Origin of the sequence: Bradyrhizobium paxllaeri (assembly GCF_001693515.2) — a bacterium.
Classification (GTDB): Bacteria; Pseudomonadota; Alphaproteobacteria; order Rhizobiales; family Xanthobacteraceae; genus Bradyrhizobium; species Bradyrhizobium paxllaeri.
The window spans coordinates 564880-620949 of the sequence record NZ_CP042968.1 but is presented as its reverse complement, the minus strand read 5'-3'; the positions used below and the strand labels follow the sequence as shown (position 1 = coordinate 620949).

Sequence of the window (56070 nt, the reverse complement as noted above, 5' to 3'; positions counted from 1 at the left end):
TATGCCAGATGACATTCTACCATCCCCGCGGGCGGCCGGACCATGGGCGTTGGTGCCTCATGGCGGCAGCGCTCGACCGCGATGCGGCAACGCGGGTTGAACCGGCAGCCCGGCGGAATATTGGACGGATCGGGCATGGCGTCGCCGAGGCCGATATCCGGTACGCCCTTGCCCGGCTCCGGCGTCAGCACGCTTTCCAGCAGCGCCTGGGTGTAGGGGTGCCGGGGCGTGCGAAACAGGGCGTCGGTCTCGTTGCGCTCGACGAAGCGACCGAGATACATCACCGCGACTTCGCTCGCGACATGCTCGACGACCGCGAGATTGTGGCTGATGAAGAGATAGGTCAGCCCGAGATCGCGGCGCAGATCGGCCAGCAGATTGAGGATCTGCGCCTGCACTGAGACGTCGAGCGCGCTGGTCGGCTCGTCGCAGATCACGATCCGCGGCTCCAGCACCAGCGCACGTGCAATCGCCGCGCGCTGGCGTTGCCCGCCGGAGAGTTGCGCAGGCATGCGCTCGCCCATCGCAGCCGAGAGGCCGACACGCTCCAGAATGCCGCCGACGCGGCGCTCGATCTCGCCGCGCGAGAAGGTGCCCTGGGCCGCCAGCGGCAGGGCCACGATGTCCTTGATGCGCCGGCGCGGGTTGAGCGACGCGAACGGGTCCTGAAACACCGGCTGGATCAGCCGCGCCCGCGCCTTGCGATCGAGATCGAACAGGCTCCTGCCGTCGACCAGCACCGTGCCCGCTGTCGGCTTGAGCAGGCCAAGGATCAGGCGCGCCAGCGTGGATTTGCCGCATCCGGACTCGCCGACGACGCCGAGCACGCTGCCGGCCGGCACGCTGAACGTGACATTGTCGACCGCGATCACGCGCTTTTCCTGCGACATCAGGCCGGTGCGCACGCGAAACTCGCATCGCAGATTCTGAACCTCGATCGCGGCGGTCATGCGGGTTGCGGCTCCGCCCAGTCCGGCTCGAGCCGGCAAAGATAATCATGCGCATCGCCCGCCTGCCGCCGCGGTATCGCGCGCGTGCATGTCTCGTCGGCGTGCGCGCAGCGCGAGCGGAACGCGCAACCGGCAAAGCCTGCGCCGATCGCCGGCACTACACCCGGGATCGAGCCGAGCGGCCGGTCGCGCTGCACGCGGCCCGGCACCGGCACGCAGGACAGCAGGCCGCGTGTGTAGGGGTGCTGCGGCGCGCGGAACAATTCCGCGGTTGGCGCGCGCTCGACCACCTCGCCGGCATACATGACGGACACATGATCGGCGACGCGGGCGACAATGCCGAGGTCATGGGTGATCAGCAGGATCGAGAGGCCAAGCTCGCGCTTGAGGCCCGCAAGCAGCCGCAGGATCTGCGCCTGCACGGTGACGTCGAGCGCAGTGGTCGGCTCGTCGGCGATCAAGAGTTCCGGATCGCACATCAGCGCCATCGCGATCATCACACGCTGGCGCAGGCCGCCCGAAAGCTGATGCGGAAACTGGCCGAGCCGCATGCCGGGCGCGGTGATGCCGACGCGGGCCATCAGTTCGGCGGCACGGTCGAGCGCGGCCGCACGCGTGCCGCCCTTGTGGCGCGTCATCACCTCCGCCATCTGCGAGCCGATGGTGAAGGCCGGGTTGAGGCTGGTCATCGGCTCCTGAAAGATCATCGCCATGCGATTGCCGCGGATGCGCGCCATCTCGCGGTCCGACAGCGAGGTGAGATCGGTGCCGGCAAAGCTCATCTTCTTCGCCGAACGCTGGCCACCGCGGGCGAGCAGGCTCATCACCGCAAGTGCGCTCACCGATTTGCCGCAGCCGGATTCGCCGACCAGGCAATGGGTCTCGCCCCGCTCGACCCGGAACGAGGCGCCGCGCACCGCGGCGGTGCGGCCGAACGTTACCTCGAGCCCTTCGATTTCCAGAAGCGTACTCATCTGAGCCGCTCCGCGCCGAGCAAATTGCGCAGGCCGTCGCCGACCAGATTGATGCCGAGCACCAGAATGAACAGCGCGACGCCGGGAATCATGATCACCCACGGCGAAAAGAACATGTAGTCCTTGCCCTCGGCGATCATCAGGCCCCAGGACGGCAGCGGCGGCGGCACGCCGAGCCCGAGGAACGACAGCGCGGCTTCGAGCAGGATCGCCAGCGCCATCTCCAGCGTCGCCACCACGGCGAGGTGGCTGGCGATGTTCGGCAAAATCTCCTTGATCAGGATATGCGGCATCGAGGCGCCGGCGCACCAGGCGGCGCTGACATAGTCGTTGTTGCGGACCTGCATGGTGGTGGCGCGCGCGACCACGGCGAAGCGGTCCCATAACAGCAGGCCAAGGGTGGCGACGACGAGCCCGAGGCCCGATCCCATCAGTCCGACCACCGCAAGCGCGACCAGCACGACGGGGATAGACAATCGCGTGGTGATGGCGAACAGCACGAAATCATCGACGCGGCCGCCGAAGAAGCCGCCGAGCACGCCGAGCGTGATGCCGATCAGGCCCGAGGTGATGACCGTCATGATGCCGATCAGCAGCGAAATGCGCGCGCCATAAACCAGTCGCGCCAGATAGTCCCGCCCGAGCTGATCGGTGCCGAGCCAATGGCCCGCCTGGGTGCCTTCCATCCAGAACGGTGGCTTGAGGCGGTTGCCGAGGTCCTGGGTGAACGGATCGGCCGGCACCAGCGCGTTGCCGAACAGCGCGGCGAACAGGACGACCCCGACGATGGCGATACCGATCGCGAAGCCCGCGGTGCCGATGCGCGACGCACCGACGCTCGAAGGCTGCGGCGCCTGAATGGCAACGGGTTCGCTCATCCGGTCCTGAGCCTCGGATCGAGCAGCGCATTGAGGATGTCGGCCAGCAGCGTGAGGCCGATATAGAATACGGCCAGCACCAGCACCACCGCCTGCACCACGGGGAAATCATTCTTGGCGATGCTCTCCCAGCCGAGATAGCCGACGCCATGCAGCGCGAACACGGTTTCGATCACGATCGAGCCGCCAAGCATGAAGCCGAGCTGCACGGCGGCAATCGACACCACGGGAATGGCGGCGTTGCGCAACGCGTGCTTGAAGATGATGCGCGCCCGCGACAGGCCTTTGGCGCGCGCGGTGCGGATATAGTCCGAGGCCATCGCCTCGATCATGCCGGAGCGGGTCAGCCGCGTCAGCGCCGGGATCGCGGTGAAGGCGAGCACGATGCCCGGCATCACAAAATGCTGCCAGGTGCCGGTGCCCGAGATCGGCAGTACGCCGAGCTGCAGGCCGAGCACGATCATCAAAATCAGCGCCAGCCAGAAGCTCGGTACCGCCTGCCCGACCATCGTGAACATGGTGACGCTGCGGTCGACCCAGGTGTTTTCGCGCAGCGCCGCCAAAATGCCGAGCGGCAGCGAGATGACCAAGGCAAGGCTCAGGCCGACCAGGCCAAGCGTCAGCGTGATCGGCAGGCGCTTCTGAATCAGGTTGGCGACGCTGTCCTTGAAGAAATAGCTTTGGCCGAAATCGCCGACCATGGCGCGGCCGACCCAGGCGAAGAACTGGACATAGAGCGGGCGGTCGAGGCCATAGGCCTTGCGCACGATCTCGACGTCGGCCTGCGTCGCCGAAGGGCCGGCGATCGAAACCGCAAGATCGCCCGACAGCCGCGTCAGCAGGAACGCAAGCGTCATCACGGTCAGTGCGACCAGCACACCGAGAGCAAGACGCCGGGCGATCAGACGCAACATCAACAAACTCCAGCGCCGACAAGGCGCGCACCCACGTTCCCAGGGCGGCGAAGCAAGCGCAAGTGTCACCAAACTGTCGCGCCATGCAAGAGACGATTGCAACGATATTCCGCCGCGACGACAGACTGTTGCGATGATTGCAATGTGTGTGCCAACGCGGAATGCAATCTCTCGTCCCTCCTTGATCGAGAAACTTGGCCATTCCCGGACCAATTCGGCATTGGGATCCCGCCGGCTCAAGATGTCGCACGGCTTCGGCGCCCTCCCCTGCGTGACCTTTGGAAAGGCTGACGCTCATTTTTCGAGCGATCCGAGCCGAGATGACCCCACACGGCCGCCGGCTGCGCAGCGTCGGGGCTCATTGGCAGCGAACGATTCCGAGCTGGCTGGTGCCTTGCTTGTGGCGCTCGGCCTCATGTGGCCGGGCGGGGTGAGGCGATCATTTTCGCGAACTCCCCAAGGCTAAAAAGCGCAACCTATCCGTCTTGTTCTACGACGTCCCAAATATGTCTCAGTCCGCACCGCAGGATTGACGCAATCCCGACCAAGCGTCGCGCCGCGCATTTGCAGCCTATGCTGCCGCCCGGTGGCGGCGGCATATTGATGCTTTCGCCGAGGACGCCAGCGTTCCAGATGACGACGCAGCCGGGCGTTCTGGTGCGTGGCGGTCTTCCGGGGGCCGTCAGAGAGCACTACCGCAAGAACAACCTCGCGGTCGCGTCGCCGCCGATCGTCCTCGACCTCAGCCCCGGCGCGGACGTGAAGCCGTTCTTCATCACGCCGGGGTGAGCGGAGTGCTCGGCTTCCTCATGCTGGTCGCCGCCGGGGCAGCGACGCTGCGCCAGCGGCGTCTTGCGGCGTCATGAAATGTAACGGCCCGGCGCGAACGCGACGACATCGTAAGACGCGGGCGCACCGCTGATCATGGCCGCAATGGCGGCGCCGGTCGCGGGACCGGTCGTGAAGCCGATGTGCTGGTTGCCGAACGCAAGCCACATGCCGGCATGCCGCGGGGCTGGGCCGATCATCGGCAGGCTGTCGGGCAGCGTCGGCCGCGAGCCGCGCCATGCTTCGCCAACGGCGTCGCCGAACTCAGCCACGCCGCGCGCCAGCGGCACCACCTGATCGATCTGGGCGAAAGAGGACGGCGCATCGCGGTCGGTCAGTTCGACCCCCGAGGTGACGCGGATGCCCTGCTCCATCGGCGTCATGATGAAACCGCCGTCGATGTCATAGATCGGACGCCGCAACGAACGCGCCGGGTTTGGTTTGAATTCGCGATGATAGCCGCGCTCATAGGCCAGCGGCACGCGATAACCGAGCGGCCGCAAGATGTCCGCGGACCACGGTCCCAGCGCGACCACCACATGCCGCGCCGAAATTTCGCCCCCGGCCAGCACCACGCGCCAGCGATCGCCGTCGGGAGTAATCGCCTTGATCTCCGCCTGTCTGACCTCGCCGCCGGCGCCTGCGAACATCCGCGCATAGGCCTTGACCACCGCGCCCGGCGAATCGACCGAGGCGGTCTCCGTGTGCAGCAGGCCCACCTTGTAGACCGGCACGATATCAGGCTCGAGCGCGGAGATGGCCTGGCGGTCGAGCAGTTCGCTGGCGATGCCGTAGTCGGCCAGCATCGCCTGCTCCTGCTTCGCCGACGCGGCCGCATCGCTGCGCCACGCGCGGAGCCAGCCGGTCTCGCGAAGCCGATGACCCGCCCCCGCCTTCACGATCCATTCGCGGTGCAGCTTGGCCGATGCCCCAATCAATCCATGCAGCGCGGTCGCGCGCGGCTCAAACCGTGAGGCCGCCGAATTCGCCAGAAAACGCGCGACCCATCCCGCGTTTCGAACTGCCCAGAGCGAATTCCAGCGCAATGCTGCGTGGCGGTTACCCAGATATTTCGGCAGCGACTTCCACAGCGACGGATTATTGAGCGGCGATACCGAGCCGCTGCTGATGATGCCGGCATTGCCATTGGAGGTCTCGCTCCCCGGCTCGCGCCGGTCGATCAGCACGACCGACATCCCGCGCTGCCGCGCGGCATAGGCTGTTGACACGCCGACGATGCCCGCGCCGAGCACCACGACGTCAGTATTTTGTTCCGGCATCGACTTTCCAGTTACGGTCACGGGAACATTTCATATCATCGCCCTCGCGCCAATGCCCGGCTTCGATGCAATGACGATGCCACAACGGATGGCATCCAGCACGCGGATGAAATTTACCTCTACCGCGGAACCTCAGCCCCGGGATTCCGCCGCACGCTGTGCCTCGGCGACCCAGTACTCTTCATGGGCACCACTCACGGCCTGATCGACCAAATAATGGAAGTCGTTGAGCGCCCACGTCAGCGACTCTCGCGCCTTCATATATTTGTGGGCGACGACGGCTTCGACATCGAGGATGATGGTCGGAAATGGCCCGCCCTTCGGAATCTGCACGACCGGCCGCTTGTAACTGTCCATCGCATCGTCGAACGAGGCGGGATCGGGCCCCGCCGGGCCGTTTTCGGGATCGAGATCCAGCGACCAGACGAATAGCGGCCTGCGGGTGACGATCAACTCGCCGAGCAGGATGGCGACATCCATCACCAGCGAGTACGCGATCTCGGGTCCTTCGCGGCTGGATGAAAGCCAGGTCTTGAACGAGGCGATCTTGCGGTCGTGAATGCCGGGCCACTCTGATTTCGCCCAGCTGTGGAGCGCGTCGAGCAGCGGCTTGTAATCATCGGCAGCGAAACCCACGCGCAGGTCGATATTCTCCTCCGCCAGCAATTCGCCAAGCACGGCCAGCCGCTCTGCACGGTGCGCCAGCAGGTAGTCGAGATTGGCCTGCGCCTGTTCGACGCTCAGCTTGAAATTATCGCCTGGGAATGGCGCCCGGTACGGCGGATAGCTGTCCAGACGCCGCGCCAGTTTGGTCCGTCCCAGTGATGTGAGCCAACGCATCGGTGATATCTCCGCAATCGAATTGAACGAATGCATGAGCTGACATGCGTCAACAGCAAAAGTCGCGCGACAATGCGCGGGGATTGCGTCAAACTTGGGCGTGCTATGCGCCGTTACGAAACCCGGGGGCGGCGCGCTTAGAACCCGCATGCGAGGCATTCCCAGACACCGGGCTCGACCTCGGCTCGGTATTCGGCCTTCCAGTAGTGCGGGTCTTTCGGATTTTCGAACCCCACACCGGGCGCAAGCGCATATCGCCGCCTGAACGGGCGATCCAGCAACACCAACAAATGACAGGTGGGCGGCCACGGACCGGCCGAGCGAATCCGGTTTCCCCGTGCCAGTTCGGCCTGAAGGATCGACTGGAGCGCGCTGCGGAAATGATTGTCCGTCGTAGCCATGCTCCTACCGCGCACGCCCATTCTTGAAGAATGTTCGCTCGGTTTCTCGGGGGGCGCTCCCATCCGCACGCCGCCCGTCGGCCGCGAAATACTCACGCAGCGTGAACCAGTCGAGGGTGGGAAGAAGGTTGCCTTGTGTCATGACTGGATTCTTATCATGTCGCTTGAGATAAGAAAGGACAAGGCCGGCTCAGGAGATTGGCTGAATTGGACATTGAACGCAGCGACTTCGAAATCGAGGAGATCTTCACCGAGAATGGTGATCTCCTCGTGCTCTCGCTCGGCTTCGCATCGGCGCGCGATCCGCTCGACGTCCTGCATTTTGCGTGCGGCCGACAGCGCAGCGGCCGCCGGCCGCCGCCAGTCGAAGACCTGCTCCATATCGAGCGCACCGACCAAGATCAGGCTTGCGACGGCCGTGAGGTGATCAGGCTGGCTGGACACCTCGACCATGTCGAGCTTGTGCTGAGCGATGAAGGCGCGCGGTTGCTACAGCTTCCGCACACCGTCCGGTTCCGCTTCAACGCGCATCCCGAGTTGCTCCCGACCACGCTAGCTCAGTTGAAGGCCATGACAGTTGCGGGACAGGACTGCATCGCGGTGAGCGAGCAGCCGTAGCGGGCCCAACGTGGCGATCAGCCTGGGTATTGATCTCGAACCCGGTTCAGCGCGATCTCTTCCGCTGCGGTGTCGGCGTCAACCTCCGTCACCAGCAGCCGAATGCCCGACATGTCGGCAAACGCCCCGTCGCGTTCCATTCGCACCAATAGATGGCGCAGCGTGTCGAGGAAGCGCTCCGGATAACCAGCATGTTGGGCGCGCTCGACCTCGTAGCGCTCGCGCACGGGCTCGTATCGCTCCCGCCATCCGGGAACGGCCGCAGCAAGTTCGGCCTCGGCGCATTCATGCTCCCAATCGGGCGGCTCCATCGCTGCGCGCGCCGGGTCGATAGCCAGGCTGATGTGAAGATCACCCCAAGCGGAGCTGCAATTGAACGCGAAGCCCGCCAGCCGATCGCACTCCGGCCAGGCGCGCCTCGCCTCAGCCAGGGTGCGCAAGGTCAGCTCGCGCACAAGGGGTTCGAAGCCGGTTGTGATCAGGAACTCCTGCCAGGCCATCGGATTCGTGAGCGATAGCAACTCCAGGGACTTCTCCCGCCAGGGATCGAGGTTCTTGTAATATGCCTCATCGTGAATGGCGGTCAGCTCCACGCCTCGATAGCGATAACGCAGCGGCTCGTTCTCGCCCCACAGCCGAGCATCGACGACGAATTCTCCATGCGGGCAGATCGGGGGCCGATTGGGGTGGTCGGCGAATCGCCCACGCCGATCCATCCCATTCGGGCGCGGTGAGTGCCAATCGATTCGTCTTCAGCGAGAAATCAATGGCCTGCGCACGTGACGACAAGCTGGTGAGCTTTAGAGCCAGCCGAAGGCCGATTTCAAAAGGCCAGCCTTGGCACAAGACTCCAATTAAGAAGAATACTGGCGCGCCCGAAGAGATTCGAACTCCTGACCCCCAGATTCGTAGTCTGGTGCTCTATCCAGCTGAGCTACGGGCGCGTTTTTCGCTTGCACATTTGGGCTTTGGGCCCGGATGCATCCGATATCGTTCGGAGGATCGCGAAAGAGCGCCTTAGCTACCCGCTCCGGCCTCGCTTTGCAAGGTCCGGAAACGGGCTTTGCGTGGCCAATGATGGTTAGCGATTTCAGGTGCCATGGCGCCGGGATCAGCATCCCACATCATCTCGGGATTCCGGGCTCGATGATGCGCATCGCCCCGGAATGGCATGAAAAACCAATCGCTTACGCCCGCGCCCGTTCGTTGCGGACGCTTTGCAGTTCCACCGGGCGATCGGGGATCGAGACGCGGAAGGTGGCGCCGATGGTGCCTTCGACCAGGTGGATGTCGCCGCCATGGGCACGGACCAGCTCGGCGGCGATCGCTAGCCCAAGCCCGCTGCCGCCGGGACGGCCAGAGGTCTGGAACGCCTCGAACAGGTGCTCGCGCGCCTTGGCCGGCACGCCGGGGCCGGTGTCGGACACTTCGATGATGGCGACCGAGCCTTCGCGGCGGCCGGTGATGCGGATCTGCAAGGGCGAGCCTTCGCCCTTCGGGCGGCTATCCAGTGCCTGCACCGCATTGCGCACCAGATTGAGCAGCACGCGGAACAGCTGATCGGGATCGGCATCGATCGAGAGGCCGCGCTCGATCGCGCTGATCCAGGTGATCGAGGCGTCGGCGGCAAGGCCGGCGGATTCGCGGACCTCGGATACCGCGGGCTCGACCTGGATCATGCGGCGGTCGGGCTCGGCTTCCTGGGCGCGGCCGTAGGAAAGGGTCGACTGGCAGAAGTCGATGGCGCGCTCCAGCGAGCGCATCAGTTTTGGCGCAAAGCGCTGCACCCGCGGGTCCGGCACGCTGGCCAATTGATCTGAGAGCAATTGCGAGGACGCCAGCAGATTGCGCAGATCGTGGTTGATCTTCGACACGGCGAGGCCCAGCGCCGCGAGCCGGCTCTTCTGCGACAACATCGAGACGAGGTCGCGCTGCATGTCGGACAGTTCGCGCTCGGCAATGCCGATCTCGTCGCCGCGCTGGCTCGGCACGATGATGCGCGCCGCGCTTTCCGGGTTTTCGTGGAAGCCGACGAGATTGGCCGTCAGCCGCCGCATCGGCCGCACGAACAAATAATGCAGCGCGAGGTAGACCAGCCCCGCGGCGAGTATCGCGATCCCCAGCGCGACCACCAGCAGATTGCGGGAAAACCGGTACATCGCCTGCCGCAACGGCTTTTCATCGACCACGACCTCGATGAATTGCGCAGCCCCGGGCGCAGGCCCCACCACGCGAATCGTCTGGTTGCCTCGATCCAGCATGGTTTCAAAGGACTCGACGATGGCCGACCACACCGTCAGCGTCCGCATGTCGATGTCGCGGTCGATCGCCGCCGGCAGGTCGGCGCTGGCGAGCAGCCGGCGCTGCTGCCCCATCTTGATGGCGACCGCCCGCGCGCCGACACTGGACAGAATTTGCCGCGCCAGCGAATCCGGAACCATCCCCAAGGGCGCCGCATCCAGCACCAGGGCGGCAGTGTTGGCCGCCGCGAGGCGGTCGTTCAGCCGGTTGGTCCAGAAATTCGCGATCGACGGCACATAGATCATCAACAGCGCGATCATCACGAGGGGGATCGTCAGCAGCAGAAGCTTGCCGGACAAGCCGAGCCGACGCGGGACCTGGGGCCGCGGCGCTTGAAGAGTCGGCTGGTCGTCGGTCGCTGACACGAATATCCGCCTTGATATCTCTGTTTTGAGCCCGCCGGACAGGCCAACCTGGCCCATATAGGTCGGTTACCGCATGATTCCGAGGATGCGTGCGGGCCAACGGTCGGTCAAATTACCGATCGCTAATGTCCCGCGGTTCCGGTGGTCCGGGCAGGCCGCCGTCTCGCCCCTAAAACCCCGCGAAAACAGATATATTCGCCCCAATTGCGACGTTTCAAAGAACGGGCGCTGGGGCAACCCCTGACATTGACGAAAACAGGTCGCTCCCTTATAAGCCGCGCCAACTGTCCGCGATGGCCCGGCATCCCCGGGGGCGGCTCATTTGGGGCCGTAAATGGCCCGTTTGGGCCGGCCCGCATCATCGGACTCGATCTCAATCCAACAGGCAAATTGCCCGGTCAGCGGAGAACTACCCGTGAAGCGGACTTATCAACCCAGCAAACTGGTGCGCAAGCGCCGTCACGGCTTCCGCGCCCGTCTCGCCACCGCCGGCGGCCGCAAGGTCCTCGCCGCTCGCCGTGCGCGCGGCCGCAAGCGTCTGAGCGCCTGAGCCGGATCCTTTCCGGAGATTTCATTCATGGATCGGCTGAGGCAGCGGGCGGACTTTCTCGCCGTTGCCAATGGCACGCGGGCAAATAGCGCTGCCTTCGTGGTGCAGGGCCGCGCCCGCGCCGATGACGGCCCGATCCGGATCGGTTTCACCGTTACCAAGAAGAACGGTACTGCCACCGAGCGCAATCGCATCCGACGCAGGCTTCGCGAACTGGTGAAGCGGCTGGACGTCATTTCCATGCGACCTCACCATGATTATGTGCTGGTCGGCCGCCGGGCCGCGCTCACCCGCGACTTTGCAACCATGCTCGACGATCTCCGTTCGGCGCTGAACCGGCTCGACCGGCAGGCGCCGAAACATCCGAATTGAATGGCGAGACCCCAAACCGATGACCGATAATCGCAACACCATCCTCGCCGTCATTCTGTCCGGCCTCGTGCTGATCGCGTGGCAGTATTTCTACAACGCGCCGCAGATGGAGCGGCAGCGTGCGCAAAGCCAGACCCAGGCCGAGCTCGCAAAATCCGCGCCGCAGACGGCCCCCGGCACGACCCCGCAGCCGGGCGCGACGCCGTCAGTCAGCACGCCCGCCAGTCAGCCTGTCGTCAGCCGCGCCGCCGCGATTGCCGCATCGGCCCGCATCAAGATCGAAACGCCGCGGCTGTCAGGCAGCATCGCACTGAAGGGCGGACGCATCGACGACCTCTCGCTGGAGAAGTTCCGCGACACCGTCGATCCGAAATCGCCAGCGATCGTGCTGTTCTCGCCTTCGGGCACGGCGCATCCCTATTATGCCGAGTTCGGCTGGGTCGCGGCCTCGGGCTCGACCGCGCGGCTTCCGGGCCGCGATACGGAATGGCAGCAGGAGGGCTCCGGCAGCCTGACGGCGGACAAGCCCGTGACGCTGAAATGGGACAATGGCGAAGGCCTCACCTTCCGCCGCACCATTACGATCGACGACCGCTATCTCTTCACCATCAAGGACGACGTCACCAACGTCGGCAATGCGCCGGTCACGCTCTACCCGTACGCGCTGATCTCCCGCCACGGCACGCCCGAGGTCTCGGGCTACTACATCCTGCATGAAGGCCTGATCGGCTATCTCGGCGAAAAGGGCCTGCAGGAACACGGCTACAAGGCGGTCGCCGAGGCGCCCGTTCTGGGCAATGGCGGGCGCGGCTTCGAGTTCAACGTGACGAACGGCTGGCTCGGCATCACCGACAAATATTGGGCGGCCGCGCTGTTGCCCGACACCTCGGCGCGCCTCAAGGCACGCTTCCTCGCCGAAGAACCGGGCCCCAAGGTTCGCTATCAGACCGATTACCTGCAGGACCCGCAGACGATTGCGATCGGCGGCACCGGCAGCGCCAATGCGCGGCTGTTTGCGGGGGCCAAGGAAGCCGGCGTGGTCGGCATCAACTTCCCGCTGGCCGGCCATGGCGGCTACAACAAGCAGCTCGGGCTGAACCATTTCGATCTGCTGATCGACTGGGGCTGGTTCTACTTCATCACCAAGCCGATGTTCCTGGTGCTCGACTATTTCTTCCACCTGTTCGGCAATTTCGGCGTCTCCATTCTGCTGGTCACGCTGCTGATCAAGATCCTGTTCTTCCCGCTCGCCAACAAATCCTATGCCTCGATGGCGAAGATGAAGTCGGTGCAGCCGCAACTGCAGGCACTGAAGGAACGCTATCCCGACGACCGGCAGAAGCAGCAGCAGGAGATGATGGAAATCTACCGCAAGGAGAAGATCAACCCGATCGCGGGCTGCCTTCCCATTGCGCTGCAGATCCCGGTGTTCTTCTCGCTCTACAAGGTGCTGTTCGTCACCATCGAAATGCGCCACGCGCCGTTCTATGGCTGGATCAAGGACCTCTCGGCGCCCGACCCGACCACGATCTTCAATCTGTTCGGATTAATCCCGTTCGATCCGCTCGCGGTGTTCGGTCCGCATGTCGGCGCCTATCTGATGCTCGGCGTCTGGCCGATCATCATGGGCATCACGATGTGGATCCAGATGAAGCTCAATCCGACGCCCCCGGATCCAACCCAGAAGATGATCTTCGACTGGATGCCGCTGATCTTCACCTTCATGCTGGCGGGCTTCCCGGCGGGTCTCGTGATCTACTGGGCCTGGAACAACCTGCTCTCGGTGATTCAGCAGAGCTACATCATGCGGAAGAACGGCGTGAAGGTGGAGCTGTTCGACAACATGAAGGCGACCTTCGCCAAGAAGGCCGTCGAGAAGACGTGACATCGTCATTCCGGGGCGATGCGAAGCATCGAACTATGGTGCGCAATTGCGCACCTGAGAATCTCGAGATTCCGGGTCTGGTGCTACGCACCATCCCGGAATGACGGAGAAAGAATTGCCGCTTCCCTCGCAATGACGGCGTGAATCGAGAACCTTCGCATGACCGCCGAGCCTGATGCGGAGCTGATTGAAGAAGGGCGAAAGCTCTTCGCCGGCGACTGGAAGTTCGTCTGGGCCTCGCCCTCGATCGAGACGCTGCCGCCGATGGCGGGCATGGAAGTGGCGTTCGCCGGCCGCTCCAATGTCGGCAAATCCAGCCTGATCAACGCGCTGACCGGTCGCAACGCGCTGGCGCGCACCTCGCATACGCCGGGCCGCACCCAGGAGCTGATCTTCTTCGACGGCCCGGACAAGGCTGGCCTGCGGCTGGTCGACATGCCCGGCTACGGCTACGCCTCGGCGCCGAAGACCCAGGTCGCCTCCTGGACCAGGCTGATCCACCAATTCCTGCTGGGGCGCGCCACGCTGGCGCGAGTCTATGTGCTGATCGACGCGCGCCACGGCATCAAGGATGTCGACCAGGACGTGCTGAAGACGCTGGATAAGTCCGCCGTCAGCTATCAGGTGGTACTGACCAAGGCGGATCAGGTGAAGCGGGCCGAGCTGGAAAAATCCATCAGCGAGACCACGGCCGCGCTCGCCAAGCATCCTGCCGCGTTTCCGGAAATTCTGGTGACATCCTCGCGCTCGGGCGCTGGCATGCCGGAATTGCGCGCCGCGATGGTGCGCCTGTTGCGCGAGCGCGCCTGATGACCCGCGCATACCGCATCCTGATCGTTCTCGCCGGGATCATGGGCGCCGACGGCGTCATGCTGGCGGCCGCGGCCGCGCATGGGGCCGACGCCTCGCGGCTGACGGTGGCCTCATCGGTGCTGCTGTTTCATGCGTGCGCCGTATTAGGTGCCGTCGCGCTGGCCGAGCGCGGGATCGTGCACGCGAAAATCGGTATCACCGCGGCTTGCGGCTTCGTGCTCGCGGCCGGCCTGTTCGCCGGCGACCTGACGCTGCGGCACTATGCCGGGCACGGGCTGTTTCCAATGGCCGCGCCGACCGGCGGGACGCTGCTGATCGCGAGCTGGCTGGCGCTGGCGGTCGCGGCGGCCTGGCCGAAGCGGGGTTGAGTCCTCTTCCTTCTCCCCTTGTGGGAGAAGGTGGCATAGGCGGCCCATGGCCGCCGTCTCTTAGAACGCCGATGCTTCGCATCGGCTACGGCGCCGGATGAGGGGTTGTCTCCACGGGGATCTGTGTATGCGGAGAGAACCCCTCACCCGTCTCGAATGAGCTTCGCCCATTCGATCCACCCTCTCCCACAAGAGGAGAGGGGAAGAGAGAGCACTTTGCGCCCTGCCCGCCAATCAGATAGAACCCGGCCCGACATCGGCAATGGCGAGACCCGCTTCATGACGCAGAATATCAGCCCGCTCGATCAGGCCCGCATCCTGTCGGAAGCGCTGCCGCATATGCAGCAGTACGACGAGGAAACCATCGTCATCAAATATGGCGGCCATGCCATGGGCGCGGAAGAAACCGCCAAGGCGTTTGCGCGCGACATCGTGCTGCTGGAGCAGACCGCGATCAATCCGGTGGTGGTCCATGGCGGCGGGCCGCAGATCGCGACCATGCTGAAACGGCTCGGCATCCAGTCGGAATTCGCCGCCGGGCTTCGCATCACCGATGCGGCGACGATCGAGATCGTCGAGATGGTGCTGGCCGGCTCGGTCAACAAGCAGCTCGTCGGCTACATCAACGAGGCCGGCGGCAAGGCCGTCGGCCTCTCCGGCAAGGACGGCAACATGGTGAAGGCGTCAAAGACGTCGCGAACCATGGTCGATCCGGATTCGAACATCGAAAAGGCGATCGATCTCGGCTTCGTCGGCGACCCCGACAAGGTCGATCTCACGCTGTTGAACCAGTTGATCGGCTATGAGTTGATCCCGGTGCTGGCGCCGCTGGCGACCTCGCATGACGGCCACACGCTCAACGTCAACGCCGACACCTTTGCCGGCGCGGTGGCCGGCGCGCTCAAGGCCAAGCGGCTGCTGCTGCTGACCGACGTTCCCGGCGTGCTCGACAAGTCGAAGAAGCTTATTCCGGAACTCTCGGTGAAGGACGCGCGAAAGCTGATCGCCGACGGCACGATTTCCGGCGGCATGATTCCGAAGGTCGAAACCTGCATTTATGCGCTCGAACAGGGCGTGCAGGGCGTCGTCATCATCGACGGCAAGATGCAGCACGCGGTGCTGCTGGAGTTGTTCACCAATCAGGGCACCGGCACGCTGATCCACAAGTAATGAGCACAGCGGCGACGCGAACCAGGGCCGTCATGGCCGGGCATGACGAGGGGAAAATCGGGCTGCGACCTCGCTCAACATTGACGCGTTTCCTGATGTCGCTGCCCGCGGCGGCGATCTCGCTGTTCGTTTCCTCGCTGCCCGCCTTTGCCGATTTGAAGCTCTGCAACCGCATGAGCTATGTCGTCGAGGCCGCGATCGGCATCGACGAGAAATCGGCGACCGCGACACGCGGCTGGTTCCGGATCGATCCGGCCGCCTGCCGCGTGGTGCTGCAGGGTGCGCTGACCGCCGACCGCATCCTGCTGAATGCGCGCGCGCTCGGCGTCTACGGCGCCTCGCCGATCCCGCAGAACGGCAGCGACACGCTGTGCATCGCGCCGGACAATTTCGTCATCGCCGCCGCCCGGCAGTGCCGCAGCAACCAGACACCCGCGCCATTCACCCAGATCACGCCGACGCGGACCGACGACGGCAACCTCGTCGCCTATCTCGCCGAGGATTCTGAGTACGACGATGAGCAGGCGCGGCTGGCCGGCATCCAGCGGCTACTGGTCATCGCCGGCTATGACGCCGCCCCGATCGACGGCGTCGACGGGCCGAAGACGCAAGCCGCGCTCGCGGCGTTCCTGAAGAGCCGCGGGCTTGCCGCCGAGACCGTGCAGTCGCAAAATTTCTTCACCACCATGATCGACGCGGTGCAAAAGCCCTCCGCCACCGGGCTGACCTGGTGCAACGACACGCCGCACAAGATCATGGCCGCGGTCGCCACCGATGACGGCAAGGCCGTGACCAGCCGCGGCTGGTACCGCATCGATCCCGGCAAATGCCTGCATCCCGATGTGACCGGCCAACCGAAACAGGTCTATAGTTTTGCCGAAGCCGTCGACGGCGAGAACCGCGCCATCAAGTACCGCGACAGGCCGCTGAATTGGGGCGGCTCGAAGGAGCTCTGCACGCGCGACAGCAAGTTCGAGATTTCAGAACAGGGCGATTGCGGCACGCGCGGGCTGGCGCCGATCGGCTTTACGCCGGTCGATATGTCCAGCGGCGGCAAGACGCTGCGATTTGCGATGCCGTGAGTGGCCCTCGCTCCATTGTCGTCCCTGCGAACGCAGGGACCCATAACCACAGGATTGAATTATTGTCCCCAGACCAGCCACGCGCAAAGATAACGCACACCGCGCTCATCAATTGCAGCCGCGGCGTATGGGTCCCCGCGTTCGCGGGGACGACGGGTTGAGAGAGCAATGGCAACGATCGGAATGACTCCCCGCCCCTTCACGCATATCGACACCTGGGTGTTCGATCTCGACAACACGCTGTACCCGCATCACGTCAATCTGTGGCAGCAGGTTGACGCCCGCATCGGCGAGTTCATCAGCGCGTTCCTGAAAATCTCGGCGGAAGAAGCCCGGGTGATCCAGAAGGACTATTACCGCCGCTACGGCACCAGCATGCGCGGCATGATGACCGAGCACGGCGTGCACGCCGACGATTACCTCGCCTATGTGCACAAGATCGATCACTCGCCGCTGGAGCCGAACCCGGCGATGGGGGCTGCGATCGCAAAACTTCCCGGCCGCAAGCTGATCCTGACCAACGGCTCGACCGACCATGCCGGCGCGGTGCTGGAGCGGCTCGGCATAACCCAACATTTCGAGGCGGTGTTCGACATCATCGCCGCCGAACTGGAACCGAAGCCGGCGCCACAGACCTATGACCGTTTCCTGCGCGTCCACGGCGTCGATCCCTCGAAATCGGCGATGTTCGAGGACCTCGCCCGCAACCTCGTGGTGCCGCACCAGCTCGGCATGACCACGGTTCTGGTGGTGCCCGACGGCGCCAAGGAAGTGGTGCGCGAGGATTGGGAGCTGGAAGGCCGGGATGCGGCCTATGTCGATCATGTCACGGATGATCTGACGGGGTTTTTGGAGAAGTTGAGCACCTAATCGGTGTCGTCCCGGCGAACGCCGGGACCCATACCGCGTGATCTATCGATTTAAGAACGCTGTTCGACGACCCGTCGTAACCACGAACGTTCGTGGCTATGGGTCCCCGCGTTCGCGGGGACGACGAGTTGAGAGGACGGCAGGGACGACATCCCGCCTTGACTCTCCCCCGCCAAATCCCGAAAAAGCCTCCCGCTTCGCCCGAAATCCCTGAGGAAATCCCGATGTCCCTGTCCGCGCTCGAATCCACCGTCAACTCTGCCTTCGATGCCCGCGACGGCATTTCGACGTCGACCAAGGGCGAGGTTCGCGAGGCCGTGGATCACGCGCTCGAACTGCTCGACAAGGGCGAGGCCCGGGTCGCCGAGCGCGAGGCCTCGGGCAAGTGGAAGGTCAATCAGTGGCTGAAGAAGGCGGTGCTGCTGTCGTTCCGCCTCAACGACATGGGCCAGATCCCCGGCGGTCCCGGCAAGGCGTCGTGGTGGGATAAGGTGCCCTCGAAGTTCGAGGGCTGGGGCGAGAACCGTTTTCGCGATGCGGGATTCCGCGCGGTGCCCGGCGCGATCGTGCGCCGCTCGGCTTTCATCGCCCGCAACGTCGTTCTGATGCCGTCTTTCGTCAATCTCGGCGCTTATGTCGATGAAGCGACCATGATCGACACCTGGTCGACGGTTGGTTCCTGCGCGCAGATCGGCAAGCGCGTGCATATTTCCGGCGGCGTCGGCATCGGCGGCGTGCTGGAGCCGCTGCAGGCCGAGCCCGTGATCGTCGAAGACGATTGCTTCATCGGCGCGCGCTCGGAAGTCGCCGAGGGCGTGATCGTGCGCAAGGGCGCGGTGCTGTCGATGGGCGTGTTCCTCGGCGCCTCCACCAAGATCGTCGACCGCGAGACCGGCGAAATCTTCATCGGCGAGGTGCCGGAATATGCGGTCGTGGTTCCCGGCGCCCTGCCCGGCAAGCCCATGAAGAACGGCCAGCCCGGCCCCTCGACCGCCTGCGCCGTGATCGTCAAGCGCGTCGACGAGCGCACCCGCGCCAAGACCAGCATTAACGAGCTGCTGCGGGACTAGGATTCGGCCATTTCGGGCATGATCTGGCCCGAAGCCGGGCCGGATCACCCCGTTCGAACCCCGGGGCCCATGGTGCGACCAATGTACCGGATGGCGTAAATGCCGCCGTTCGGAGGTCGGGCGATGGACTACGTCTGGTATCTGTTCAGTTTTCAGGGCCGCATCAACCGCGCCCGGTACTGGCTGGCGACGCTGATCATCCTGTGCTGGATGATCTTCCTGGGCGCGCTGACGATCGGCCTTGTCGTCCTGTTCGGTGGCACCGCGCCGAAAAATCTCGGCTACGGCTTCGAAGATCTCTTCAAGGTCTTCGATCCTGCTTCCTATCGATCGCTTTCTCTGGCCGACCTGCCCGGAATTTTTCTCAATACGGCCTTCTCCACGCTGTTCATGTGGGTCTGGCTGGCCACCTCGATCAAACGCCTCCATGACCGCGACAGGAGCGGCTGGTGGGTGATTCTGTTTTTCACCGTTCCACTCTACAACAAGCTCGTCGATCTGCTTCCTGACGATTCCTATTTCTTGGATGCCGCCCTTCCGCTTGGCCTCATCGCCCTCGCTGGCTGCATCTGGATCTTCGTCGAATTGTACTTCATCAAGGGCTCCCGCAAGACCAACCGGTTCGGCCCCGATCCGCTGGCATCGCCGCCGCGGCCCGATACACGCCCGCCCTGGGACCAGCAGAGGGAAATCGAAATGGTGCCGCACACCGCTAGCCCGCCGCCGGTTTGGCGTGTTAAGCCGGGCTATGAATGACGCCGTTTCCATCACCCGCGACCTCGTCCGCTGCCCTTCTGTCACGCCTGCCGATGCCGGTGCGCTCGGCGTCCTCGAAGGCCTGTTGAAAGACGCCGGCTTCGAGGTGCATCGCGTCACCTTCGGCGAGCCCGGCACATCAGACATCGACAACCTCTACGCCCGCATCGGCACCGAGGCGCCGCACATCACCTTTGCCGGCCATACCGACGTGGTGCCGGCCGGCGACGAGACGGCGTGGACGCAGGGTGCGTTCTCCGGCGATATCAAGGACGGCTTCCTCTATGGCCGCGGCGCGGTCGACATGAAGGGCGGCATCGCCTGCAGCGTCGCCGCCGTGCTCGACTATCTCAAGGACAATGGCGGCAAGCCGCAAAAAAATGGCGGAGGCTCGATCTCGTTTCTGATCACCGGGGACGAGGAGGACATTTCCGTCAACGGCACCATCAAGCTCTTGAAATGGTGTGCCGAGCGTGGAGAGAAATTCGACCATTGCGTACTTGGCGAGCCCTCCAATGTCGAAGTGCTCGGCGACTGCATCAAGATCGGCCGCCGCGGCTCGCAGTCCGGCACGCTCCATGTCGACGGCGTGCAGGGCCATGTCGCCTATCCGCACCGCGCCTCCAACCCGGTGCCGGATATTTCGCGGCTGATCGTGGCGCTCTCCGACGAGCCCCTCGATCGCGGCAGCGCGCAGTTTCAGGCATCGAATCTCGAATTTACCTCGGTCGATGTCGGCAACACCGCGAGCAATGTCATCCCCGGACAGGCGCGTGCAAAATTCAACATCCGCTACAACGACAACCATACCCAGGAAACGCTGCGCGCCCTGGTGGAAGAGCGGCTGGCGAAAGCCTGCGGCAACCGCATCCGCGCCCGCATTGCGTGGGAATATTCCAACTCCAACGTGTTCGTGACCAAGCCCGGCGCCTTCACCGATCTCGCCGTCAGTGCGATCGAGGAAGTCACCGGACGCAAGCCGGAGCTCTCGACTTCCGGCGGCACCTCGGATGCGCGTTTCATTTCAACCTATTGCCCGGTGATCGAGTTCGGCCTGGTCGGCCAGACCATGCACCAGGTCGACGAGCGCACGCCGGTGTCCGACCTGGAGAAGCTGACGAAAATCTATCGCGGCGTGCTGGACCGCTATTTTGCCTGACTTGTGCCGTCATCATCCCTGAGGATGTGACGTCATGACCAGTTCAGCCACAAGCAAGCTCGTTGTCCGCTGCTTCAGCGTATCCGCCGACGGCTATGGCGCGGGCCCCGGCCAGAACGCCGACAATCCGCTCGGCGTCGGTGGAATGGGGCTGCACGAATGGATCCTGCCGACGCAGACCATTCAGAAAAAGCTGTTCGCCAAGGATGGCGGCACGAGCGGGGCGGACGATGATTTTGCCACGCAAGGTTTTGAGAACATCGGCGCCTGGATCCTCGGCCGCAACATGTTCGGCCCGGTGCGGGGCCCCTGGCCGGATGACGCCTGGAAAGGCTGGTGGGGCGACGAGCCGCCTTATCATTGCGATGTCTTCGTACTGACACATCATGCCCGCGCGCCCATCACCATGAAGGGCGGCACGGTTTTCCATTTCGTCACAGAGGGCATCGAGGCGGCGCTACAGAGGGCGCGCGCGGCCGCCGGCGGCAAGGATGTCAGGGTGGGTGGCGGCGTCGCGACCATCCAGCAATATCTGCGCGCCCGCCTGATCGACGAAATGCACATTGCGATCGCGCCGATCCTTCTTGGATCTGGTGAGAACCTGTTCGCGGGGCTTGATCTACCGGCTCTTGGCTACGAGGTGACCGACCATGTCGCGACGGCAAACGCCACGCACATGGTACTCAAGCCAGCCTAATATTCCACCCGCACCAGATAGAGCCCCTCCGGCGGGGCGACGGGACCGCAAGCGGCGCGGTTACGGGCGGCTAGTGCCGCGGCGAGATCGTCGGCGCTCCAGCGGCCTTCGCCAACCCACACCAGCGATCCCACCATCGAGCGCACCTGGCTGTGCAGGAACGACCGGGCGGATGTGAGGATCGAAATCGCGTCGCCCTCCCTGATGACGTCGAGCTGATCCAGCGTCTTCTCTGGCGACTTCGCCTGGCATTCGGTGTCGCGGAAGGTGGTGAAATCGTGCTTGCCAAGCAGCCGCTTGGCCGCGACGTCCATCGCATCCGTATCGAGATGGCGCGGCACCCGCCAGCTTCGCTTGATGTCGAGCGCGAGGTTGGCTCTGGAGTTGGTGATGCGATAGCGGTAGTGCCGCCTTGTCGCGGAGAAGCGCGCCTCGAAATCATCGGCCACGATGTCGGCCGAGAGCACGCCGATCGGATGCGGTCGCAGATGCGCGTTCAGCCCGTCACGCAGGCGGCCCGGCGGAAACGGCTTCTGAATATCGCAATGCGCGACCTGCCCCAGCGCGTGCACGCCGGCGTCGGTGCGGCCCGAGCCGTGCACGCGCACCTCCTCGCCGCAGATCGCCTTCACCGCGGCTTCCAGCGCGCCCTGTACGGTCGGCGCATTATCCTGGATCTGCCAGCCGGAAAACGGCGTACCGTCATATTCGATGAGGAGCTTGTAGCGGGGCATCAGTCCAGCCGCGCAGGCGGCTTCAGCGCCGTGCCGCGCAGAAATTCCGCTGATTTCATCGGCCCCTTGCCGGCGCGCTGCAGCTCGACAATGCGAATGGCGCGGTCACCGCAGGCGATGGCAAGGTTGTCGTCGAGCACATCGCCGGGCGCACCCGACCCGTTCGCCAACTCACAGCGCAGTATCTTGAGGCGCACCGGCTCCGCTTCTCCGGCCAGCTCGCACCAGGCGCCGGGAAATGGCGACAGGCCATGAATATGCCGCAGCACCTCGCGTGCCGGCCGTTTCCAGTCGATCCGCGCCTCGGCCTTCTCGATCTTGGCGGCGTAGGTGACGCCGTCCTCGCTCTGCTTCGTAAGCTGCAATCCGCCGCGTTCCAGCCCGCCCATCGCGCGCACCATCAGGTCGGCGCCGAGCGGCGCCAGCGCGTCGTGCAGATCGGCGGCCGTCATGCTGTCCGTGATCGCCAGCCGCTCCGCCATCGCGACGTCGCCGGTGTCGAGGCCGACATCCATCTTCATCACCATCACGCCGCTCTCGGCATCGCCGGCCATGATCGCGCGGTTGATCGGGGCGGCGCCGCGCCAGCGCGGCAGCAGCGAGCCGTGCAGGTTGAAGCAGCCATAGCGCGGCGTGTCGAGAATGGCCTGCGGCAGGATCATGCCGTAGGCGACGACGACGGCGGCATCGGCGTTGTGCGTGCGAAATTCGGCGAGCGCTTCCGGCGTCTTCAGCGTGCCCGGGGTCATCACGGGAATGCCGAGCCGCCGTGCCTCCTGCTCCACCGGGCTCGGCTGCATCTTCATGCCGCGCCCGGCCGGTTTTGGCGCGCGGGTGTAGACCGCCACGACCTCATGGCCATGGGCCACCAGTTCCAGCAGCGTCGGCACCGCGAAATCGGGCGTGCCCATGAAGATCAGGCGGAGAGACATCAGGCGGAAAATCCCGGGACGGTTTTAGTTTACTCCGTCATGGCCGGGCTTGTCCCGGCCATCCACGTCTTTGCTGCAGCGAGAAAGGAAGACGTGGATGCCCGGGACAAGCCCGGGCATGACGAGGATAGAGTGGGGCCTACTCCGCCGCGCGCTTGGCGGCCTTGGTAAACTTCTTCATCACGCGATCGCGCTTCAGCTTCGACAGGTAATCGACGAACAGCACGCCGTTGAGATGGTCAATCTCGTGCTGGATGCAGGTGGCGAACAGGCCGTCGGCGTCTTCCTCATGCACCTTGCCGTCGAGATCGGTGAAGCGGATGCGGACCTTCGCGGGGCGCTCGACCTCCTCGTAATATTCGGGGATCGAGAGGCAGCCTTCCTCGTAGACCGACAATTCTTCGGACGAGGAGATGATTTCCGGATTGATGAACACCCGCGGCTTCGGCTTGGTCTCGCCGTTCTCGTCCTTCTTGGCGAGGTCCATGGTGATCAGCCGCAGCGGCTGCGCGACCTGGATTGCCGCCAGCCCGATGCCGGGCGCGTCGTACATGGTCTCGAACATGTCGTCGGCGAGCTTGCGGATCTCCGTCGTCACCTTCTCGACGGGTTTGGAGACCAGCCGGAGCTGCTTGTCCGGCAGGATGATGATTTCTCTAAGGGCCATAGCGCGCGATTTAAGCTGCTGATTTGCCGGGGTCAATGCGCCGGGGACCTCGTTAAGGCGGCCTTAACCATGATTTTTAACGCGGCGTTAACCACGAAAATTAACCCGCTGTTTACCATAAACGTTCCCTCTTCGTTCGCATCCGATGCCGAATCGGGCTACAAGGCTGACATGAACGAAATTCTTCTCACGGTCGGCGACCTGCCGATTCACGTTGGCGAGGCGCTGATCGGGTTCGGCACGCTGGCGCTGGTGCTGCTGCTGACCATCGCCATCGTGATCGCCCGCTCCGGCCGACGGGGCGCGGAACTGGCGATGGCGCAGGCGATCCGCGCCGACGAACTGGAAGAGCGCCTGAGCGAGATGCTGCGGGCGCAGAGCGAATCCACCGGCCGGGTCGACGCCATGGCCCAATCGCTGGCCGGCCGTCAGGCCGAGATGGCGCGCGCGGTCAACGAGCGGCTGGATTCGGTGACCCACCGCGTCGGGCAGTCGATGGAAGCGACCACGCGCCACACCATGGATTCCTTGCGCGTGCTGCATGAGCGGCTCGGCATCATCGACAACGCGCACAAGAACCTCACCGACCTGACGTCTCAAGTGACCACGCTGCGCGACGTCCTCGCCAACAAGCAGTCGCGCGGCGCCTTCGGCCAGGCGCGGATGGAAGCGATCGTGCAGGACGGCATGCCGCAGGGCTCCTACGAATTCCAGTACACGCTCTCCTCCGGCAAGCGGCCGGACTGCGTGGTGTTCCTGCCCGACCAGCGCCCGCTGTGCATCGACGCGAAATTCCCGCTGGAAGCGATGACCGCGCTGCACGACGCGCGCAGCGACGAGGAGCGCAAATTCGCCACCCAACGCCTGCGCAACGATGTGATGAAGCACGTCAACGACATCGCCGAGAAATACCTGATTACGGGTGAAACGCAGGACACCGCGCTGATGTTCGTGCCGTCGGAATCGGTCTATGCCGAAATCCACGACGGCTTTGACGACGTGATCCAGAAGGCCTACCGCGCCCGTGTCGTGCTGGTGTCGCCCTCGCTGTTGATGCTGGCGATCCAAGTGATGCAACAGATCCTGAAGGACGCGCGGATGCGCGATGCCGCCGACCAGATCCGCACCGAAGTGCTCAACCTCGGCGACGATCTGGGGCGCCTGCGCGACCGCGTGCTGAAGCTGCAAAAACACTTCAGCGACGTGAACGAGGACGTGCGCCAGATCCTGATCTCCGCCGACAAGATCGAAAAGCGCGCCGGACGGATCGAGGAACTCGACTTCAGCAAGGCGGACGCGCCGGTGGAAGTGCCCCGCTTCGTCAACAACAGCACCCCCGAGCTGTTCCCCGCCCCGCGCAAGCTGCAGGCGGGGGAGTGACGATCATTGCCCAGCTATAACCACATAACAGGCTGTCATCGCCCGGCTTGACCGGGCGACCCAGTATCCCAGAGGCAGTAGTTGGGAACACGCAGCTACTACGTCTACATCCTCGCCAGCCGCATCGGCGGCACGCTCTACATTGGCGTGACCAATGATCTGGTCCGTCGCATTGGCGAGCACAAATTGAAGATCACAGAAGGTTTCACCAGGAAGTATGAGGTGAGCCGGCTGGTCTATTTCGAAGCATTCGATCAGATCGAATTTGCGATCTAGCGCGAAAAACGCCTGAAGAAATGGCCGAGAGCATGGAAAATATCGCTGATCGAGAAACAAAATCCAGACTGGATTGACCTTTACCCTGAGATTGCCGGAGGCGGCGGATAGGCCTCTGGGATACTGGGTCGCCCGGTCAAGCCGGGCGATGACAGTCTTTTTGGGGGCGAATCTCTGCTAACACCCTTCCATGACCGCACCTGAAGCAGCCTCCCCGACATCGGCCGCCCCTGCGCCCACCTGGCGCGAGGCCTGGGCCGTGTATCTGCAGCCGCGCGTGCTGATCGTGCTGATGCTCGGCTTTTCGTCTGGCCTGCCGCTGGCGCTGTCGGGGTCGACGCTCCTGGTGTGGATGCGCGAATCCGGCGTCGATCTCGGCACCATCGGGCTGTTTGCGCTGGTCGGCACGCCCTACACACTGAAATTCATCTGGGCGCCGCTGGTCGATGCGCTGCATGTGCCGGTCTTCACCCGCGCCTTTGGCCGCCGCCGCGGCTGGCTGGTGTTCTCGCAACTGCTCCTGATCGGCGCGATCCTGCTGCTGGCATTGACGGACCCTGCGCGTTCGCCGCTGTTCGTGGCGCTTGGCGCGCTTCTGGTCGCGACGATGTCCTCCACCCAGGACATCGTGGTCGATGCGTTTCGCGTCGAAAGTCTGCCCGAGAGCGAACAGGCCGCCGGCATGGCCTCATATGTCGCGGCCTACCGGATAGGCATGCTGGTGTCGACCGCCGGCGTGCTGTTTATCGTGACGGCGTTCGAGAGCACCGGCATCGGGCGTAGCTCGGCGTGGATGTGGGGCTATGTCGTCATGGCCGCGCTGGTGCTGATCGGCGCCCTCACGGCGCTCGCCGCCACCGAACCCGGGCAATCGGTGCGCGCGGAAGAAGCGACCCGCGACGAAACGGCTCTCACCCGCGTCATGCATGCGGCCACGGGGGCGTTCTCCGAATTTCTGTCGCGCAAGCATGCCTGGGTGGCGCTCGCCTTCGTGGTTCTGTTCAAGCTCACCGACGCGTTTTCCGGCACCATGACCGCGCCGTTCGTGATCGACCTCGGCTTCACGCGCAACGACTACGCCGCCATCGTCAAGGGCGTCGGCCTCGCCGCGACCCTGATCGGCGGCTTTGCCGGCGGCTATGTGGCGCGGCGCTATTCGCTGGTCGCAAGCCTCTGGATCGGCGGTGTGCTGCAGGCGATCTCCAACCTGGTGTTTGCATGGCTCGCCTTTGTTGGCACCAATCAATGGGCGCTGGCCGCCGCCATTTCCGCGGAAAACTTCACCGGCGCGATCGGTACCGTGATCTTCGTCGCCTATCTCTCGGCGCTGTGCCAGAATCCGCTGCACACCGCGACCCAATACGCACTGCTCACCGCGCTGGCCGCTGTGGGGCGCACCTATTTGTCCTCAGGCGCGGGCTTTGTGGCGGAGACGACGGGCTGGCCGCTGTTCTTCGTGATCTCGGTCGTGGTGGCGGTGCCCAGCCTGATCCTGCTGGCCTGGCTGCAGCGGCGCGGGCATTTCGAGGCCGTGGGGCCGGTGAAGGTTTAGGCTCCATTGTCATCCCCGCGAAGGCGGGGATCCAGTATTCCAGAGCAGTCGCGATAGAGCCGATGGGCCGCGGCGTACTGGATCGCCCGGTCGAGCCGGGCGAAGACACCTATATTGTGACTACGTCAGTGCTTCGTCACCACGCTCCACTTGGTGATGACGGCTTCGCTCATCTGCCCGGCATCCTGTGCGCAGGCGACTTCGTCGACCTTCACGGAAATTTCCTTGCCGATGAAATTCTTCAGTTGCGCGGCCTGGGCGTCGCTGGTGGTGACGAGCTGGAATGTCTCGGGCCCGGTTTCGAGATTGCACAGCCCGTTCGGCGGCGGCAGGCGGCGCGGTTCGCTGGTGATCTGGTAGGTCGCGGCGCGCTTGCTCCTCTTGCCGCCCTTCATGGCGTTGAGTTCGCCTGACAGCACGTCCCCGGCATTGATCGGCTTGCCGGGCTTCGGCGCCGGCTCGCCCTGTTGTGCCCATGCGGAAGGCGCGATCAGCGCCGCCGCCATGATGAGCGCAAAGCGGGAGCGTCTGCCGAATCGTGGTTTCGTCATATCGATCAGTTCCGTCTGTGGGGTTAGAACAGCGTTCGCTGCCGCATGGCAGCCGATAGCGTACCTTCGTCGAGATAATCAAGCTCGCCGCCGACAGGCACGCCATGCGCGAGCCGGGTGACCTTGACGTTGGCGTCCTGAAGAAGATCGGTGATGTAGTGCGCGGTGGTCTGGCCATCAACCGTTGCGTTGAGCGCCAGAACGATTTCGCTGACTTGTGATTCGTGCGCACGCGCTACCAGCGCATCGATGGTCAGATCCTGCGGGCCGACACCGTCGAGCGGCGACAATGTGGCGCCGAGCACGTGGTAGCGGCCGTTGGTCGCATTCGCCCGTTCCAGCGCCCAGAGATCGGCGACATCGGCGACCACGACGATGGTCGAAGGATCGCGCCGCGGATCGGTGCATACCGTGCAGGGATTTTGCGTGTCGATATTGCCGCAGGTCTTGCAGACCTGGATCCGGTCAATCGCGACCTGCAACGCGCCAGCGAGCGGCGTCATCAGGGCTTCACGCTTCTTGATCAGGTGCAGCGCCGCGCGCCGCGCCGAGCGCGGGCCAAGCCCCGGCAGCCGCGCCAGGAGCTGGATCAGGCGTTCGATTTCAGGTCCGGCAACGCTGGCGGCCATTTCAGGTCAGACCGAGTCCGGGCGGCAGGCCGAGGCCGCCGGTCAGTGTCTGCATCTTTTCCATCGCCGCGGTTTCCGCTTTGCGCCGCGCGTCGCCATGCGCGGTCACCAGGAGGTCCTCGAGCACTTCGCGCTCCTCGGCCTTCATCAGCGAGGGATCGATCCTGACGCCCTTCACTTCCATCTTCGCGGTCATGCGCACGGCGACCAGTCCGCCGCCGGAGATGCCCTCGACCTCGAGATTGCCGAGCTCTTCCTGCATCGCCTGCATCTTGGATTGCAGTTGCGCGGCCTGCTTCATCATGCCGAGAAAATCAGCCATTTCGTCCGTCCTCTCGAGAGTCCGATCAGTCGTCGCCGTCGGAAGTCTCGTTCACGTCGTCAGCGATAATATTGGATTCCGGCGGCTCGGCGGCAAGCCGGCGCACTTCAATCACCTTGGCGCCGGGAAATCGCGCCAGCACCTCCTGGACGCGCGGGTCAGCCTCGGCGGCCCGGGCGTGCTCGTTCCTCGCCTGCTCATTTTGCGAGCGCAGTGTCGGCTGGCCGGCCTCGTTGGAGACGATCACGGTCCAGCGCCGCCCGGTCCATAGTTCGAGCTTGCGGGAGAGGTCGTTGACCAGCCCCCGCGCCGCGACGCGTTCCAGCGCCACTTCCAGGCGCCCGTCCTCGAAGCGGATCAGGCGCATATCGGCCTCCAGCGCCGTCTTGGTCAGGATATCGCGCTTCTCGCCGGCAAGCGCCACCAGTTGCGGGAAGGTCGTGATCCGCAGCACGGGCGCGGAGTCCGGTTGCGCCGACGGTGCCATTTGCGGGCGAGCGGAGGCTTCCGCGCCCGAGCGGGGCGAGGCCGGCGTCCGCATCGGCGGAGCTGACATTGAAGATACCGGCGCGGAGGGCGCGGCCCGTGCAGACGCCGCGCCGCCGGAGGCAATCTGTGCTCCCCCGCCATTCTGGTCGAGCATCTTGATCGCTTCGTCCGGCGTCGGCAGGTCGGCGACATAGGCGATGCGGACCAGCACCATTTCGGCCGCTGCCGCCGGCCGCGTCGCGGTCTGGACCTCGGTGATGCCCTTGAGCAGCATCTGCCACATCCGCGACAGCACCCGCATCGACAGTTTTGCGGCAAACTCCCGGGCGCGGACGCGCTCGGTCTCGCCGAACGCGACATTGTCGGCGGTGGCGGGCACGATCTTCACGCGGGTGACGAAATTGACGAATTCGGCGAGGTCCGACAGCACCACGACCGGATCGGCGCCGACGTCGTATTGCGAACGGAATTCACCGAAGGCGCTGGCGATGTCGCCGCGCGCCAGATGCTCGAACAGGTCGATCACCCGGGTGCGGTCGGCAAGGCCCAGCATCTGCCGCACCGCGTCGGCGCGCACGGTGCCCGCCGCATGGGCAATCGCCTGGTCGAACAGGGACAGCGAATCGCGCACCGAGCCTTCCGCGGCGCGGGCGATAATGCCGAGCGTCTCCGGCTCGACCTCGACGCCTTCCTTGGTCGCAATGTTGGAAAGGTGCCCCATCAGCACGTCGGCTTCGACCCTGCGCAGGTCGAAACGCTGGCAGCGCGACAGCACGGTGACCGGGACTTTGCGGATTTCGGTGGTCGCGAACACGAATTTGGCGTGCTCGGGCGGCTCTTCCAGCGTCTTCAGGAAGGCGTTGAAGGCCGCCGTCGACAGCATGTGGACTTCGTCGATGATGTAGACCTTGTAGCGGGCGCTCGCCGGGGCATAGCGCACGCTGTCATTGATCTGGCGGACGTCGTCGACGCCGGTATGGGACGCCGCGTCCATCTCCAGCACGTCCATATGCCGGCTTTCCATGATCGCCTGGCAATGCACGCCGAGGTCCGGCATGTGGATAGTCGGCCCCCTCACCGAACCATCGGGCTTTTCGTAGTTGAGCGCACGGGCGAGAATCCGCGCCGTCGTGGTTTTGCCGACTCCGCGGACGCCGGTCAGGATCCAGGCTTGCGGAATACGCCCGGTTTCGAACGCATTCGAAACGGTGCGGACCATCGCCTCCTGGCCGATCAGGTCGTCAAAACTGGAGGGACGGTATTTTCGCGCCAGCACCCGGTAGGGCTTGGCGGCCTCGCCGCCGCCGAGCGCGAAACCGCCCTGGCCAGCGCCGTCTGATTTATCGGGGGGAGCGCCAGCATCACTCATCGGTCGATCCGCAATTGATTGTCTCTCGGGGCCGGCTTGCGGATAGGCGCGAAACCGCGCGCATGGCGGGGACTAGCCGCTTTCCTGCGCGATTCGCTCGAAAAACAGGTAGGAGACTGACGAGCGACCCGATCCGGACCTCGTTAGGGCTGCTTCCTTCCGGACCTGACCCGGTTGGCGAGTGGCTCGTCCACCGCCAATCTCCCGGTCCCTATTTGGGGCCAAAAGGGCCGGAAAGCAAGCGGGGTTGACGGGTGCCATGCGCCGGAACACCCCCATTTCGTCATGGCCGGGCGTGACCGGGCTTGACCCGGCCATCCACGTCTTGCTTCCTCAGCGGCGCGCAAAAAAACGTGGATGGCCGGGACAAGCCCGGCCATGACGAGGAAATATGCATGCCCTCAGACGCCTGGACGCTGCACTCACAGCTCAAAAAGGACACGATCGACATCGGCGACCTGCCGCTGTGCAAGGTGCTGGTGATCAAGGACGCGCATTACCCGTGGCTGCTGCTGGTGCCGCGCAGGGCAAGCGCGGTCGAAATCATCGACCTCGACGACGTCGCGCAGGCACAGCTGATGACCGAAATATCCCGGGTGTCGCGAGCGCTGAAAGAAGTCACCAAATGCGACAAGCTCAATGTCGCAGCCCTCGGCAATCTGGTGCCGCAGCTGCATGTCCACGTCATCGCGCGGCGCACCAGCGACGCGGCCTGGCCGCGCCCGGTCTGGGGCGTGATGCCGCCGCTGGCGCATGACGCCGAGGAAGTACAGAATTTCATCAACGCGCTTCGCCGCAAGATCTGGTTGGGTTGAACAGATGTCCGCATTCGACAAGTATCCGCTCGGGAAGCCTGCTTTCGTTACCAATATCCTCGATCGCGCCGCGCATCTGCGCGGCAATGACGAAAAACTGTTTGCGATGGAGAGCCAGCGCAACGCCGGCGCCTATGTGATCTACCGCGACTCGCTTCTGGTGCGGCAGGAGGCGGATGGGCCGCGCGTGCTGCTCGGCGTCGAAGAGGCGGTGAAGCTCGGCGCCAATCCCGGCACGATCTTTCTGGGCCTGCGCGACAACGCGCCCATTTTCGGCATGGGCATTTCGGCCGCGGCCGTTGAAAAACTGATCGGACGCGACGACGTCGCCGTGACGGAGCTGCGCGGCATGGCGATGCAGGGCGCCGTCCCGCTGGAACAGCTCTCCGCCATCGCGATGGCTAAATCGATGGTGACCTGGCACCAGCGCCACGGCTATTGCGCCAATTGCGGTACACGCACCGCAATGAAGGAAGGCGGCTGGAAGCGCGAGTGCCCGAGCTGCAAGGCCGAGCATTTCCCCCGCACCGATCCGGTTGTGATCATGCTGGTCACGCACGGCGATCGATGCCTGCTCGGCCGGCAGAAGCAGTTCATGTCCGGGATGTGGTCGTGTCTGGCAGGCTTCGTCGAAGCGGCCGAGACCATCGAAGACGCGGTCTGTCGCGAGATTTTCGAGGAATCCGGCATCCGCTGCACCGACGTCAACTATTACATGACGCAGCCATGGCCCTATCCGTCCTCGCTGATGATCGGATGCTCGGCGCGCGCGCTCAACGAGGACATCGTGGTGGATCGCGTAGAGCTCGAGGACGCGCGCTGGTTCAGCCGCGACGAGGTCGCATTGATGCACCGGCGCGAACATCCTGACGGCTTATTTGCCGCACATCCGTTTGCGATCGCGCACCATCTGATCGGCCGCTGGGTGCATGGGGGAAACGAAACCCGCGCATAGCGGGAACCGTCCATGGGCCAGTCGATTAACTCGGGACCTTGGTTCCGGCAGAGGGCGGAACTGACATGACGGATTCCCGAATGAACTTTCAAGACAAGGCGCCCAAACTCCCGCCGCGGATTCTCTGCATTGGCATGCCGGTGCGCGATCTCACCTTTCATACGCCTGGTGTTCCCGGGCGCGGCTCCAAGGAGAACGCCACCGCATTCGACGAAATCTGCGGCGGCAATGCGCTCAATGGCGCGATCGGCATCGTTCGGCTCGGCGGCCGCGCCTCGATCTGCGGACCGATGGGCGATGCCAACGAAGCATCGAGCCGCTTCATCTTCGATCAGATGGCGCGTGAGGGCATCGAGACGAAGCATCTCATCCATATGCCTGATCTGGTGACGCCGATCTCGGCTGTCATGATCGATCCGTCCGGCGAGCGCACCATCGTGACCTTCCGCGATCCGAAACTATGGCACGTGAAATTGCCCGACTTCGACACGCTGCTGGACGATTGCGCGGCCATTCTCACCGAGAGCCGCTGCGCCGAATTTTGCACCGAGCTTTGCGCCGAGGCCGTCCGCCGCGGCATTCCCGTGATCGTCGACGTCGATCGCGCGATGTCGCTGCGCGAGGGCCTGTTGAACGCCTCCACACATCTGGTGTTCTCCAGCGAGCCGCTGCAGGAGACCGCCGACGTCTCCGACGACGCCCAGGCGCTGAAGAAAATCGCAAAGCTGACCCCGTCTTTCCTGGCCGGCACAAGGGGGCCCCGGGGCACGATCTGGCTCGACGAGAACGGCGGTATCCAGGAGACCCCGGCCTTCCCGGTGCACACGGTCGATACCCTCGGCGCCGGCGACGTGTTCCACGGCGCGTTTGCGCTGGCTATCACAGAGAAGCAGGACCTGCGGCAGGCGCTGCGCTTCGCGTCCGCCGCCGCAGCGCTGAAATGCACCCGCTTCGGTGGCGCCTTCGCAGCGCCGCAACGTATTGAAGTTGAAGAGCTTTTGAGCCATGGCCAAAGTGCGGCCGTGGCCAGGAGCGGCCAATAGTTAGGCTTGCATGAGAAGATTTTTCTATATATGAGGTATCAAAACCTTGTCTATGGAACAATTTTCTCATGACCGACGTCGCCATTCAGCTCCACGAAGGCAACCGCCGCCTGGATGCCATCGACCGCAAGATCCTCACCGTGCTGCAAGAGGACGCCTCCCTTTCCGTCGCCGAGATCGGCGACCGGGTCGGACTGTCATCGACACCGTGCTGGAAGCGCATCCAGCGGCTGGAAGCCGACGGCGTGATCCTGCGCCGGGTGGCGCTGGTCGACCAGAACAAGATCGGGCTCGGCATTTCCGTGTTCGTCTCGGTCGAAAGCTCCGACCACTCGGAAGCCTGGCTGAAGACCTTCGCCAGCGCTGTCAGCGCCATGCCCGAGGTGATGGAATTCTACCGGATGGCCGGCGACGTCGATTACATGCTGCGCGTCGTGGTCGCCGACATGGCGAGCTATGACGTGTTCTACAAGAAACTGATCAGCGCCGTACCGCTGAAGAATGTCACCTCGCGCTTTGCGATGGAGAAGATCAAGTCGGTGACCGCGCTGCCGGTGCCGGCGGCGTAAGGCGCGCGCTTCACGCCTAACCACAACTGTCATCCCCCGCGATCCGCCTTCGCCGGCACGCGGCTCAGCCCGGGCCTGATTCCCGGCCTCTTTGCCGCTGCGAGCGGGCTGTTCCCCGAGCGTCAGCAGCAGAAGATATTTTCTTCGAAGCCGAGCGCATCTCGATTAATCGGCCGCAAATGGGTGGCGTCGAGGCACCGATAGCCGCAAGATTCCAAGCGTTCGATAATTACCCGGCCGTCGAGCGGCTCGGCGCGGGTGCGATCGGTGAGGATTTCGCACAGGATCGGCACCTTGCGGCCCTCCTTTGTGAGCACGTCCTGCATACCGTCGAACACCGCCGATTCAAACCCCTCGACGTCGATTTTGACGAGACCGATGCGATCGAGATCGAGATTGTGATGACGCACATAAGCGTCGAAGGGAATCACCTGGACGGCGATTTGCTCCGTGAGCTCGTGAGCGTGATCAAGGAAGCCCGCAGCCAATGAGCTCGATCCAATGTTGGTATCGTAATTGTTGAAGTTCGTCGGCCCCGGCCCAACGACCGCCATGGAGAGTGTTTCGCTTCGCGCGCCACAGGCAATCTGGTTGGCAATGATCCGATAATCGGGGTTGAGTTCGGCGAGCCGACGGACCATGCTGAAATATTGCGGCACCGGCTCGAATGCATGCACCTCGCCGCTCGGGCCGACGAGCGATGCAGCTCTGGCTGACCAGTAGCCGCAGTTCGCGCCAATGTCGACGAAGATCGTGCCAGGGACCAGGCAACGATCGAAGATGCGCTCGAGGAACATTTCGTGGGTATGAAAGAAGTATTTCTTCATCATGCGATGAAGAGACATGTCGAGCTCGTATTGCACACCACTGAAGTGCGTTCTCGCAATGCTCGAGGGCGCCGACGAAAATTGCTCAATAGCGCGCCGTCGTATGATATCGGCAAGCTTGATTGGATCGCTCGATGCATATTTCCCGAGGAACCGGGCGGTCTTCATCGCAATCACAGCAGCCTCCAAACTCGACAACCCGTAAGCTCACCAGCAAATCTCGGCCAGACGGGTGACCGAATTGTGGCTTCGGTCAACCGCGATTGCGCAACAGTCGAAGAGTGGAAGCATCGTTTAGTAAGCTCGTTCGACAGCGGAACCCGGAGAGCCATCGAGGGATAATCTCGAGCATTGGCAACTGTGTTTGGCCACGAGATGGCCGCGGCCTAGCGATTGATGCTGCAAAGAAGCGTGGATCACCCAATGCACTGAGGGGATAGAGTCTCACATTCAATCGAGAAATACTTCCAATCGCACCGCGGGCACAACTCAATTGATTCCCTATGGCGATTGAACCGAGAGGCCGCGGCGTACCGGGTCACCCGCATTCGCTAGTGATGACAAATATTGATGTGGCCAGAGTGCGCGCTACTCACTCAAATCTTCTGATTATATTCGCCGACTTCCGGATGCGTCCGCAGCACCGAATCCATCGCCTCGAACATGTCGCGCATGCGCTGTTCGGAGACCGGGCTCTCGACCACGACAACCAGCTCCGGCTTGTTGGATGAGGCGCGCACCAGGCCCCAGCTTCCGTCCTCGACGGTCACGCGCACGCCGTTGACGGTGACGAGATCGCGGATCTTCTGGCCGGCGACCGTCTCGCCCTTTTTTTGCAGCGCTTCGAAATGTTTCACCACGGCATCGGCAACACCGTACTTCACCTCGTCACCGCAATGCGGCGACATCGTCGGCGACGACCAGGTTTTCGGAATTGCATTCTTCAGGTCGGCCATCGACTTGTCCGGCGCGCGATCGAGCATTTCGCAGATCGCGATCGCGGAGACGAGACCGTCGTCATAGCCACGGCCGAACGGCTTGTTGAAGAAGAAGTGGCCGGATTTTTCGAAGCCCGCCAGCGCGCCCATCTCGTTGGTGCGGCGCTTCATGTAGGAATGGCCGGTCTTCCAGTAGGCGGTTTTTGCGCCCTGCTTTTGCAGCACCGGATCGGTCACGAACAAGCCGGTCGATTTCACGTCGACGACGAACTGCGCATCCTTGTGGATCGCCGACATGTCGCGCGCCAGCATCACGCCGACCTTGTCGGCGAAGATTTCCTCGCCGGTATTGTCGACCACGCCGCAGCGGTCTCCGTCGCCGTCGAAGCCGAGGCCGACATCGGCCTTGTGCTTGAGCACGGCGTCGCGGATCGCGTGCAGCATCTCCATGTCTTCAGGGTTCGGATTGTATTTCGGAAAGGTGTGGTCGAGCTCGGTGTCGAGCGGGATCACCTCGCAGCCGATCGCTTCCAGCACCTGCGGCGCGAACGCACCAGCAGTGCCGTTGCCACAGGCGGCCACGACCTTCAGCTTGCGCTTCAGCTTCGGACGGCTGGTGAGATCGGCGATGTAGCGCGCCGGAAAATTCTCGTGGAATTGATACGAGCCGCCGGCCTTGTTCTTGAACTCGGCATTGAGCACGATTTCCTTCAGCCGCGTCATCTCGTCGGGGCCGAAGGTGAGCGGACGGTTGGCGCCCATCTTCACGCCGGTCCAGCCATTGTCGTTATGCGAGGCCGTCACCATCGCGACGCAGGGCACGTCGAGATCGAACTGCGCGAAATAGGCCATCGGCGTTACTGCAAGCCCGATATCATGCACCTTGCAGCCGGCCGCCATCAGGCCTGATATCAGCGCGTATTTGATCGAGGCCGAATAGCCGCGGAAATCATGGCCGGTGACGATTTCCTTGGCGACGCCGAGTTCCGCGATCAGCGCGCCGAGCCCCATGCCCAGCGCCTGCACGCCCATCAGGTTGATTTCCTTCTCGAACAGCCAGCGCGCGTCATATTCGCGAAAGCCGGTCGCCTTCACCATCGGCCCGGATTCGAAGGCATAGGTATTCGGAACCAGCACGGATTTGGGCTTCGGGAACATGAAATAACCTTGTCGTGGAAAGCTAGGGGAACCGCAGCCATAGCGAATACGCAGGCCGGGCGATAGCGGGCCGGCGCGTTGTGGCGATCAATTGCGGCGGTTTGGTAGCCGGGTAACCTTACTGTTCCAGCACCAGGCGGCCGTTGGCATAGTTAAAGCGCTTCAGCTTCGACAGGAACGACATGCCGAGCAGGTTCTCCGACAGCGCTTCGTCCGGCAGCACCAGCGCGTCGACGTCCCGCACCACGATGCCGCCGAGATCGATCATCGCGAGCCGCGCGCGCGCAGCCTTGATGGTGCCGTTGGCGGTGGAGACCGTCGCGTTGTAGTCGCTGAGCGAAGGACGCAGGCCGAAGCGGGCCGCGGACTTCTCATTCAACGCCACCACCGAGGCGCCGGTGTCGACCAGGAAATTGATACGCTGGCCGTCGATGTGGCCGTCGGTCTGGAAATGGCCGCGGGCATCGCGGGGAATGTCGAGGGTGCGGCCGGAGGCGTACGCGACCGTTTGCGGCGGAGCCTTTTTCGGCGATGCGCTGGCAGGTGCCGGCGCCGGTGCCGCCGACATCTTGCCCGCCATCTGCCCCATATAGGTGCCGAGGCCGACCAGAACGGCGGCAAGGATCATCAGGTTACGCATACGCCACGCTCGCTTTGCCAGACCGCCGATATCACCATGCGAGTCGCGAAACCGCGACTAACGGCGATGGCCGGGCCTGCCATTTTGACGAAAAGGATGAGTGAAGCGTTAACGGGCGGTGCTTCACCTCTCCCCGTTCTTACGGGGAGAGGCCGGGTGAGGGGCTCTCTCCGCGGACTCGTCTCTCACTATCTTCGCGGAGAGAGCCCCTCACCCCGACCCTCTCCCCGCAAGAGCGGGGCGAGGGAGCAGCGCCTCACGTTCCGCGCGGCTTGACACGGCGGGTCGGCAGCGCGTTCGCCGGATCTTCCGGCCAGGGGTGGCGGGGATAGCGGCCGCGCAGGTCGGAGCGCACGGCGGAATAGCTGCCGCGCCAGAAGCCTGGCAGGTCGCGCGTCACCTGCACCGGGCGTTGCGCCGGCGACAGCAATTCCAGCACCAGCGGCACCGCGCCCTTGGCGATCGAGGGATGGGTGTTGAGTCCGAACAATTCCTGCAGGCGTACGGCAATCGTCGGCCCCTGCTCGGCCTCGTAGTCGATCGCCAGCATGGTGCCGGTCGGCGCCTCGAAATGCGTCGGCGCCTCGCGCTCCAGCCGCGCGCGCAATTCCCACGGCAACAGCGTCATCAGCGCATCGGAGAGATCGCCGGGCGAAAAATCCTTCAGCGAGGTCTTGTCGTAGAGCGCCGGCACCAGCCAGCTTTCGGATTCGGCTGCGAGCGCCGCATCCGACAAGTCGGGCCAACTTTCGTCCTCCGCCCTGCGCAGGAACATCACGCGATCGCGCCACTGCTTCAGCGCTTTCGACCATGGCAATTTGTCGAGGCCGGCGGCGATCAATCCGGCGGCGAAGATGCGCGCGGTCTCGGCCGACGGCGACAGCGCCATCGGCGCTTCCGACAGCGTGATCGCGTGCAGCGTCCGCTTGCGGCGGGCGCGCAGCGCCATCGCGCTGCGATCGAACGAGATCTCATCCGCATTCTCGATCTGGTCGGCGAAGCGCGTTTCGATATCGGCTTGCGCAATCGGCGCGGCAAGGAGGATGCGTCCCTGCGCTGCCGTTCCGGTCAGTTCACCCACGGCGATATAGGGCGTGCGAGCCAGCGACGAGGCCTGCTCGACAGCGGCGCCGCGACCATTGGCGAGCACAAAACTGCCGTTGCCGCGATTGCGCGCGACGCGATCGGGAAAGGCCAGCGCGAGCATGATGCCGGTGGACGGCGAGGCGTCCTCTTCGGGCGTCCCCTCTGTCGCCACCACCTGTTGCGCCCAGCGCTGCGCCAGGCTGCGCGCGCTGGACGCGCGGGGCGAACGGTCGCGACGAAACTGCTCGAGCCTGACATCGAGATCGACGCTGTCACCGCCGAGGCCGCGCTCGGTCAGAACAGCCGCGATTTCGGCCGCCTCCTCCCCTGCGCCCAGCCGGTGCGAATCCACGATCATGCGCGCCAGCCGCGGCGGCAGCGCCAGCGCCCGCAGGCTGTGGCCTTCCGCCGTGATCCGGCCGTCCGGATCGAGCGCGCCGAGCTCGTGCAGCAGGCTATTGGCTTCCTTCAGCGCCGGCGCCGGCGGAGGATCGAGAAACGCCAATGTACTGGGATCGCGGACGCCCCATTGCGCGAGATCGAGCACCAGCGAGGACAGATCGGCCGAGAGAATTTCGGGCTGCGTATAGGCGGCAAGCGAGGCCGTCTGCGGCTCGTCCCACAGCCGGTAGCAGACGCCGGGCTCGGTACGGCCGGCGCGGCCACGGCGCTGATCGACCGCGGCGCGCGAGGCGCGCACGGTTTCCAGGCGCGTCAGGCCGATGTCAGGCTCATATCGCGGCACCCGCGCCAGGCCGGAATCGACGACGATGCGCACACCCTCGATGGTCAGTGAAGTCTCGGCAATGGAAGTTGCCAGCACGACCTTGCGGCTTCCCTTCGGCGCCGGCGCGATGGCGCGGTCCTGTACGGCCGCATCGAGCGCGCCGAACAGCGGCACGATTTCCACGCTCGCATCATGGACCCGTTCGGCGAGAAAATTCTGCGTGCGGCGGATTTCGGCCGCGCCCGGCAGAAACGCCAGCACCGAACCGGGATCGGCGCGCAGCGCGGTTGCGATCGCATCCGCCATCTGCCGCTCGATCGGCGCATCCACCTTGCGGCCGAGATAGCGCGTCTCGACCGGAAAGGCGCGGCCTTCGCTCGCAACGACAGGCGCATCGCCGAGCAGTTTGCCGACACGCGCGCCGTCGAGGGTTGCCGACATCACGAGGATACGTAGATCCTCGCGCAAGCCGGTTTGCGCGTCGCGGGCGAGCGCTAAGCCCAGATCGGCGTCGAGCGACCGCTCATGGAATTCGTCGAATAGCACCGCGGCGACGCCGTTCAACTCGGGATCGTCGAGAATCTGCCGCGAGAAGATTCCCTCGGTGACGACCTCGATCCGGGTCGCGCGCGAGATCTTCGAGCCGAAGCGGACGCGATAGCCGACGGTCTCCCCTGCCCGCTCGCCGAGCGTCCGCGCCATCCGCTCGGCGCTGGCGCGCGCCGCGATCCGCCGCGGCTCCAGCATGATGATCTTCTTGTTCTTCAGCCACGGTGCATCGAGCAGCGCGAGCGGCACCCGCGTGGTTTTGCCGGCGCCGGGAGGCGCCACCAGCACCGCGGTGTTGTTGGCCGCGAGCGCGCGATCGAGCTCGTCGAGCACCACGTCGATCGGGAGAGGGGTGTCGAAAGTGCGGGGCAACGGTCTCACCAGCTCGTCATGCCCGGGCTTGTCCCGGGCATCCACGTCTTTTGTGCCCAACAGAGAACAAGACGTGGATGGCCGGGACAAGCCCGGCCATGACGAAAATTACCATCGTGCGCCTACACCAGCGGCTCGGACGCCCGCCCGACGCTCTCGTAGGTAAAGCCGTGCGCGGCCATGTCCTCGGGACGGTAGATATTGCGCAGGTCGACCACGACCGGCTGCGCCATCGCGCCCTTGATTCGATCCAGATCGAGCGCGCGGTATTGCACCCATTCGGTGACGATCACCATCGCGTCCGCCCCCTTCACGCACTCATAGGGATCGTCGCAATACGCGATCTCGGGCAGTTCCTTCTTCGCCTGCTCCATGCCGACCGGATCGTGCGCGCGCACTTTCGCGCCCATGTCGAGCAGGCCGGTGACCAGCGGAATCGACGGCGCCTCGCGCATGTCGTCGGTGTCGGGCTTGAAGGTGAGGCCGAGCACCGCGACCGTCTTGCCGCGCAAGTTGCCGGCGGCATTCGACACCTTGCGCGCCATCGCCCGCTTTCGGATGTCGTTGACGCCGAGCACCGCCTCGACGATGCGCAATTGCACGTCGTGATCCTGCGCGATCTTGACCAGCGCGCGGGTATCCTTCGGAAAGCAGGAGCCGCCGAAGCCCGGACCGGCGTGCAGGAATTTCGGGCCGATACGGTTGTCGAGGCCGATGCCGCGCGCGACCTGCTGGACGTCGGCGCCGACCTTTTCGGAGAGATCGGCAATCTCGTTGATGAAGGTGATCTTGGTGGCGAGAAATGCGTTCGCCGCGTATTTGATCAGCTCAGCCGTGCGCCGCGCCGTATACATCACCGGCGCCTGGTTCAGCGACAGCGGCCGGTAGACGTCGCCGAGCACCTTGCGCCCGCGTTCGTCGTCGGTGCCGACCACGATCCGGTCGGGGAATTTGAAGTCGCGGATCGCCGCGCCCTCGCGCAGGAACTCCGGATTGGAGGCGACCACCACATCGGCCGACGGATTGGCTTCGCGGATCAGGCGCTCAACCTCATCACCGGTGCCGACCGGCACGGTCGATTTCGTCACCACCACCGTAAAGCCCGACAGCACCGCGGCGATCTCGCGCGCGGCGCTGTAGACGTAAGTCAGGTCGGCATGGCCATCGCCGCGCCGCGACGGCGTGCCGACCGCGATGAACACAGCGTCGGCTTCCGCGACCGGCGCGGTCAGGTCGGTGGTGAAGTCCAGCCGCTTGGCCTTGACGTTGGAGGCGACAAGTTCATCGAGCCCGGGTTCGAAGATCGGGATTTCACCTCGGCGCAGGGCTTCGATCTTGCCGGCATCCTTGTCGACGCAGGTGACCTGGTGGCCGAAGTCGGCAAAGCAGGCGCCGGATACCAGCCCCACATAGCCCGTGCCAATCATGGCGATTCGCATGAAAACAACCCGTATGGTTAACGCCAATCCCGATTTTGTCGGCGTCTTAGAGCATTTTTCGTCCAAGGGGAAATCGGAAAAAACGAGGTAAGTCGGCATGTCATTTGTATGAATAAAGGAGAAAGCAACGGATCGGGCCGAAGATGCGGCCACGTCGCGCCGAAAAGGAACACCGATGACCTTAAACGGTACATCCGCCGTCACCGAACGCTCCACCCGCATCGACTGGGTGGACTATGCCAAGGGCATCTGCATCGTCATGGTGGTGATGATGCATTCGGTGCTGGGCGTGGAAAAGGCCGCCGGCGACACCGGTTTCATGCATGCCTTCGTGATGTTTGCAAAACCGTTCCGGATGCCGGATTTCTTTCTGATTTCGGGCCTGTTCCTGGCGGTCGTGATCGATCGCGACTGGCGCACTTATCTCGACCGCAAAGTCGTGCATTTCGCCTATTTCTATCTGTTGTGGGTGGCGATTCAGTTCGGTTTCAAGGCCCCTGGCTTCGCCGCGGAAGGCGGCTGGCAGCATGTTGGCATGCTGTATCTGCAAACCTTCATCGAGCCGTTCGGCACGCTCTGGTTCATTTATCTGCTGCCGGTGTTCTTCGTCGTCACAAAACTGTCACGCAAGCTCCCATCAGCCGCGATCTGGATCGTAGCCGCGGCGCTGGAGATGGCGCATGTCGCGACCGGCTGGACCGTGATCGACGAATTCTGCGGACGTTTCGTCTATTTCTATTCCGGCTATCTGTTTGCTTCTTACGTGTTCGCACTCTCGGATCGTTCGCGAGAGAAGCCCGTGCTGGCGCTCGCCGGCCTCGCGCTGTGGGCGATCGTCAACGGCGTGCTGGTCGCATCCGGCGTTGACGAATGGCCGCTGGTTTCGCTCGCGCTCGGATTTGCGGGCGCATGCGCCATCATCGTCATGGGCACGCTGCTGGCACGGATACAGTGGCTGAACTTCCTGCGCTATTGTGGCGGGCATTCCATCGTCATCTATCTCGCCTTCTTCCTGCCGATGGCCGTGACCCGGACGCTGCTGCTCAAGACCGGCCTGATCGCCGATATCGGGACGGTTTCCCTGATCGTGACCGTCGCCGGTGTCGCGGGAGCGATTCTGATCTGGCGGCTGGCGCTGCTGGTCCGCGCCGATTTCCTGTTCGAGCGGCCGGCCGCATTCTGGATCGCACCGAAAAAGGCCCGGCCCGCGCTGCAGCCGGCGGAGTAGGCTGCTCGACACACCCTTGCTGTCATCGCCCGGCTCGACCGGGCGACCCAGTACGCCGGGCCATCTCAGTTGAACATGACCGCCTCGGCGTACTGGATCACCCGCTTTCGCGGGTGACGACGAGGTGTGTGGTGATGACGGGGTGTGTATTGGGCTCAAAAACCGTCCCACAAGGCTGTCAATCCGCGCAAAAATCCCTAAATTTCGGCCATGCCGAAATCAGCCCCCAAAGCCGCCGCCAAGCCCGCACCCGCCAAAACCCCTGCCAAGGCACAAGCCAAAAATCCGGGCAAGGGCGACCATGTCTTTTTGGTCGACGGTTCCTCCTACATTTTCCGCGCCTATCACGCGCTGCCGCCCCTGAACCGCAAGTCTGACGGGCTGCAGGTCAATGCCGTGCTCGGCTTCTGCAACATGCTGTGGAAGCTGTTGCGCGACATGCCGGAGGATGACCGGCCTACCCACCTCGCAATCGTGTTCGACAAATCCGAGATCACGTTCCGCAACAAGCTCTATCCCGACTACAAGGCGCACCGGCCGCCGGCGCCCGACGATCTGATCCCGCAATTCGCGCTGATCCGCGAAGCCGTGCGCGCGTTCGACCTGCCGTGCCTGGAGCAAATTGGCTTTGAAGCCGACGATCTGATCGCGACCTATGCGCGGCTGGCCGGCGAGCGCGGTGCGACCACGACCATCGTTTCCTCCGACAAGGATCTGATGCAGCTCGTGACCGACAAGGTCACGATGTATGACACCATGAAGGACCGCCGCATCGGTATTCCCGAAGTGATCGAAAAGTTCGGCGTGCCGCCGGAGAAAGTGGTCGAGGTGCAGGCCCTGGCGGGCGACTCCACCGACAACGTACCGGGCGTGCCCGGCATCGGCGTCAAGACCGCCGCCCAACTGATCGTGGAATATGGCGATCTGGAGCAGTTGCTGTTCCGCGCCGGCGAAATCAAGCAGCCGAAGCGGCGCGAGGCCCTGATCGAGAATGCCGAGAAGGCGCGGATTTCGCGACAGTTGGTGCTGCTCGACGACAAGGTCGACCTCGAAGTGCCGCTCGACGACCTCTTGGTCCAAGAGCCCGACGCGCGCAGGCTGATCGCGTTCCTCAAGGCGATGGAATTCTCCACCCTCACCCGCCGCGTCGCCGAATATTCGCAGGTCGATCCGGCCGACATCGAGCCGGACGCAGGCAACAAGAGCGGCGCCAGTGTCTTCGCGGTGCCGCCATCAGGCAAGAAGCCGGAAGGCTATGCCGAAGGCGCGACGCTGTTCGACGCCCCCGGCGCCTCTCCCGCGAGCACGGGAAAAACGGCGCCGGACAAGGGCGCCGACAAGCAAGACAAGGCCGCGAGCCACAAGGGCGCGCCGGTCTCGCTCGCCGCCGTGCGCGCCGAGGCGTTGCGAAAACTGCCGGTCGACCGCGGCAAGTACCAAACCATCGGCAGCCTCGATGCGCTCAAGGCCTGGATTGCGCGCGCCTACGATGTCGGCACATTTGCGATCGACGCCAAGGCGAACTCCGACGATCCGATGCAGGCCGACATCTGCGGCATCGCGCTGGCGCTGGCGCCGAACGATGCCTGCTACGTGCCGCTCGCCCACAAGCAGCCCGGCGGCGGCGCGGGCCTGTTCGATGCCGGATTGGCGCCGGACCAGATCAAGGCCGGCGACGCGCTGGCGGCGCTGAATCCGCTATTGGAATCCGCAGGCATTCTCAAGATCGGCTTCAACATCAAGTTCAACGCCGTGATGCTGGCGCAGCACGGCATCACCCTGCGCAATGTCGACGATGCGCAGTTGATGTCGTACGCGCTCGATGCCGGGCGCAACTCGCACGCGCTGGAGTCGCTCACTGAGCGCTGGTTCGGCCATGCCGTCATCAGCCATGGCGAACTCGTCGGCAGCGGCAAGAACAAGCTGACCTTCGATCAGGTCGCGATCGACAAGGCGACCGCCTATTCGGCCGAGAGCGCCGACATGATCCTGCGCATGCATCGCGTGCTGAGGCCGCGGCTCGCCGCCGAGCACATGACGACGGTCTATGAGACGCTGGAGCGGCCGCTGGTGACCGTGCTGGCGCGGATGGAGCGGCGCGGCATCTCCATTGATCGCCAGGTGCTGTCGCGGCTGTCGGGCGATTTCGCCCAGACCGCGGCGCGGGTCGAGGCCGAGCTGCAGGAGATCGCCGGCGAGCCGATCAATGTCGGCAGCCCCAAGCAGATCGGCGACATCATCTTCGGCAAGATGGGCATACCCGGCGGCACCAAGACCAAGACCGGCGCGTGGTCCACCTCGGCGCAGATCCTCGACGAGCTCGCCGAACAGGGCCACGAATTCCCGAAGAAGATCCTGGAATGGCGGCAGGTGTCGAAACTGAAATCGACCTACACCGACGCGCTGCCGGAATACGTCCATCCGCAGACCCATCGCGTGCACACGACCTACGCGCTGGCCGCGACCACCACGGGGCGCTTGTCATCGAACGAGCCGAACCTGCAGAACATCCCGGTCCGTACCGAGGACGGCCGCAAGATCCGCCGCGCCTTTATCGCAACGCCGGGCCACAAGCTGGTGTCGGCGGACTATTCGCAGATCGAATTGCGGCTACTGGCCGAGATCGCCGACATCCCCGTGCTGAAGCGGGCGTTCCGCGACGGGCTCGACATTCACGCCATGACGGCGTCCGAGATGTTCGGCGTGCCGATCAAGGACATGCCGGGCGAAGTGCGCCGCCGCGCCAAAGCGATCAATTTCGGCATCATCTACGGCATCTCCGCTTTCGGGCTTGCGAACCAGCTCGGCATCGCCCGCGAGGAAGCCTCCGCCTACATCAAGAAATATTTCGAGCGCTTTCCGGGCATCCGCGCCTACATGGACGAGACGCGCGACTTCTGCCGCACCAACGGCTATGTCACGACGCTGTTCGGCCGGAAATGCCACTACCCTGACATCAAGGCCTCCAACGCCTCGGTCCGCTCCTTCAACGAGCGCGCCGCGATCAACGCGCGGCTGCAGGGCACCGCCGCCGACATCATCCGCCGCGCCATGACGCGGATGGAAGACGCGCTGGCGGAGAAGAAGCTGTCGGCACAGATGCTGCTGCAGGTGCACGACGAACTGATCTTCGAGGTGCCCGACGCAGAAGTGGCGACGACGCTGCCGGTGGTGCAGCACGTGATGCAGGACGCGCCGTTCCCGGCCGTCGTGCTGTCGGTGCCGCTGCAAGTGGACGCGCGGGCGGCGAACAATTGGGAAGAGGCGCATTGAGAGATGCCGTCATCGCCCGGTCAAGCCGGGCGATGACAGACGTGGTTGCCGACCGACAGAAATGTCCTCGGAGCAATATACGAAATGACATCGCCGGCTGGTGCGCGCTAGTAAGCGTCCATCCCTCCCGCGAGTCTCCCATGCCTCACATTGCAACGCTGCTCGGTTTTGCCCTGGTCTCGCTCGGCATGGTGCTGACGCCGGGGCCGAACATGATCTACCTGATCTCGCGCTCGATCACGCAGGGGCCCGCGGCCGGGATCGTGTCGCTCGGCGGCGTCGCACTCGGGTTTGTGTTCTACATGCTGTGCGCGGCGTTCGGCATCACGGCGCTGTTGTTCGCGGTGCCCTATGCCTATGATGCGCTGCGCTTCGCCGGCGCCGCCTATCTGCTCTGGCTGGCGTGGCAGGCGCTGAAGCCCAACGGACGCTCGCCGTTTCAGGTGAATAAGCTCGCGGTCGACGGCCCGCGCAAATTGTTCGCGATGGGATTCGTCACCAATCTGCTCAATCCGAAAATCGCGATGCTGTATCTGGCGCTGCTGCCGCAGTTCATCGATCCCGCTGTGGGCAGCGTGCTGACGCAGTCGCTGGCGCTGGGTGCGATCCAGATCGTGATCAGCGTCAGCGTCAACGCGATGATCGCGCTCGCCGCCGGATCGATCGCGATGTTCCTCGGCACGCGGCCGAGCTGGCTGTTGCTGCAGCGCTGGCTGATGGGCACCGTGCTGGCGGGGCTTGCGGTGAAGATGGCGTTCGAAGCGAAGCGGGCGTGAGGCCGCCCTCTCTCCAAGTTCACAGCTGTCATCGCCCGGCTTGCCGCCTCCGCTAAAGCTACGGCGAGCCCAAAGGGAAAGCCTCGGCGAAGCCTTGGCGTAGCCGGGACCGGGCGACCCAGTATTCCAGAGCACACGGTTGATGCCCAACTCGCGCGGCATTGACCACTTCGCTTAGTCGGAAGGCCGCGGCGTACTGGATCGCCCGGTTAAGCCGGGCGACGACAGTGAGCGGTCGGGACGGAAAGCATCAATCCAATTTCGCTTCCATGCCGCGCTTGGTCGCCGGGCGGGCCATCAGGGCGTTGTACCAGCGCTCGACATTCGGGAAATCCTTCAGCTCCACCTTGTGGCGCGGGTGGCGCCAGGCCCAGCCGAGGATGGCGAAGTCGGCCACCGACAGCGCGTCCGCCACGAATTCGCGGTCGGCCAGCCGCCGGTCGAGGACGCCATAGAGCCGGCGGGTCTCGGCCATGTAGCGCTTCAGGCCATAGGCGCGGTCGGTCTCGTTCTCCAGCGCGATGAAATGGTGCACCTGGCCGGGCATCGGCCCAAAGCCGCCCATCTGCCACATCAGCCATTCATAGACCGGGATCCGCTCGGCCAGCGGCTTCGGCAGGAACTTGCCGGTCTTTTCGCCGAGATAGAGCAGGATCGCGCCTGACTCGAAGATGCTGACTGGCTTGCCGCCGGGGCCGTCGGGATCGACGATGGCCGGGATCTTGTTGTTCGGGCTGATCTTGATGAAGCCGGGCGCCATCTGCTCGCCCTTGGTGATGTTGATCGGGATCACCTTGTAGGGCAGCCCCATTTCCTCCAGCGCGACCGAGATTTTGCGGCCGTTCGGCGTGTTCCAGGTGTGCAGTTCGATCGTCATTTACGGTTTCCCCCCAGAGGAGCCTCTAGCAAAGCTTTGACGATCCCGTAGCGCGGAACCAAAGGGTCTTACAACGGGCCTTTCCGAATGCCGTCCCTGCATTCGACGAGACCGCCGCAGGACACCATGCCCTGTTGACGGCGCTGGATCGGCGCTGGAATGTGCCGGAGAGCGCCGATAGATTGCGGCCCGCCTGAAAACCCCAGGGGAAACCGCCTTGTCCAAATCAGCCTCCCGCGCCCGCCTCGCCGAGATCATCCGCCGACGCTCGTTCGGACGCGGCGAGATCACGCTGGCCTCGGGCCGCAAGAGCGACTTCTACTTCAACCTCAAGCCGACCATGCTCGACCCCGAAGGCGCAGCGCTCTTGGCGGAACTGACCTATGAGGCGCTGAAAGACGACAATCTCGACTTCATCGGCGGGCTGGAAATGGGCGCGGTCCCACTGGCAGGCGCGATCGCGCAGCTCTCCTGGATCAAGGGCCACCCGATCGCAGCGTTTTTCGTGCGCAAGAAGCCGAAGGAGCACGGCGCGCGCCTCGCGGTGGAAGGCCTCGCCAAGGGCGAGACCCTGGAAGGCAAGCGCATCGTGATCGTCGAGGACGTCACCACGACTGGCGGCTCGGCGCTGAAGGCTGTCGAGGCCGTGCGCGACGCCGGCGGCGAGATCGTGCTGGTGCTCACCATGGTCGACCGCGAGGAAGGGGCGACCGAAGCGTTTGCCGAGGCCGGCCTCGCGTTTCGTTCGCTGTACAAAGCGGGTGAATTCTTGAAGGGATGATTGCGGTCTCTCTGCACACACAGCCGTCATGCCCGGGCTTGTCCCGGGCATCCACGTCTTAAGACTAGCGCGGTAAGAAAGACGTGCATGGCCGGGACAAGCCCGGCCATGACGCGGAAGGAGCGCGGCTCCTCGCGCATCTCCGCATTTCTTTTCGGCCCTCTCGCCGCCGGTAAAAGCTCCTTTACCATCCCCCGTTAAGGTTACTCCCGGCTGAAGCCTGTCGCGCTTCAGCGCGTTTGTTGCGTTGGGTGGAGTTGGCGTTGCGTACAGAGTTGGCTTTTTCGCGCGTGCGGCGCCGCGCGACGTTTGTGGCCGCCGCGACCCTTGTGGGCGCGCTCACGCTGACGCCCGGCAGCGTCTCCGCCGAAGGCCTGTTCGATTTCCTGTTCGGCGGCATCCAGAAGCAGCAGACGCGGCAGGCCCCTTCGCCGGCCAACTTCTTCGCCGATCCGTTCGGCAACCATCAGCCGCCCCAGGCCGCACCGGCGCCGCGCGTTGCCGGCTCCGGCGGCCCTGCGTTCTGCGTGCGTAGCTGCGACGGCAAATATTTTCCGCTGACCATGCGCGGCAATGTTTCGCCGGTTCAGACCTGCCAGGCCTTCTGCCCGGCGAGCGCGACCAAGGTGTTTTACGGCAGCAACATCGATCATGCGACCGCGAGCGGCGGCGAGCGCTATGCCGACAGCGAAAACGCCTACGCCTACCGCAAGGCGCTGAGAGCCGATTGCACCTGCAACGGCCGAAGCCCGTCCGGGCTTGCGCCGGTCGATCTCGCGCTCGACACCTCGCTCCGCTCTGGCGACGTCATCGCCACCACCGACGGTCTCGTCGCCTACACGGGCGTGCGCCTCGGTGCCGACCAGACCGCCGAGTTCACGCCCGTCGCCTCCTATCCCGGCCTCACGGCGGAGGTCCGCGCCCGGCTCGGTGAAATGAAGGTCGCACCGGTCAGCGCAGAAACGGTCGCGGCGAACGCGCCACTCCCGGAAACAAGCCGCGACGCCGATCTGCCGACGGCTTCCATCCCGAAGACGGTCAAGCCGAAAGCGGCGAAGCGGGCGGAAGTGAATTAGGGGGTAGTCATTCCGGGGCGATGCGCCAGCATCGAATTATAGTGCGCAATTGCGCACCTGAGAATCTCGAGATTCCGGATATGGTCCTTCGGACCATTCCGGAATGACCAAGACTACTCACCGCCCGACGATCACGCCGATCACGTTCGGCGCCGACAGATATTTTTCTTCGATCGCCGCACGTGCCGCGGCGCGGTTTTCCGGCGTCAGCAGGCCGCGCTTCTCGGCCAGGATCATCCAGCAATAGCCCCACCAGTCCGTCAGCATGCCCTGATCGTCGACGAGATCGTAGCCCGCTTGGGCTGCGAAGATGCGCGCCTGCGCTTCATCCAGCCCGTCGAGAAAGGCGTGGTCCTCGATCGAAAACAATTCGTCGCTGAAATCGTCCGTGGTGTAACCCCACACCGACATGCAGACGGCGTTGAACTCACGGTCGATCGCGTCGTCGTCGACGAGCTGGCGGCGCGAGGCCTGGTGCAGGCGCGACAGCGAGCGCGCGAAATCGGCGATGCGGGTGAGAGCGAACTGATCGAAGGCGATAGTGGACATGTAGTCCTCGCAAACTCGGATAGACCATAAATGTTGTGTCGGCGACGCGCCGAATCACAATGATATATCAGATACTTGCTAAAGTGTTCTTAATTTGTTCTAGCGGTTGGACAAAATATTTCCTATCAAAGGTTGTTTTTCTGCGGTTTGGGGCAAAGGATCGAGAACGATGAACGGGACGCCATTCAGATCCGGTCGCTGTTGCTGGAAGCGGCCGACGCGATCGATCGAGCGAACGCGATCGTAGTCACGCTCGACGGCGATGATCGGGCATTGCTGTCCACTGCGCTCGACGAGGTGTCATCTGCCCTACATTTCGAGCTGCTGCAGAAGCTTTATCTGCGCTACCCCGCGCTCGCCGAGGAACGCCAGGACCGAGACGGCGCCGCGGCGTGAACCGTTGAGGCCCTTCAATCCCTCACATCGCCGACAACAGCTTGTCGCCGCAATAATTGGCGTAGAACTTTCCGCCGCACTGCCGCTTCATCGCCGCACAGCGCGCGGCGGGCGAAGCGCCCTGCGCAACGCTGAACGTGCAGCTCAGGCCGTCGGCGCTCTTGTCGGCCTTGCCTGCGGCAAAGGCTGCGCTGGTCGCGCTGATGCACACTACCAATAGCGTAGCGGCGGCGATCTCGATCGTCAGTCTCATGGCAAGCCTCCGTTCTGGCGGCACGCATCTGCTTCGCGCCCACTGGCACCCGGCCACTGAAACCCCAGCGCTCCTCGGCTTCGCACCACGATTATATCACCAAAACCCGGCAGCCGATGCCGCGAAATCGGCCCGGTCCTTGCATAAAATCATGCCAGCGCAATGCACAAACCGCTCCAGTGGTTTCGATCGCGGGACAACGCGCTTATCTTGTCTTGAGTCTCAACTGCAGGAATCAACGTGTTGCAGGAACAATTCCCGGGGAACTATCCGGCGCCGGGGCAGCCGGTCGACGAATTGGCGCTGGCCGAGATCAAGGGCGCCATTCTCGCCAAGCTCCGTCTTGCGATCGGCAAGGACGCGGGCATGGCGACGCGGCGCGACTGGTACAAGGCGGCCGCGCTGGCGCTGCGCGACCGCATCGTGCACCGCTGGCTGACGGCCGAGAAGGAGAGCTACGACGCCGGCAGCAAGCGCGTTTATTATCTCTCGCTCGAATTCCTGATCGGCCGCTTGTTCACCGACGGGTTGAACAATATGGGCCTGTTGCCGGTGTTCGAGACGGCGCTCGGCGATCTCGGCGTCGGCCTGAACGATTTGCGCAAATGCGAGCCGGATGCGGCGCTCGGCAATGGTGGCCTCGGGCGGCTCGCGGCGTGTTTCATGGAGAGCATGGCGACGCTGGCCGTTCCCGCCATCGGCTACGGCATCCGCTACGATTTCGGCCTGTTCCGCCAGATCATTTCGCATGGCTGGCAGCAGGAATATCCGGACGAATGGCTGAGTTTCGGCAACCCCTGGGAATTCCAGCGGGCCGAGGTGGTCTATCACATCCACTTCGGCGGCCATGTCGATCATGTCGACGACCGCGGGCGCGACCGCGCGACCTGGCGTCCGGCGGAAACCGTGCAAGCGGTCGCCTACGACACGCCGATCGTCGGCTGGCGCGGCCAGCACGTCAACGCGCTGCGGCTGTGGTCGGCCCGCTCGCCCGATCCCTTGCGGCTCGACGTCTTCAACACCGGCGATTACCTCGGCGCGGTTGCCGAAGAAGCGCGCGCAGAATCGATCTGCAAATTCCTCTATCCGAACGACGAGAGCCCGGCCGGGCGTGAACTCCGGCTGCGGCAGGAATATTTCTTCGTCTCCGCCTCGCTGCAGGATCTGGTCAAGCGGCACCTCGCGTCTGACGGACAGTTGCGCAATCTCCCCTCCAAGGTCGCGGTGCAGCTCAACGATACCCATCCGAGCCTCGCCGTCACCGAGTTGATGCGCATCCTGGTCGACCTGCACAATTTCCGCTGGGACGAAGCGTGGAAGCTCACGGTGGCGACGCTGTCCTACACCAATCACACGCTGCTGCCGGAAGCGCTGGAGACCTGGCCGGTCGAACTGTTCGAGCGGCTGCTGCCGCGGCATCTCGAAATCATCTACCGCATCAATGCCGCGCATCTGGCGCTGGCCGATCAGCGTTGCCCGGGCGACATCGAATATCGCGCCTCGGTCTCGTTGATCGACGAGAAAAGTGGCCGCCGGGTGCGGATGGGACAGCTCGCTTTCGTCGGCTCGCACCGCATCAACGGCGTCTCGGCGATGCATTCCGACCTGATGAAGGAGACCGTGTTCCACGATCTCAACCACCTCTATCCCGGCCGCATCACCAACAAGACCAACGGCATCACCTTCCGTCGCTGGCTGATGCTGGCCAATCCGAAGCTGACCGGCCTGATGCGCGAGGTCTGTGGCGAGGCCGTGCTCGACGATTTCTCCCTGTTCGAGCGCCTCGAGGCCCGCGCCAGCGACAATGCCTTCCAGCAGCGCTTTCGCGAGGTCAAGCACCACAACAAGGTGGCGCTGGCGCGGGTGATCAACGAGCGCCTCGGTACCAAGATCGATCCGTCGGCGCTGTTCGACATACAGATCAAGCGCATCCACGAATACAAGCGGCAATTGCTCAACGTCGTCGAGACCATCGCGCTGTACCAGGCGATCAAGGATGAGCCGCAGCGCGACTGGGTGCCGCGGGTGAAAATCTTCGCCGGCAAGGCGGCGGCGAGCTACCGCTACGCCAAGCTGATCATCAAGCTGATCAACGACGTCGCCGAAGTCGTCAACAACGATCCTGATGTCGCGGGACGGCTGAAGGTGGTCTTCCTTGCCGACTACAATGTCAGCCTCGCCGAGGTGATCATTCCGGCCGCCGATCTCTCCGAGCAGATTTCGACCGCCGGCATGGAGGCCTCCGGCACCGGCAACATGAAGCTGGCGCTCAACGGCGCCCTGACCATCGGCACGCTCGACGGCGCCAATATCGAAATCCGCGACCACGTCGGCGCGGAAAACATCGCGATCTTCGGCCTGGAGGCCGGCGACGTCATGATCCGGCGCAAGCAGGGGCTGGATGCGAGCGATATCATCCGTCGCTCGCCGCGGCTGGCGCGGGCCATCACCGCGATCGAGAGCGGCGCGTTCTCGCCCGACGATCCCGCCCGCTTCGCTTCCATCGGCCATGCGCTGCGCTACCTCGACCATTACATGGTCTCGGCCGACTTCGATTCCTATTACGAGACGCAGCGCGGCGTCGACGCCCGCTGGCGGGTGATACCGGCCTGGACCCGCGCCTCGATTCTCAACGTGGCGCGGATGCCGTGGTTCTCCTCCGACCGCACCATCCGGGAGTATGCCGAGGATATCTGGCACGTTCCAGTGCGGGCTGCGCCGGTGCCGGAGGCCGAGGCCCAGCGCGGGGCGACGCGGTAGCGAGCAGTCGTCAAGCTCGGCCATGACGGCGGAGGCCACTACCTCTGGCGTCATTGAATTCGGCGAAAGGGCCGTGATAGCAACGGCGTCATTGCCTGCGACAAACGCGAAGCGTTTGTGCAAGGGAGCGCAAGCGACGAAGCAATCCACACTTGCTTTGTCGCCTCTGGATTGCTTCGCTTACGCTCGCAACGACGGAAGGTCCCATGCTCACCAAATCCCCTCACCTCTTCGACGACGCAACACGGGTAACCGCCGGCGATAGCTGCTGGCAGGGCAAGACCAGCCCGGACTATTGGGCCTTTGTCGGCCCGTTCGGCGGCTGCACGGCAGCGACGATCCTGCGCGCGCTGATGGAGCATCCGCAGCGGGCGGGCGATCCGTTGTCACTTACCGTGAATTTCTGCGCGCCGGTGGCGGAAGGCGCTTTCGATCTCGACGTACGGCTGGTCAAGGCCAACCGTTCGAGCCAGCACTGGTGCGTGGAGATGACGCAGAGCGGCGGCGACGTTGCGACGCTGGCGACCGCTGTGTTCGCCGAGCGCCGGCCGTCATGGTCGCACCAGCAGGTGAAATTTCCGGACGCCGCGCCGTTCGCGCAGGCACGCTCGTTTCCGAACACGCCGATGACCTGGACGCACCAGTATGATTTCCGCTTTGTCGAGGGCGAGCCGAGTTTCTACGGCTCGCCCGCGGCGGAGCCGCTCGATGCCTTCTCCAAGCAGTGGATCGGCGACCGCGTGCCGCGAAAGGTCGACATGCTGTCGCTGATGTCGATGTCGGATGCCTTCTTCGGCCGGGTGTTTCTGGCGCGGCGGGAACTTGTTCCATTCGGCACGGTGTCAATCACCACGTATTTTCATACCGCGTCGGAAGAGCTGGCGGGCGAGGACATCACGCACGTGCTGGCGGCCGCCGACGCCCGGATTTTCCACAGGAGTTACGGCGACCAGCACGGCGAATTGTGGTCACCCTCGGGGCGCCTGCTCGCAACCACGACGCAAATCGCTTATTTCAAGGCGTAGTGGCGTAGGGTGGGCAAAGGCGCGCAGCGCCGTGCCCACCATGTATCCGATCGTTACCTGGAAAGGGTGGGCACGCTTCGCTTTGCCCACCCTACGGCTCTATCGAAAGGCGGCCGCATGTCCGACGCCAACGTTCCCCGCATCGCCCTGCTCGGCGTTCCCATCGAAATCGGCGCCTCGCAACTCGGCACCCTGATGGGACCGGATGCGCTGCGTACCGCGGGGATCGGCCGCATCCTCGATCAGCTCGGCTTTGCCGTCGAGGACCATGGCAACATGGCCAAGCCCGGCCCTGCTCCCGCCGAAGGACCGCCGCCCGCGAACGCCAAATATTACGACACGATCAAGGGCTGGATTCGCGCACTCAGCGAACGTTCCTATGCGCTGGCGCGTTCGGGCGCCGTTCCGATCTTCATGGGCGGCGATCATTCGCTGTCGATGGGATCGGTGAACGGCGTCGCGCGCCATTGGCAGGAACAGGGCCGGCCGCTGTTCGTGCTCTGGGTCGATGCCCACGCCGACTACAACACGCCGCAGACGACGGAGACCGGCAACATGCACGGCATGTCGGCCGCGTTCCTGTGCGGCGAAGGCGGCCTCGACGATCTGCTCGGCGGCACGCCCCGCGCCTCGATCGGCCCGGACCAGCTCGACCTGTTCGGCATCCGCTCGATCGATCCTGAGGAGAAGAAGCTGGTGTTCGAGCGCCGCGTCGCGATCGCCGACATGCGCGCGATCGACGAGTTCGGCGTCGGCGTCCTGATCCGCAAGGTGATCGAACGCGTGCGGGCGCGGAACGGTGTGTTGCATGTTTCCTTCGACGTCGACTTCCTCGATCCCACGGTCGCCCCCGGCGTCGGCACCACGGTGCCGGGCGGCGCGACCTATCGCGAGGCGCACTTGATCATGGAGCTGCTGCACGATTCCGGGCTGGTGCGCTCGGTCGATGTCGTCGAGCTCAACCCGTTCCTCGACGAGCGCGGCCGCACCGCGCGCGTTGCCGTCGAGCTGATCGGCAGCCTGTTCGGATTGCAAATCACCGACCGGCGGACGCCGAGCAATGCGATGTTACCGGGCAACGGCTCTGCGCCGGGCGGCTAACTCTAGCGCTGATCGAGGCTCATGATGACGTGCACCAGACAGCCATTCACGGTGCGTCCCGGCGGGTGCGAGGATGACGGCGTCGCGACGTGGAAGTCGCCTGCCCTCAGATTGAGATCGCCGAACGAGAGATCGCCTTCGATGACAAGCGTGTGCTCGTCGGCGTCATGCGCGTGCGGCTGATAGGACGCGCCGGGCGCCATCCGGATCAACAGATGTTGCCGGTTCTGCGCGCGATCGACGTGCAGCAAACGACCCTGGATGCCCGGGCTGACCTCGAACCAGTTCGCCGTCCCCGCGCGTTTGGTCACGGTGCCCGGCAGGTCGGCGCCCGCACCCTCGATCCGGCCAAGAATCTTTTCGAACAGCCCTGACGGCGGCGGCTCGGCCTCTCCCGCCGGCAGATTGGCAAACATGCTCTCCCAATATTCGACCTGGGCCCGCAGCGCTTCGTCCGCTTTCAGTCGCTGCGCGAAGGCGCTTCTCGCCTCCTCGCCGAGCAGCCCGAGGACATATTCGGCGGCATCGTGGGCCCCGGGGTTCACTGGCTTAGACATAGCTGCAACTTCTCAACAGCACGGTGAATCCAGGTCCTGATCGTTCCAACCGGAACGGCTGAATGCGCGGCCAGCTCCTCGTAGCTCAAGCCGTAATAGTAGGCCAAAAGCACGGATTGCCGGTAGTTTTGTTCCAGAAGGCCGAGGCACTTTCGCAAGTCCGGCGCCAGCGCGGGATCGTACGGCACCTGGTTTGACAGCGCTTCGAGCACGGCCACGACGCTCTCGTCGGTCAGCGATACCGGCGCTGTCCGCCGC

54 protein-coding genes, 1 tRNA gene, 1 other RNA gene and 1 pseudogene (2 of these 57 cut by a window edge) are annotated in these 56070 nt (G+C 64.2%); 30 read left to right on the top strand and 27 right to left on the bottom strand.

Features of this window, described 5'->3' with window-relative positions; all coding sequences use genetic code 11:
• The 4 genes in view from LMTR21_RS02925 to LMTR21_RS02910 are tightly spaced (each overlapping or abutting the next) and all read right to left on the bottom strand, a layout consistent with a single transcriptional unit that may run on beyond the window.
• Positions 1-950 carry the 5' portion of an ABC transporter ATP-binding protein gene (locus tag LMTR21_RS02925; RefSeq protein ID WP_065751810.1) on the bottom strand. 1 nt of this gene lie to the left of the window's left edge, so only the first 950 of its 951 coding nucleotides appear in the window; the start codon lies at positions 948-950; only part of the stop codon is in view: it crosses the left edge, with 2 bases visible at positions 1-2.
• Positions 947-1924, bottom strand: a complete 978-nt coding sequence (locus LMTR21_RS02920) for an ABC transporter ATP-binding protein (protein ID WP_065751809.1) — start codon at positions 1922-1924, stop codon at positions 947-949. The genes LMTR21_RS02925 and LMTR21_RS02920 overlap by 4 nt, the downstream gene beginning before the upstream one ends.
• Positions 1921-2802 carry an ABC transporter permease gene (locus tag LMTR21_RS02915; RefSeq protein WP_065751808.1) on the bottom strand — a complete coding sequence of 294 codons (882 nt, stop codon included), beginning with the start codon at positions 2800-2802 and terminating at the stop codon, positions 1921-1923. The genes LMTR21_RS02920 and LMTR21_RS02915 overlap by 4 nt, the downstream gene beginning before the upstream one ends.
• A complete protein-coding gene (locus LMTR21_RS02910; protein ID WP_065751807.1) occupies positions 2799-3716 on the bottom strand; it encodes an ABC transporter permease in 918 nt (305 codons plus the stop codon). Before LMTR21_RS02910 ends, LMTR21_RS02915 begins: the two co-directional genes overlap by 4 nt.
• 603 nt (positions 3717-4319) lie before the next feature.
• On the opposite strand from LMTR21_RS02910, the gene LMTR21_RS02905 reads away from it, so the two are divergent.
• Positions 4320-4505 (top strand): hypothetical protein, encoded by a 186-nt coding sequence (locus tag LMTR21_RS02905; protein ID WP_141688193.1) that lies wholly within the window; start codon positions 4320-4322, stop codon positions 4503-4505.
• A gap of 71 nt (positions 4506-4576) precedes the next feature.
• Here the strand turns inward: LMTR21_RS02905 and LMTR21_RS02900 are convergent, their stop codons facing one another.
• Both LMTR21_RS02900 and LMTR21_RS02895 read right to left on the bottom strand, forming a co-directional pair.
• Complete coding sequence (locus tag LMTR21_RS02900; RefSeq protein WP_065751805.1) at positions 4577-5824, bottom strand: NAD(P)/FAD-dependent oxidoreductase; 1248 nt, start codon at positions 5822-5824, stop codon at positions 4577-4579.
• Positions 5825-5956: 132 nt separating this feature from the next.
• Positions 5957-6664, bottom strand: coding sequence for a hypothetical protein (locus tag LMTR21_RS02895; RefSeq protein WP_141688192.1), 708 nt, complete (start codon positions 6662-6664; stop codon positions 5957-5959).
• Positions 6665-7272: 608 nt separating this feature from the next.
• Between LMTR21_RS02895 and LMTR21_RS02885 the strand changes: the two genes are divergently transcribed.
• A complete protein-coding gene (locus tag LMTR21_RS02885) occupies positions 7273-7683 on the top strand; it encodes a hypothetical protein (RefSeq protein WP_065751802.1) in 411 nt (136 codons plus the stop codon).
• Between the two features lie 17 nt (positions 7684-7700).
• Here LMTR21_RS02885 and LMTR21_RS02880 read toward each other — a convergent pair whose 3' ends face one another.
• The 3 genes from LMTR21_RS02880 to LMTR21_RS02870 form a co-directional block, all read right to left on the bottom strand.
• A complete protein-coding gene (locus LMTR21_RS02880) occupies positions 7701-8399 on the bottom strand; it encodes a hypothetical protein (protein WP_065751801.1) in 699 nt (232 codons plus the stop codon).
• Between the two features lie 151 nt (positions 8400-8550).
• Positions 8551-8627: transfer RNA gene (locus tag LMTR21_RS02875), tRNA-Arg, on the bottom strand.
• A 243-nt stretch (positions 8628-8870) separates the two neighbouring features.
• The gene (locus LMTR21_RS02870) at positions 8871-10349 is read right to left on the bottom strand and encodes a sensor histidine kinase (RefSeq protein WP_065751825.1); all 1479 of its coding nucleotides are present in this window, start codon (positions 10347-10349) and stop codon (positions 8871-8873) included.
• Positions 10350-10764: 415 nt separating this feature from the next.
• Between LMTR21_RS02870 and rpmH the strand changes: the two genes are divergently transcribed.
• From rpmH to LMTR21_RS02810, 12 genes are all read left to right on the top strand, one after another.
• A complete protein-coding gene (gene rpmH, locus LMTR21_RS02865; RefSeq protein ID WP_008542748.1) occupies positions 10765-10899 on the top strand; it encodes a 50S ribosomal protein L34 in 135 nt (44 codons plus the stop codon).
• Positions 10900-10926: 27 nt separating this feature from the next.
• Positions 10927-11271: a ribonuclease P protein component gene (gene rnpA / locus LMTR21_RS02860; RefSeq protein WP_057839705.1), complete on the top strand. Its 345-nt coding sequence runs from the start codon at positions 10927-10929 to the stop codon at positions 11269-11271.
• A 19-nt stretch (positions 11272-11290) separates the two neighbouring features.
• A complete protein-coding gene (gene yidC, locus LMTR21_RS02855) occupies positions 11291-13156 on the top strand; it encodes a membrane protein insertase YidC (RefSeq protein ID WP_065751800.1) in 1866 nt (621 codons plus the stop codon).
• A gap of 159 nt (positions 13157-13315) precedes the next feature.
• Entirely contained in the window at positions 13316-13966 is a 651-nt protein-coding gene (gene yihA, locus LMTR21_RS02850) for a ribosome biogenesis GTP-binding protein YihA/YsxC (protein WP_065751799.1), read from the top strand.
• The gene (locus tag LMTR21_RS02845; protein ID WP_065751798.1) at positions 13966-14337 is read left to right on the top strand and encodes a DUF423 domain-containing protein; all 372 of its coding nucleotides are present in this window, start codon (positions 13966-13968) and stop codon (positions 14335-14337) included. Before yihA ends, LMTR21_RS02845 begins: the two co-directional genes overlap by 1 nt.
• Positions 14338-14616: 279 nt before the next feature.
• Positions 14617-15507, top strand: coding sequence for an acetylglutamate kinase (gene argB, locus LMTR21_RS02840; protein ID WP_065751797.1), 891 nt, complete (start codon positions 14617-14619; stop codon positions 15505-15507).
• 95 nt (positions 15508-15602) lie between these two features.
• A complete protein-coding gene (locus LMTR21_RS02835) occupies positions 15603-16589 on the top strand; it encodes a DUF1036 domain-containing protein (RefSeq protein WP_065751824.1) in 987 nt (328 codons plus the stop codon).
• Between the two features lie 168 nt (positions 16590-16757).
• A complete protein-coding gene (locus LMTR21_RS02830; RefSeq protein ID WP_065751796.1) occupies positions 16758-17459 on the top strand; it encodes a pyrimidine 5'-nucleotidase in 702 nt (233 codons plus the stop codon).
• 224 nt (positions 17460-17683) lie between these two features.
• The gene (dapD, locus tag LMTR21_RS02825; protein WP_065751795.1) at positions 17684-18529 is read left to right on the top strand and encodes a 2,3,4,5-tetrahydropyridine-2,6-dicarboxylate N-succinyltransferase; all 846 of its coding nucleotides are present in this window, start codon (positions 17684-17686) and stop codon (positions 18527-18529) included.
• A 123-nt stretch (positions 18530-18652) separates the two neighbouring features.
• The gene (locus LMTR21_RS02820; protein ID WP_065751794.1) at positions 18653-19285 is read left to right on the top strand and encodes a DUF805 domain-containing protein; all 633 of its coding nucleotides are present in this window, start codon (positions 18653-18655) and stop codon (positions 19283-19285) included.
• Positions 19278-20444, top strand: a complete 1167-nt coding sequence (gene dapE / locus LMTR21_RS02815) for a succinyl-diaminopimelate desuccinylase (RefSeq protein WP_065751793.1) — start codon at positions 19278-19280, stop codon at positions 20442-20444. The genes LMTR21_RS02820 and dapE overlap by 8 nt, the downstream gene beginning before the upstream one ends.
• A 34-nt stretch (positions 20445-20478) precedes the next feature.
• Positions 20479-21141 (top strand): dihydrofolate reductase family protein, encoded by a 663-nt coding sequence (locus tag LMTR21_RS02810; RefSeq protein ID WP_065751792.1) that lies wholly within the window; start codon positions 20479-20481, stop codon positions 21139-21141.
• Here LMTR21_RS02810 and truA read toward each other — a convergent pair.
• The 3 genes from truA to def all read right to left on the bottom strand — a co-directional run bounded on the left by truA (position 21138) and on the right by def (position 23474).
• Complete coding sequence (gene truA, locus LMTR21_RS02805) at positions 21138-21875, bottom strand: tRNA pseudouridine(38-40) synthase TruA (RefSeq protein ID WP_065751791.1); 738 nt, start codon at positions 21873-21875, stop codon at positions 21138-21140. The genes LMTR21_RS02810 and truA overlap by 4 nt on opposite strands.
• Entirely contained in the window at positions 21875-22807 is a 933-nt protein-coding gene (fmt, locus tag LMTR21_RS02800; protein ID WP_065751790.1) for a methionyl-tRNA formyltransferase, read from the bottom strand. The genes truA and fmt overlap by 1 nt, the downstream gene beginning before the upstream one ends.
• 139 nt (positions 22808-22946) lie before the next feature.
• Complete coding sequence (gene def, locus LMTR21_RS02795) at positions 22947-23474, bottom strand: peptide deformylase (RefSeq protein WP_065751789.1); 528 nt, start codon at positions 23472-23474, stop codon at positions 22947-22949.
• Positions 23475-23645: 171 nt separating this feature from the next.
• Between def and LMTR21_RS02790 the strand changes: the two genes are divergently transcribed.
• The 3 genes and pseudogenes from LMTR21_RS02790 (at position 23646) to LMTR21_RS02780 (ending at position 26682) form a co-directional block, all read left to right on the top strand.
• Positions 23646-24854 (top strand): DNA recombination protein RmuC, encoded by a 1209-nt coding sequence (locus LMTR21_RS02790; protein ID WP_065751823.1) that lies wholly within the window; start codon positions 23646-23648, stop codon positions 24852-24854.
• Between the two features lie 81 nt (positions 24855-24935).
• A pseudogene (locus tag LMTR21_RS02785) lies at positions 24936-25241 on the top strand (GIY-YIG nuclease family protein).
• Between the two features lie 79 nt (positions 25242-25320).
• Positions 25321-26682, top strand: a complete 1362-nt coding sequence (locus LMTR21_RS02780) for an AmpG family muropeptide MFS transporter (protein WP_065751788.1) — start codon at positions 25321-25323, stop codon at positions 26680-26682.
• A 125-nt stretch (positions 26683-26807) separates the two neighbouring features.
• Here the strand turns inward: LMTR21_RS02780 and LMTR21_RS02775 are convergent, their stop codons facing one another.
• From LMTR21_RS02775 to ffs, 5 genes are all read right to left on the bottom strand, one after another.
• A complete protein-coding gene (locus LMTR21_RS02775) occupies positions 26808-27233 on the bottom strand; it encodes a hypothetical protein (RefSeq protein WP_065751787.1) in 426 nt (141 codons plus the stop codon).
• A gap of 23 nt (positions 27234-27256) precedes the next feature.
• Positions 27257-27862: a recombination mediator RecR gene (gene recR, locus LMTR21_RS02770; protein ID WP_057839690.1), complete on the bottom strand. Its 606-nt coding sequence runs from the start codon at positions 27860-27862 to the stop codon at positions 27257-27259.
• Position 27863: 1 nt separating this feature from the next.
• Positions 27864-28184, bottom strand: a complete 321-nt coding sequence (locus tag LMTR21_RS02765; protein ID WP_065751786.1) for a YbaB/EbfC family nucleoid-associated protein — start codon at positions 28182-28184, stop codon at positions 27864-27866.
• Positions 28185-28209: 25 nt separating this feature from the next.
• Positions 28210-30042: a DNA polymerase III subunit gamma/tau gene (locus LMTR21_RS02760; protein WP_065751785.1), complete on the bottom strand. Its 1833-nt coding sequence runs from the start codon at positions 30040-30042 to the stop codon at positions 28210-28212.
• Between the two features lie 108 nt (positions 30043-30150).
• An RNA gene (gene ffs / locus LMTR21_RS02755) (signal recognition particle sRNA small type) lies at positions 30151-30247 on the bottom strand.
• 190 nt (positions 30248-30437) lie between these two features.
• Between ffs and LMTR21_RS02750 the strand changes: the two genes are divergently transcribed.
• The 4 genes from LMTR21_RS02750 (at position 30438) to LMTR21_RS02735 (ending at position 33424) form a co-directional block, all read left to right on the top strand.
• Positions 30438-30857 carry an HIT domain-containing protein gene (locus LMTR21_RS02750; RefSeq protein WP_065751822.1) on the top strand — a complete coding sequence of 140 codons (420 nt, stop codon included), beginning with the start codon at positions 30438-30440 and terminating at the stop codon, positions 30855-30857.
• Between the two features lie 4 nt (positions 30858-30861).
• Positions 30862-31812, top strand: coding sequence for an NAD(+) diphosphatase (gene nudC / locus LMTR21_RS02745; protein ID WP_065751784.1), 951 nt, complete (start codon positions 30862-30864; stop codon positions 31810-31812).
• A gap of 80 nt (positions 31813-31892) precedes the next feature.
• Positions 31893-32855: a sugar kinase gene (locus tag LMTR21_RS02740; RefSeq protein WP_065751783.1), complete on the top strand. Its 963-nt coding sequence runs from the start codon at positions 31893-31895 to the stop codon at positions 32853-32855.
• Positions 32856-32923: 68 nt separating this feature from the next.
• Entirely contained in the window at positions 32924-33424 is a 501-nt protein-coding gene (locus tag LMTR21_RS02735; protein WP_065751782.1) for an Lrp/AsnC family transcriptional regulator, read from the top strand.
• Between the two features lie 122 nt (positions 33425-33546).
• Here the strand turns inward: LMTR21_RS02735 and LMTR21_RS02730 are convergent, their stop codons facing one another.
• The 5 genes from LMTR21_RS02730 to LMTR21_RS02710 form a co-directional block, all read right to left on the bottom strand.
• Positions 33547-34419, bottom strand: coding sequence for an FkbM family methyltransferase (locus LMTR21_RS02730; protein WP_246175997.1), 873 nt, complete (start codon positions 34417-34419; stop codon positions 33547-33549).
• A gap of 428 nt (positions 34420-34847) precedes the next feature.
• Positions 34848-36347, bottom strand: a complete 1500-nt coding sequence (locus LMTR21_RS02725) for a phosphomannomutase/phosphoglucomutase (protein ID WP_065751780.1) — start codon at positions 36345-36347, stop codon at positions 34848-34850.
• A gap of 118 nt (positions 36348-36465) precedes the next feature.
• Positions 36466-36987: a TIGR02281 family clan AA aspartic protease gene (locus LMTR21_RS02720; protein WP_065751779.1), complete on the bottom strand. Its 522-nt coding sequence runs from the start codon at positions 36985-36987 to the stop codon at positions 36466-36468.
• A gap of 256 nt (positions 36988-37243) precedes the next feature.
• Positions 37244-39721 (bottom strand): ATP-dependent helicase HrpB, encoded by a 2478-nt coding sequence (gene hrpB / locus LMTR21_RS02715; protein WP_065751821.1) that lies wholly within the window; start codon positions 39719-39721, stop codon positions 37244-37246.
• A 122-nt stretch (positions 39722-39843) separates the two neighbouring features.
• Complete coding sequence (locus tag LMTR21_RS02710) at positions 39844-41160, bottom strand: UDP-glucose dehydrogenase family protein (protein ID WP_065751778.1); 1317 nt, start codon at positions 41158-41160, stop codon at positions 39844-39846.
• Between the two features lie 175 nt (positions 41161-41335).
• Here LMTR21_RS02710 and LMTR21_RS02705 point away from each other — a divergent pair, with 175 nt between their 5' ends.
• The 3 genes from LMTR21_RS02705 (at position 41336) to LMTR21_RS02695 (ending at position 46437) form a co-directional block, all read left to right on the top strand.
• Positions 41336-42388, top strand: a complete 1053-nt coding sequence (locus LMTR21_RS02705; protein ID WP_065751777.1) for an acyltransferase family protein — start codon at positions 41336-41338, stop codon at positions 42386-42388.
• 210 nt (positions 42389-42598) lie between these two features.
• The gene (gene polA / locus LMTR21_RS02700) at positions 42599-45661 is read left to right on the top strand and encodes a DNA polymerase I (RefSeq protein WP_065751776.1); all 3063 of its coding nucleotides are present in this window, start codon (positions 42599-42601) and stop codon (positions 45659-45661) included.
• A gap of 140 nt (positions 45662-45801) precedes the next feature.
• Positions 45802-46437 carry a LysE family translocator gene (locus LMTR21_RS02695; RefSeq protein WP_065751775.1) on the top strand — a complete coding sequence of 212 codons (636 nt, stop codon included), beginning with the start codon at positions 45802-45804 and terminating at the stop codon, positions 46435-46437.
• 250 nt (positions 46438-46687) lie between these two features.
• Here the strand turns inward: LMTR21_RS02695 and LMTR21_RS02690 are convergent, their stop codons facing one another.
• Positions 46688-47314 carry a glutathione S-transferase family protein gene (locus LMTR21_RS02690; protein WP_065751774.1) on the bottom strand — a complete coding sequence of 209 codons (627 nt, stop codon included), beginning with the start codon at positions 47312-47314 and terminating at the stop codon, positions 46688-46690.
• Positions 47315-47531: 217 nt separating this feature from the next.
• On the opposite strand from LMTR21_RS02690, the gene pyrE reads away from it, so the two are divergent.
• The gene (gene pyrE / locus LMTR21_RS02685; RefSeq protein WP_065751773.1) at positions 47532-48095 is read left to right on the top strand and encodes an orotate phosphoribosyltransferase; all 564 of its coding nucleotides are present in this window, start codon (positions 47532-47534) and stop codon (positions 48093-48095) included.
• A 263-nt stretch (positions 48096-48358) separates the two neighbouring features.
• A complete protein-coding gene (locus LMTR21_RS02680) occupies positions 48359-49171 on the top strand; it encodes a DUF2865 domain-containing protein (RefSeq protein ID WP_246175035.1) in 813 nt (270 codons plus the stop codon).
• A gap of 117 nt (positions 49172-49288) precedes the next feature.
• On the opposite strand, the gene LMTR21_RS02675 is transcribed toward LMTR21_RS02680, so the two are convergent.
• Positions 49289-49720, bottom strand: coding sequence for a hypothetical protein (locus LMTR21_RS02675; RefSeq protein ID WP_065751771.1), 432 nt, complete (start codon positions 49718-49720; stop codon positions 49289-49291).
• Between the two features lie 201 nt (positions 49721-49921).
• Here LMTR21_RS02675 and LMTR21_RS02670 point away from each other — a divergent pair, with 201 nt between their 5' ends.
• A complete protein-coding gene (locus LMTR21_RS02670) occupies positions 49922-50116 on the top strand; it encodes a hypothetical protein (RefSeq protein ID WP_141688188.1) in 195 nt (64 codons plus the stop codon).
• 22 nt (positions 50117-50138) lie between these two features.
• On the opposite strand, the gene LMTR21_RS02665 is transcribed toward LMTR21_RS02670, so the two are convergent.
• On the bottom strand, positions 50139-50369 hold the full coding sequence (locus LMTR21_RS02665) for a hypothetical protein (RefSeq protein WP_065751769.1): 231 nt from the start codon (positions 50367-50369) through the stop codon (positions 50139-50141).
• A 234-nt stretch (positions 50370-50603) separates the two neighbouring features.
• Between LMTR21_RS02665 and LMTR21_RS02660 the strand changes: the two genes are divergently transcribed.
• The 3 genes from LMTR21_RS02660 to rocF all read left to right on the top strand — a co-directional run bounded on the left by LMTR21_RS02660 (position 50604) and on the right by rocF (position 55255).
• Positions 50604-53129 carry a glycogen/starch/alpha-glucan phosphorylase gene (locus tag LMTR21_RS02660; protein WP_141688187.1) on the top strand — a complete coding sequence of 842 codons (2526 nt, stop codon included), beginning with the start codon at positions 50604-50606 and terminating at the stop codon, positions 53127-53129.
• A 206-nt stretch (positions 53130-53335) separates the two neighbouring features.
• Positions 53336-54154, top strand: a complete 819-nt coding sequence (locus tag LMTR21_RS02655) for an acyl-CoA thioesterase (protein ID WP_065751768.1) — start codon at positions 53336-53338, stop codon at positions 54152-54154.
• A gap of 117 nt (positions 54155-54271) precedes the next feature.
• Positions 54272-55255 carry an arginase gene (gene rocF / locus LMTR21_RS02650; protein ID WP_065751767.1) on the top strand — a complete coding sequence of 328 codons (984 nt, stop codon included), beginning with the start codon at positions 54272-54274 and terminating at the stop codon, positions 55253-55255.
• A 2-nt stretch (positions 55256-55257) separates the two neighbouring features.
• On the opposite strand, the gene LMTR21_RS02645 is transcribed toward rocF, so the two are convergent.
• On the bottom strand, positions 55258-55812 hold the full coding sequence (locus tag LMTR21_RS02645) for a cupin domain-containing protein (protein ID WP_084030498.1): 555 nt from the start codon (positions 55810-55812) through the stop codon (positions 55258-55260).
• Positions 55797-56070 carry the 3' portion of a sigma-70 family RNA polymerase sigma factor gene (locus LMTR21_RS02640; protein WP_246175029.1) on the bottom strand. It continues 152 nt past the right edge of the window, so only the last 274 of its 426 coding nucleotides appear in the window; its start codon lies off the right edge, out of view; its stop codon occupies positions 55797-55799. The genes LMTR21_RS02645 and LMTR21_RS02640 overlap by 16 nt, the downstream gene beginning before the upstream one ends.

Bases quoted from the DNA above. Each gene is read 5' to 3' on its own strand.
- LMTR21_RS02880 (WP_065751801.1), bottom strand. From the start codon at position 8,399: ATGGATCGGCGTGGGCGATTCGCCGACCACCCCAATCGGCCCCCGATC.
- LMTR21_RS02790 (WP_065751823.1), top strand. From the start codon at position 23,646: ATGAACGAAATTCTTCTCACGGTCGGCGACCTGCCGATTCACGTTGGC.
- LMTR21_RS02775 (WP_065751787.1), bottom strand. From the start codon at position 27,233: ATGACGAAACCACGATTCGGCAGACGCTCCCGCTTTGCGCTCATCATG.
- LMTR21_RS02920 (WP_065751809.1), bottom strand. From the start codon at position 1,924: ATGAGTACGCTTCTGGAAATCGAAGGGCTCGAGGTAACGTTCGGCCGC.
- LMTR21_RS02725 (WP_065751780.1), bottom strand. From the start codon at position 36,347: ATGTTCCCGAAGCCCAAATCCGTGCTGGTTCCGAATACCTATGCCTTC.
- LMTR21_RS02820 (WP_065751794.1), top strand. From the start codon at position 18,653: ATGGACTACGTCTGGTATCTGTTCAGTTTTCAGGGCCGCATCAACCGC.
- yihA (WP_065751799.1), top strand. From the start codon at position 13,316: ATGACCGCCGAGCCTGATGCGGAGCTGATTGAAGAAGGGCGAAAGCTC.
- LMTR21_RS02675 (WP_065751771.1), bottom strand. From the start codon at position 49,720: ATGTCCACTATCGCCTTCGATCAGTTCGCTCTCACCCGCATCGCCGAT.
- nudC (WP_065751784.1), top strand. From the start codon at position 30,862: ATGTCCGCATTCGACAAGTATCCGCTCGGGAAGCCTGCTTTCGTTACC.
- LMTR21_RS02740 (WP_065751783.1), top strand. From the start codon at position 31,893: ATGAACTTTCAAGACAAGGCGCCCAAACTCCCGCCGCGGATTCTCTGC.
- rnpA (WP_057839705.1), top strand. From the start codon at position 10,927: ATGGATCGGCTGAGGCAGCGGGCGGACTTTCTCGCCGTTGCCAATGGC.
- LMTR21_RS02810 (WP_065751792.1), top strand. From the start codon at position 20,479: ATGACCAGTTCAGCCACAAGCAAGCTCGTTGTCCGCTGCTTCAGCGTA.
- LMTR21_RS02835 (WP_065751824.1), top strand. From the start codon at position 15,603: ATGTCGCTGCCCGCGGCGGCGATCTCGCTGTTCGTTTCCTCGCTGCCC.
- LMTR21_RS02765 (WP_065751786.1), bottom strand. From the start codon at position 28,184: ATGGCTGATTTTCTCGGCATGATGAAGCAGGCCGCGCAACTGCAATCC.
- LMTR21_RS02780 (WP_065751788.1), top strand. From the start codon at position 25,321: ATGACCGCACCTGAAGCAGCCTCCCCGACATCGGCCGCCCCTGCGCCC.
- LMTR21_RS02665 (WP_065751769.1), bottom strand. From the start codon at position 50,369: ATGAGACTGACGATCGAGATCGCCGCCGCTACGCTATTGGTAGTGTGC.
- yidC (WP_065751800.1), top strand. From the start codon at position 11,291: ATGACCGATAATCGCAACACCATCCTCGCCGTCATTCTGTCCGGCCTC.
- LMTR21_RS02915 (WP_065751808.1), bottom strand. From the start codon at position 2,802: ATGAGCGAACCCGTTGCCATTCAGGCGCCGCAGCCTTCGAGCGTCGGT.
- LMTR21_RS02845 (WP_065751798.1), top strand. From the start codon at position 13,966: ATGACCCGCGCATACCGCATCCTGATCGTTCTCGCCGGGATCATGGGC.
- LMTR21_RS02695 (WP_065751775.1), top strand. From the start codon at position 45,802: ATGCCTCACATTGCAACGCTGCTCGGTTTTGCCCTGGTCTCGCTCGGC.
- LMTR21_RS02730 (WP_246175997.1), bottom strand. From the start codon at position 34,419: ATGAAGACCGCCCGGTTCCTCGGGAAATATGCATCGAGCGATCCAATC.
- polA (WP_065751776.1), top strand. From the start codon at position 42,599: ATGCCGAAATCAGCCCCCAAAGCCGCCGCCAAGCCCGCACCCGCCAAA.
- truA (WP_065751791.1), bottom strand. From the start codon at position 21,875: ATGCCCCGCTACAAGCTCCTCATCGAATATGACGGTACGCCGTTTTCC.
- rocF (WP_065751767.1), top strand. From the start codon at position 54,272: ATGTCCGACGCCAACGTTCCCCGCATCGCCCTGCTCGGCGTTCCCATC.
- LMTR21_RS02690 (WP_065751774.1), bottom strand. From the start codon at position 47,314: ATGACGATCGAACTGCACACCTGGAACACGCCGAACGGCCGCAAAATC.
- LMTR21_RS02760 (WP_065751785.1), bottom strand. From the start codon at position 30,042: ATGAGTGATGCTGGCGCTCCCCCCGATAAATCAGACGGCGCTGGCCAG.
- LMTR21_RS02720 (WP_065751779.1), bottom strand. From the start codon at position 36,987: ATGCGTAACCTGATGATCCTTGCCGCCGTTCTGGTCGGCCTCGGCACC.
- recR (WP_057839690.1), bottom strand. From the start codon at position 27,862: ATGGCCGCCAGCGTTGCCGGACCTGAAATCGAACGCCTGATCCAGCTC.
- LMTR21_RS02705 (WP_065751777.1), top strand. From the start codon at position 41,336: ATGACCTTAAACGGTACATCCGCCGTCACCGAACGCTCCACCCGCATC.
- LMTR21_RS02910 (WP_065751807.1), bottom strand. From the start codon at position 3,716: ATGTTGCGTCTGATCGCCCGGCGTCTTGCTCTCGGTGTGCTGGTCGCA.
- LMTR21_RS02830 (WP_065751796.1), top strand. From the start codon at position 16,758: ATGGCAACGATCGGAATGACTCCCCGCCCCTTCACGCATATCGACACC.
- LMTR21_RS02905 (WP_141688193.1), top strand. From the start codon at position 4,320: ATGCTTTCGCCGAGGACGCCAGCGTTCCAGATGACGACGCAGCCGGGC.
- def (WP_065751789.1), bottom strand. From the start codon at position 23,474: ATGGCCCTTAGAGAAATCATCATCCTGCCGGACAAGCAGCTCCGGCTG.
- LMTR21_RS02655 (WP_065751768.1), top strand. From the start codon at position 53,336: ATGCTCACCAAATCCCCTCACCTCTTCGACGACGCAACACGGGTAACC.
- argB (WP_065751797.1), top strand. From the start codon at position 14,617: ATGACGCAGAATATCAGCCCGCTCGATCAGGCCCGCATCCTGTCGGAA.
- LMTR21_RS02735 (WP_065751782.1), top strand. From the start codon at position 32,924: ATGACCGACGTCGCCATTCAGCTCCACGAAGGCAACCGCCGCCTGGAT.
- LMTR21_RS02710 (WP_065751778.1), bottom strand. From the start codon at position 41,160: ATGCGAATCGCCATGATTGGCACGGGCTATGTGGGGCTGGTATCCGGC.
- fmt (WP_065751790.1), bottom strand. From the start codon at position 22,807: ATGTCTCTCCGCCTGATCTTCATGGGCACGCCCGATTTCGCGGTGCCG.
- LMTR21_RS02900 (WP_065751805.1), bottom strand. From the start codon at position 5,824: ATGCCGGAACAAAATACTGACGTCGTGGTGCTCGGCGCGGGCATCGTC.
- LMTR21_RS02895 (WP_141688192.1), bottom strand. From the start codon at position 6,664: ATGCGTTGGCTCACATCACTGGGACGGACCAAACTGGCGCGGCGTCTG.
- LMTR21_RS02750 (WP_065751822.1), top strand. From the start codon at position 30,438: ATGCCCTCAGACGCCTGGACGCTGCACTCACAGCTCAAAAAGGACACG.
- dapE (WP_065751793.1), top strand. From the start codon at position 19,278: ATGAATGACGCCGTTTCCATCACCCGCGACCTCGTCCGCTGCCCTTCT.
- dapD (WP_065751795.1), top strand. From the start codon at position 17,684: ATGTCCCTGTCCGCGCTCGAATCCACCGTCAACTCTGCCTTCGATGCC.
- LMTR21_RS02645 (WP_084030498.1), bottom strand. From the start codon at position 55,812: ATGTCTAAGCCAGTGAACCCCGGGGCCCACGATGCCGCCGAATATGTC.